We start from the raw sequence: 57,671 nt of genomic DNA, 5'->3' as shown, positions 1-57,671 counted from the left end.
GGCCGGCGCCGGCGTACAGGTCGGCGCGGCGGCGCTCGTCGAACTTGTCGAACGCGGCGACGACGCGCCGCGGGTCGGTGCCGCACACGAACCAGGTGGCCCGTCCGACCCCCTGGTCGGTGGCGCGGGCGGCGTACCAGGACGGCCCGTCCGCCGGCCACGGGAAAGACTCGTCCTGGTAGCACTCGTGCACGTAGCGCTGGGTCTTGAAGTAGGCCTGGTGGAAGCCGTAGCCGTCCAGCACCAGCCAGCGCAGCAGCGGGTCCGGCGCGTGCAGCGTGTTCCAGCGGAACTTCGGGATCCGGGCCATCGCCCAGCCGACGCCGACGTACACCATGTAGACGTGGTCGTCGGCGGGGCCGGCGAGGAAGTCCTCGACGTGCCGGCGGCCGCCGACGGGCAGCCCGTCACGGACGGCGAAGGCCATGGCCGCGCCCTCGTAGGCGAAGCCGCGGTAGGCGTGTGGGATGTCGGCGAGCCGCGCGTCCGCCTCGGCCGGCTGCCCGACCTCGGCGGCGATCGCGTACCCGGCGAGGAACTGACGGCCGACGTTCTCCAGCCGGTCGCGCGCCTCGGCGTTCTTCACGTGAAAGCCCCGGACATCCATTTTGGTTTCCGAGACGTTCGGCGTCAGGACGCGCCGGCGGAGAGATTGAAACATCGTCATTTCGGGTTCCCCCAGATAGACCGTTTCAACAAATTGTCGTCGACCTATATAGGTGACGTCATCTCCGCCATTGCGACCGTTGCATTCCCTGAACGCGGCGAGTGCCGGTTCCTACCGCACGGACGCGGCCGGCACGGCGACGGCCTCGCGGATCTTGCGCCGCCACGCCTCGTAGTCCAGCTCCCCCTCGACGGTGGTGCCGCCCACCGCCACGTCGTCGGCGAGCTCCGCGGCCCGGGCGACGGTCAGGTCGGTCAGCGCCGCCACCGCCACCGCGGTGTGCTCGGGCTCGAAGCCGGAGAAGACGCGGGCCTTGGCCGCGAAGACCGAGCCCTGCGCGACGTGGGTCCAGTGCTCCCCCGCCTCGCGGCGCAGCGCGGCGAGCCCGGCCGCGTCGCTGCCGCCGGCGAACGTCGCCGCCAGCCCGACGCCGCTCCACAGGTCGGCCTGCCGGTCGGCGGCGAAGCGGTCCACCGCGGCCGCCACACCGGGCACCTGCCCGCCGTGGATGAACCACAGCGCCCGGCCGATGCCCTGGTCGCAGGCCCGCTGGAAGTAGTCGGCGCGGCCCTGCCACGGGTAGGCGGCCAGGCGCTCCTGCCGGTCCACCCACCGCGCGGTCTGGAAGTAGGCGCGGTCGAAGCCGTAGCCGTCGACGGCGAGCCAGCTCATCGTCGGGTAGTACGGGGTGCCGGTGAGGTCCGGCAGGATCTTCTTCCACAGCGGGCGCGGCAGCCGGGCCATGGCGAAGCCGATGCCGATGTAGGTCAGGAACGTGTGCGGCACCGCCGGCCCGGACAGCAGGTCACGGGCCCGGTGGCCGCGGCCGCCGGCCATCGCGTCGAGCACCGTGACCGCCATCGTCGCGCCCTCGTAGGCGAAGCCGCGCATCTCCGGCTCCACCAGCTCCAGCCGCTGGACCAGCTCCGCCTGCGTCTTGGTGTCGATGCCCCACTCGAAGCCGACGAGGACCGCCTGCGGGATCGCCTCGAGCCGGCGGGTCGCGTCGGTCGGCTCGACCGGGAACCCCCGCTGCGCGAAGGAGACCTCCTTGAACGACGGCGTCAGCACCAGGCGCCGTAGGGAACCGAGTGTGCTCGGCATGGTCGTGCCTCCTCAAACCTGGATCGGTCCGGCCGGAGGCGGGCGCCTCGGGCCTCAGGGACGTCGCAGCCGGCGTCCCAGGCGCCGCAGCATCGCGAACGCGAGCGCGAGCAGCAGCACCGCGTCGACGGCGAGCAGCGCCATGTTCATCGGGTCGTCGCTGATGTGCTGGTGCCCGGCCGTCGCCGCGGCGGCGGGGTCGTCGCCGCCGACGGGCGCGGCGGGCACGCCCACGCCGAAGCGGGTCACCGCCGACAGCTCCGCGCCGCCGGACAGCCGCACGTGGTACGCGACGAGGTACGTGCCGCCGGTCAGCTCGACGGGCACGGTGAGGGTGTTGCCGTCCAGCCGGACGGGGCCGGTGGTCACCGGCACCCCGCCTTCGGTGGCGACGGCCAGGTGGTAGTCGTATGCCGCGAGCTCGCCGGTGAACGTCGCGGTCACCGCGGCCGGCGCGGTGGTCACGGTCGCGCCGTCGGCGGGGTCCATCGTGGACAGCCGGCCCGGCGCCGGCTCCGCCAGCAGCGCGAAGGCCAGGACCGCGGCGGCGACCGCCCCGACCACCCAGGCGACCGGGGAGCGCAGGGCCGAGCGGAGCCCGCGGGCGCGGGCCCCGCTCGACGTCGTCATGGTCATACGGCGCCGGCCGCGACCAGCGGCCTGGCGCAGTTGCAGGGTGCCGCCTGGGCCTCCGCGCGGTTCGGGCGCATGTGCAGGATGACCGCGACCACCATCGGCAGGAAGACGATGGTGTTGTAGAACAGGTGCAGCTCCACCCGCGGGAACACCGTCTGCAGCACGCTCGTGGGCACCGCCGCTCCGAACAGGAAGTGCCCGGTCTGCGCCTGCAGGAACAGCAGCAGGTGCTCGATGTGGTGCCAGAACTGGATCGCGAGGGCGATCGTCCACCAGGTCCGGGCCCGGCCGGTGAACGCCCCCCGCAGCGCGAACAGCGCCACCAGCATCACCAGCGCGTAGCCGTAGTGCAGCCACTCGCTCTTCACCAGCCACGGGTAGGCCAGCCCCAGCACGCCGCGCGACTCCTTCAGCGGCCAGTTCAGCACCCAGATCTGGTACGCCTGCGCCAGGTGCTCGGCCCAGTGCGCCAGGACGACCACCATGAACACGTTCAACCCGACCCGGTGGAAACGGCCGTTCAGGCCGCCCGGCCGTCCCTGTGCCAGCTCGACTCTCGCCACTTCGACTCCTCTACATTGCCGGTGGTGCTCACAAACGGCGCCGCCACGGCGCGGGCCGCCGCCATCCGGTTGCCGATCAGCCGCGACGCGGCGAAGGCGGACCACGCGACGGCGTCCACGAGCGCGGCGTCGGCGGGCTCGACCCGGCGGAACTCGGCGACCGTGCCCTCGTCGACCTGGTAGGACGACAGCGCCGTCAGCAGCGCCAGCCGGCCGGCGGGCCGCTCGTGCGCCGGCAGGTCCGCGATCAGGTCCTCGCACCACGCCGTGCTCAGGCCGGTGTCCTCGCCGCGCCACGCGTCCAGGCGGTCCAGGACCAGCCGGCGCACCGAGAGGGGCAGGGACCGGGCGCCGGCGAACTCGAACGCCTGGTAGGAGCGGGCGATCGCGCCGGCGATGTCCCGGTTGGCGCCGGCCCAGGCCGCGTCGACCGGCATCGGCGCGGGGCCGAGCAGCCCGACGGACCGGCCGCCCTCGCGCGGCGTGCGCAGCGTCGGGCGCAGCAGCCGGCTGATGCCCTGCTTCATCCGCCGCCGCGAGCGGGGCCCGAGGCCCGGCGGCAGCAGGAAGTTGGAGAGGAACACGTTCACCATGCGGCTCACGTAGTGGAAGGCCACGACGACGCCGAGCAGCTCGGCCCGTTCGGCGGCGCTCAGCCCCACCGGCTCCGGCGCGGCGTCGTCGAGCTGGTGCCCGGTGCGGGCCCACGCGGTCACCGCGCGCAGCTCGGGGTCGAGCATCGCCTCGACCCGGTCGCCGGCGACCGCCTCCGCGTCGTGCTCGCCGGTCAGGTCGTACATGCCGACGCTGTGCATCTCCACGCAGTAAGGGCAGATGTTGGCGACCGCGACGGCGGCGGCGACCGCCTCCTTCGCGTCGCGGCCGACGGTGGGCCCGGCGAGCGGCTCGCGGGTGAGCATCCAGTAGGCGGCGAGCAGGTCCGGCGACGGCGAGTGCAGCTGCGCCGGCGGGACCACGAGCCGCATCTCGTCGGCGACCTGCGCGTAGACCTGCGCCACCACGCCGGAGGCCGCCGGTAACGACACCGGCGTCACGTACCTGACCTGTCGCTGGATCACCGAGGAAGCCACCCGACTGATGACCACGACCGCCTCCCGTCGTCGTCGTTGGGGCGGCACTATCCGCAGCCACCCCGCTGCTGGGCCACACTAGCGACGCGACAATGCCGCTGGACATAGCCGAACATCGAGCTGACACAAACAGCGCATGATTGAAGAACCGTCAATTCCGCAGCACAGCCGGAGATGCATTTCGATGGCTTGGGCGGGCAGGATGCCGCTAACTCTTCTCGCCTTATGTCAGGAGTTGCCGTGCAATCCGACACCACTGCCGCAAGTGTGTCCGATGTGGACATCGAGCCGCTCCAGGCGATGACCATCGAGGCGTACGCGGACACCATCATCCCCGGGGAGCGGCGCTTTCCGGACGACCGGGTGTGCGCGGGTGCGGCGCCCGGCGGCGGAGCGGTCGCCGCCGGCGCGCTGGAGCTGCTGACGTGGTCCGCCGGTGGGCTCGCCGAGCAGCTCGGCACGTTCGCCTTCCTGCTCGACATGCACGCCACCGAGTACGCCGCCGAACACGACCTGCCCCTCGACGACGACGTCCCGCCGTTCGTGGCGCTGGACTTCGAGCACCGCACCGCGCTCGTGCGGCGGCTCACCGACCCCGACCACCCGGAGAAGCAGATCTGGGTCGGGCTGGCGCTGTTCAGCAACATGGCCTACGACAGCGCCGCGCACCTGAACACCACCGACGCGCTCGCGGCGGGCCACCCCGGCCTGCTCGCGATCGGCTACGCGACCCCGGAAGCCGACGGGCTGTGGCGGTTCCCGCGGTTCTCCTACGGCCGCCAGCTGGCCCCCATCCACCCGAACACGACCCCGACCGGGAGCCCGGCATGACGTACGTGGAATCGACCGACGTCCTGGTGATCGGCAGCGGCTTCGGCGGCGCGATCACCGCCTACCACCTCGCCGCCGGCGGCGCGAAGGTGGTCGTCCTGGAGCGCGGCCCGTGGCTGGAGGCCGACGAGTTCGAGCACGACTTCAAGCTCGGGTCGTCCTACACGCGGGCGTTCGACTTCGTCGTCGGCGACGGGATGAGCATCCTCGGCGGCAACTGCGTCGGCGGCGGCAGCGTCGTCTACTTCGCCACGATGCCCCGCGCGCCGCGGTTCGTCTTCGAGCGCCACGGCAGCATCGGCCGCCGGATGTGGCCCGCCGCGATCACCCGCGACACCCTCGACCCGTGGTACGACGTGGTCAGCGAGGCCCTGCCGATCACCCCGCAGCGCTGGGAGCAGATCCCCTACGCCGGCGGCCTGTTCGCCGCCGCGTGCGCGCACGCCGGGCGCACCGCCAACCCGTCGCCGTCCGCCGTCGACGTCAGCAAGTGCACCAACTGCAACTGGATGATGGCCGGCTGCCGCTTCGACGCGAAGCGCTCCCTGCTGCTCAACTACCTGCCGGGCGCGCTCGCCCACGGCGCGCAGATCCGCCCGCTGCACGAGGTGCAGCGGCTGACCCGGCACGACGACGGCTCCTACCGGGTGCACTACCGCGTCGTCGACGACGAGGACTACCGGATCCTGCACGACGAGGGCGCGATCGACGCGAAGATCGTCATCGTCGCCGCCGGCTCCGGCGCCACCCCGGTCATCCTGCAGCGCTCCGAGGCCGACCTGGGCACCATGCCGCACGCGGTCGGGCGGTACTTCTCCGGCAACGGCGAGCGGCTCAACACCGCGGTCTTCAACGAGGACCGGGTCCGTGACGTGCTCGGCCTGGACCGCGGCGACGGGGTGCCCTACGAGGCGTACCAGATCGGCCGCGGCCCCACCGTCGCCAGCTGGGACAAGCTCGACGGCTCGCTGCCGGAGTACGAGCGCTACTCGCTGGAGCAGCTGTACTTCCCGCCCGGCCTCGGCACGATCCTGGCGCAGGTCAAGGACCCGTCCGCGGCCAGCTGGTTCGGCGTGGAGAAGAAGGAGATGCTGCGGACCTGGAAGTCGTGGCTGACCATCTTCACGATGTCCGAGGACGACAACGAGGGCGTGTTCGGCCCGCCGCCGGAGACCGGCAACGCCCACCGGATGTCGCAGCAGATGCTCGGCCACGGCCCGCTGTCCTACAAGCCGACGAAGAACACCTGGCGCGGCTGGGACCTGTCCGACGCCGACGTCAAGGACATCCTGGAGCGCGACGGGCTGGCGACGGTGACCCCGTGGACCAACGATCTCATCGGCGCCTACACCGTCCACCCGCTCGCGTCGTGCCGCATCGGCGACGACCCGGCGACGTCCGCCCTCGACGACACCCACGAGCTGCGCGGCCACCCCGGCATCTTCGTCACCGACGGCTCCGCGGTCCCCGGCGCCCTCACCGTCAACCCGGCACTGACCATCTCGGCCCTCGCCGAGCGCGCGGTGCCCGGCATCGTCAAGGCGCTGCAGGCCCGCGGCGTCGCCGTCACCTACGGCGCGCCGTCGCCCACCGGCCAGTCCTTCGCCCGGCGGCCCGTGCTGAACCGGTCCTAGCCCCCTCCGGCCACTGGAGCCCGCCGGACCACATTCCGGCGGGCTCCTTTTCACCCCTGTGAGGCTTCCCGTGTCCCTGTTCACCCGTGTGGCCGGTCGCATCGCGCTGCCCCACATCGGTCGCGTGACACCCGTCGAGCCGTCGTCCGCGACCGGTCTCGTCGGTCAGGTGTACCGCCAGGTCGAACGCGACTTCGGCATGCTGGCCCCGCCGGTCGCGCTGCACTCGCCGGCGCCCCCGGTGCTCGCCGCCGCCTGGACGATGCTGCGCGAGACGCTGCTCGTGACCGGCACCGTGCCCCGCGCGACGAAGGAGGCGGTCGCCGCGGCGGTCTCGGCGGCCAACGCGTGCCCCTACTGCGTCGAGATCCACGGCGCCGCCCTCACCGGCCTCGGCGGCGGACCCGACGCCCAGGCGATCGCCGCCGGACGGCTCGACGACGTCGCCGACCCGCGGCTGCGCGCGATCGCCCGCTGGGCCCGCGACCCCGTCCTCGGCGCCGCGGTGCCGTTCCCCGCCGCGCAGCTGCCGGAGCTCGGCGGCGTCGCGGTCATCTTCCACTACATCAACCGGATGGTCAGCGTCTTCCTGCGGCCCTCGCCGCTGCCGCCGCTGCCCGCCTTCACCCGCCGCGGCACGCTGTGGGTCGCCGGGCGGATGATGGGCGCGTTCGCCCGCCGCGAGGCCTCCCCCGGCGCGTCGCTGGACCTGCTGCCGCCCGCCCCCGTGCCGCCGGACCTGGCGTGGGCCGGGCAGACCCGCATCGCCGACGCGTTCGCCCGGGCCGGCGCGGCCGTCGAGGAGGCGGCCGTCCCCGTGGTGCCGGAGCGCATCCGGTACCTGCTGCTGACGCGGCTGTCCGAGTGGGACGGCAGCCCGCCGGGCGTGTCGGCGTCCTGGGCGGACGCGGCGCTCGCGGGCGTGCCCGACGACGAGGTGGCCGTGGGCCGGCTCGTCCTGCTGACCGCGCAGTCGGCCTACCAGGTCGGCGACCGCGCCGTCGGCGCGTTCCGCGACCGCGACCCGCGCGACGCGTCGCTGGTGGCGGCGGTCTCCTGGGCGGCGCTCACCGCGGCCCGCTGCATCGGTGCCCGCCTGCCCGACGGCGCACCGGCCGTCTGACACGAAAGACCGGCGGCGCTGTGCATCATGCGCCGCCGGTGCCGGTCGTGCCGTGGCTCAGGCCGTGGCTTGTGCCGTGGCTCAGGCCTTGGGCACGTCGAACAGGTTGGGCACCCGGGCGGTGAACGCGATGTCGCCCTTGGCCTTCATCTTGCCGAGCATGAACAGCGCGATCGGGCTCGCGTTGCCCGTCACCATCTTCAGGAAGTCGACGGCGCCGATGCTGAGCTCCAGCGTCGGCGTGCGGTCCGGCCCGGGCGACAGCGTGCACGTGCGGTCGGCGATGACGAGCTCGTAGGTGTCGGCGCCGCCGTCCGGCCGGTCCCCGACCTTCCAGTGCAGCACCGCGTTGGCCGAGCCGGCGCGGTCGGCGCGGAACACGCCGGGCATCCGCACGAACACCTCGTCGAGCACCGCCTGGCGCTGCTCGCCGGTCATGAGCCGGCGCAGGTCCCCGGCGGAGCTGCGCTTCACCACCTGGGCGAACTCCGCCTGCGGGAGCGTTGCCGGGTTGACGTCGGGCACGGTCATGGCTTTCCCCTTCCACCACCCGCCGCATCAAGCCGATGCAAGGCGGCTCTGCCCAGCACCCTAGACATCGACGCCCGCCACCACGTCTCCATCCGTGCGGGCTTTAGCGCAGCGGGAAGCGCCCCTTGCGCCACTGGAAGTGGCCGCCGGCCTTGAAGTGCTCGACCACGGCGCGCTGCAGCGCGGTCCCCCGCGGCAGCTGGTCCAGCGGCGTGGTCAGGGTCCGGAACACGAACCGCCGCACCTCGACGTCGGGGTCGATCCCTTCCGCCTCCTCGTACGGCTCCAGCTCGAACCGGCGCTGGAACCGCACGATGTTGGAGTCCTCCGGCAGGTACTCCAGCAGCTGCGGGTCCAGCAGCCACGACCCGCAGGCGAACTCCGTGTAGGCCTCGTCGGGGAAGTGCACGGGGAAGAACGCGCGCGCCTCGGCGAGGGACGCGTCGATCGCCGCCGGCGTCAACGGGCCGGAGTCGGGCACGTGCAGGTCGATCGCGCCCGCACCGCGCTGGTGCTGCAGCCGCCCCAGCTCGTAGACGCCGCCCCGCCAGTGCAGGCTCAGCCAGGCCTGCATGACCGGCCAGCCCTCGCCCCGCATCCGCCGGTCGACCGCCAGGTTGCGCCCGAGGTCCGCGAGCGTCGCCCACGACACCTCCTCGGCGACGCCGTGCTCGCGGTGGTACCCCATGACGGCGTCCACCAGCGCCAGGTAGACGTACACGTAGAGATGCCGCCACGCCGGGCCCCGGTCGCGCGGCAGCTCCGGCCCGGGCACCAGCCAGCCATACCCGCCGAGGTCCGCGCGCACGAGCGCGGCCGAGCGGTCGAGCAGCCACCGCAGCTCGTCCGTCCACAGTGGAGACTCCGGGTCGGGCCACCCCGCCATGATCTCGGCGGCGTCGTCCGGCCCCACCCCGAGCCGCTCCAGCATCGCGGGCGCGGCACCCTTGGCGGGCAACGCCGCCGGTGCGGGGTCCCCGGCCAGGCCGTGCACCCGCGCGATCTCCTCAGCACCCACCCCGAGCCGGGCGGCGATGTCGTCCAGATCCACGCGGACGACCCTACCTGGCGGCTACCTGCCGGACGGGGACACCGCCGCCGGGAACGTGACGCCGGCGAGGCGCTCCGAGATCTCCCAGGCGCGGGCGGCGTCGGCCTCGCCGCGGAGTCGGGTGTAGACCGGCTGCTCGGCGGGCGCGCCGGACAGGTGCTGAAACCCGCTCGGGCCGTAGAGGCGTCCGCCGCCCGCGTCCGGGGAGGTCGCCGCGTACAGGGCGGACAGCAGCGCCGACTCGACGGTGCCGAAGAGGATCCCGTGGCGGCCGAGCGCGCGGACGAGGCGCCCGCCCGCGGTGGCGCGGGCCCGGCCGACCTCGGGCCGTGCCTGCAGCAGGCTGGTGGCGGCGACACCCGGGTGGGCGAGGTTGCTGGTGATGCCCCAGCCGCCGGCCCGGCTGCGCCGGTCCAGCTCGAGGCCGAACAGGCCGAACGCGATCTTCGACTGGCTGTAGGCCCGCATCCCGTCGTAGGAGCGTTCCCAGTTCAGGTCGTCCCAGTTGATGGCGTTCTGGTTCGCGGCGATGCTGATCTGTGAGGTCACGCGGGCGTGGCCGGCGCGCAGCAGCGGCAGCAGGTGGCCGACGAGCGCGACGTGACCGAGGTGGTTGGTGCCGAACTGCAGCTCGAAGCCGTCGGCGGTGGTCTGCCGCCGCGGCGGTGTCATCACGCCCGCGTTGTTGACGAGGATGTGGATCGGGCGGCCGTCGGCGCGCAGGGCGGCGCCGAGCGCGGCGACCGAGGCGAGCGACGACAGGTCGAGCTCGCGCAGCGACAGGGCGGCGTCCGGGTGCTGCTGCCTGATCGTCGCCACCGCGGCCTCGCCCTTGCGGCGGTTGCGCACGGGCATGACGACCTCGGCGCCGGCGGCGGCGAGCCGGGCGGCCAGGCCGAGCCCGACGCCGTCGCTCGCGCCCGTGACGACGGCGAGCCGTCCGCTGAGACTGGGAACGGTGATGTCCGGTTTGCGGGTCATGTCCCCACTGTGCGCGTGCTCCGCGGCCGTATCCACGGCCTCTCAATCCCAGGCTCCGCTCCGGCGACGGTGGTAGAACCGAGAGATGATCGACCGTGCCGGGCTCGCCGGGTTCCTGCGGCGGCGCCGCGAGTCACTGCAGCCCGAGGACGTCGGCCTGCCGCGCGGGCAGCGCCGCCGGACCGCCGGCCTGCGCCGCGAGGAGGTCGCGACGCTCTGCCACATCTCCGCCGACTACTACAGCCGCCTGGAGCGGGAGCGCGGGCCGCACCCGTCCGAGCAGATGATCGCCTCGATCGCGCAGGGCCTGCACCTGTCGCTCGACGAGCGCGACCACCTCTTCCGGCTCGCCGGTCACCGGCCGCCGGTGCGGGGCACCACCAGCGCCCACATCAGCCCCGGCCTGCTGCGCATCCTCGACCGGCTCGCCGACACCCCGGCCGAGGTCGTCACCGAGCTCGGCGAGACGCTGCGGCAGACCCCGCTCGGCGTCGCGCTCACCGGCGACCTGACCCGCTACACCGGCCCGGCCCGCAGCATCGGCTACCGCTGGTTCACCGACCCCGCGTGCCGCGCCCTGTACCACCCGGACGACCACGCGCTGCACTCCCGCGTCTTCGCCTCCGGGCTCCGCGCGAGGGTCACGCTGCGCGGGCCCGACTCCTACGCCGCCCACCTCCAGCGGCTCCTGCTGGAGCGGAGCGAGGAGTTCCGGGCCGTCTGGGACGAGCACGAGATCGGCGTCAACTACAGCCACGTCAAGCGCTTCATCCACCCCGAGGTCGGCCTCCTCGAGCTGACGTGTCAGGCGCTGCTCGACCCCGACCAGTCGCACTCCCTGCTGGTCTACACCGCGGTCCCCGGCAGCGAGAGCCACGAGAAGCTCCAGCTGCTCGCCGTCATCGGCGCCCACCAGGTCGTCGCCACCGACGCGTGACGCGGGGCGCGTCCGGCCCAGGTCATGACCGGACCGGGACCGGCAGGGTCACCTGGACCACGTACCCGCCGTCTGCACGGGGACCGGTCGACAGCGTGCCGCCGTAGAGCCGGACGCGTTCGCGCATGCCGAGCAGGCCGTAACCGGGCTCCGGCCACGACTGCTCCACGACGCCCCGGCCGTCGTCCACGATGCGGGCCGTCACGGCGCCGGGGCGGTGCTCGACGGTCACCGTCGCCGTGGCGGGGCCCGCGTGCTTGAGCACGTTCGTCAAGGACTCCTGGATCACCCGGTACACGCAGAGGTCCAGGTGGGCGGGCAGCGGCGGCACCGGGTCCGCGGTGTGCACCTCGACCTCGACCGGCAGCCCGGTGGCGCGGACCCGGTCGACCAGGTCACCGATCCTCGCCAGCCCCGGCACGAGGGTGCCGAACCGGCCGGCGTCCTCCTCGGCCGCACCGACGCGCAGCACCATGAGCAGGCGCCGGCAGGGCGGGCGCCTTGACGCCGCTGAAGCCCACGACGGCGGCAGCGACCACCGAGCCGGCGACGGCCCACCGGCCGGGCCGCAGCACCACGACCGTGTACAGGCCGAGGACCGGCCCCCACCACAGGAGCGAGGGGGTCACCAGCCCCGTCTCGTAGGCCAGCACCACCGCCTGGGCCCGGCCGGCCAGCCCGAGCTTGCTCACCGCCCGGTTCAGGTGGGTCTTGACGGTCGCCTCCGAGATGATCAGCCGCCCGGCGATGTCGAGGTTCGACAGTCCCCTGCCGACGAGCCGCAGCACCTCCCGTTCCCGGGTGGTGAGCTCGACGAGCTGCTCCGGCGTGTGCGTCGCGTGGCGCACGACCTCCGCGTTACCCGGTGTCCCGGGTCAACCCGCCGCCGTACCCGGGTAGCCGATTGATCGCTGTAAGTTTCGGCGGCCGGCCCAGGCCCGTGGCGGCGCGGCGCCCGCGGCGTTGCCCTCCGGGCTCGCCCGACCGTAGCGTCCCCGCGATCAAGGTCCGTGCATCGACGTCGGTGAGGGAGCACATCACATGGGCAGATATCAGGACGGCGGGCTGCGCGCCCGATTGCGGCGCTCGATCGCCGTGGCGGCGACCATCGCGGGCGTCGCGCTCGGCACGGCGGCCATCGGCGCCCCCGCGGCGGCCGCGCCGGTGAACACCGCGCTGGCCGCCCCGACGATCTCCAGCGTCGCCGCGGGCTACGCCCACACCTGCGGGATCCGCACCGACGCGACGCTGTGGTGCTGGGGCAGCAACTGGAGCGGCGAGCTCGGTGACGGCACCAACGACACCAGGACCACGCCCACCCGGATCGGCACCGGCACCACCTGGGCGGCCATCGACGCCGGCAGCAGCCAGACGTGCGGGGTGAAGGCCGACCACACGCTGTGGTGCTGGGGCAGGAACGTCCGCGGCCAGCTCGGCGACGGCACGACCACGAACCGGAACGCCCCCGTCCAGGTCGGCACCGCCACCACCTGGGCGAGCGTCAGCACAGGCGACGCGCACACCTGCGGCGTCCGCACCGACGGCTCGCTGTGGTGCTGGGGCTTCAACCGCCTCGGCCAGCTGGGCACCGGCACCGCCGACTACTACCTGACCTCGCCGGTCCGGATCGGCACGGCGTCCACCTGGGCGAGCGTCACGGCCGGCTACGCGCACACCTGCGGGTCCCGCACCGACGGCACCCTGTGGTGCTGGGGCGACAGCTCCAGCGGCCAGCTCGGCGTCGGCACGCTGAGCTACTCGACCACCCCGGCGCAGGTCGGCACCGCCACCACCTGGAATGGCGTCACCGCCGGATACGCGCACACCTGCGGCACCCGCACCGACGGCACCCTGTGGTGCTGGGGCAACAACGGCTACGGCCAGCTCGGCGCCGCCGGCCCGCTGCAGACCTCCCCCGTGCAGGTCGGCACCGCCACCACCTGGAACAAGGCCAACGCGGGCGACAACACCGTCTGCGCCTCCCGCACCGACGGCAGCTTCTGGTGCTGGGGCAACAACATGGCCGGCGGTCTCGGCGACGGCACCACGACCAACCGCTCCACCCCCACCCGGGTCGGCACCGCCACCACCTGGACGACCGGCTTCGTCGTCAACTACCACACCTGCGGCGTCCGGACCGACGGCAGCCTGTGGTGCTGGGGCAACAACGGCAACTCCCAGCTGGGCGACGGCACCACCACCCAGCGCAACACCCCGGGTCAGGTGACCATTCCGACCACCTGACGGTTCCCGATCGCCGGCCCGGGCCATCAGCGCCCGGGCCGGCGTCGTGAAGGCCAGGGCCGGCCTACCCGGCGGCGCGCACCAGCACGGCCTCGACGTGCCGGAGCATGTCGCCGGCCGCCGGCGCCCACGCCGTGTCGCCGTGGCAGGCGATCGTCATCAGCGCGGCGGCCGGGCGGTGCTGGACCGACAGGATGTACCGCGACCCGCCGGGCCGGTCGGGCTGCTCGGTGACGCGGTCCTGCACCGCCGGGTCGGTGAACGCGATGGCCTCGGCGCCGAGTGAGCGGCTGTTCGCCGCGCTGCCCACGATGGACGCGTCGATGTAGTTGAACCGGGCCGCGGCCGCGCCCGTCCCGGCCAGCTCACCGAGGACCTCCGCGCTGATCGCCGCGGCCCGCGCGGGGTCGAGGTTGGCGAACCGGTGGCCGTGCAGCTGGTTGCTGGCCGTGGCCGCCAGCCGCGCGGTCAGGTCGCCACCCCCGGGCACGAGGACGGGCACCGGCATGACCGCCTTGCGGACCGACGCCTGCGTCCCCGCCGACAGCCGGTTCGCGGCCAGGGCCTGGACACCGGCGCACGGCGAGCCCTCGACCAGGCCGATCGCCGAGCCGAACGCGGTCAGGTAGACCGCCGACACCGGCACACCGGTGCGGGTGGCGACGGCCTGCGCGGCCCGGGCGGCGTGCGCCGAGGCGAGCCACCGGGACCGCAGCACCGGGTCCGCCGCCGCCGTCCCGCCGCCCGGGCGCCAGCCGGACAGCCCGTCGCGCAGCGCGCCCAGCTGCCGCCGCCAGTGCGCCTCGGCCCGCTCGGCATGAGCCAGACCCGGAGCGGACGTCTCCCACTCGGCGGTCTCCAGGGGCTGCTCCGGCGCGGGCCGGCCGTCGAACGCCGCACGTCCGCCCATCCGGCTCCGCAAGGCTTGCAAGAAGTCGCTCCGGAGCACCCGCATGCCCCACCCGTCGACCGCGGCGTGGTCGGCGACGATCCCGATCCGCCGCACGGTGCCGGCGGCGACCGCCAGCACGAAGAGCACGGGTTGCTGCTCGCCGAGGCGAAACGCCGTGGCCGTGGCCGCCGCGATCGCCGCGTCCGCCTCGGGGCCGGCCGGCGCGACCCGCACCACCTCGCCCAGCCGCTCCGCCGCCGGGAGAACGTGCTGCTCACGAAGGCCGGGGCCGGTCACGGGCAGGAGCGTCCGCAGCCCTTCGTGCCGGTCGAGCAGGTCGCCGATCGCGGCCAGCGCGACACCGACCGGTGCGCCGGCGCCGTCGACCACGCCGGTGAAGTTCGCGGCGGACGACCACGGCGAGTCCGCGTCGATGCCGACGTCCAGGAACCACTCACGTTGCGCGCAGGTCAGCGGCCCCCGTCGAGTCGGCTTCATTCCCGTTCCTGTTCAGTTTCTAAAGTCGAGTGCGATGGATATTGCAGGACTTCACTGCGTCATGCAACCCTGTTGCCGTGGTTTTGCACGCCGTCCCGCCGACGGTTCCCCGCCTCCTCACCGACCGGTCCACATCGGAGCCGGACCGCGAGGCGCTGGTCGTCGACGGCGTCGGGGCGCTGACCTTCGGCGCCTGGCAGCGCCGTGCCACCGGCCTCGCCGAGCGGCTGCGGCAGCGCCGCGTCGCGCCGGGCGACCGCGTCGGCCTGCGGTTCGGCGCCGCCGAATGGCTCGACTTCGCGGTCGCCTACGTGGCGGTGCAGCGATTAGGCGCGGTCGCCGTGCCGGTCTCCGGCGACGCGGCGCCCGCCGAGCTGGCGCACGCGCTCGCCGACTGCGCCGCCGCCGGGCTCGTGCACGGGGGCGCCGCGCCCGGCTGGACCGGCGGGTGGACCCACGCCACGACCGACGGCGACGACGGCACCGGCGACGGCGGCGCGGATCTGTCCACATCGGACGGTCTGGCCCAGATCCTGTACACGTCCGGCACGACGGCGCGGCCCAAGGGGGTCGCCGCCACCCACGCCAACGTCACGTACGGGGCGGGCGCCCGGCACCGGCCGTTCCGCCACTCGCGCCACCTGCTGCACGCGTTCGCGATCGGCACGAACGCCGCCCAGGTCATGCTGATGACCGCGCTGCTCGCCCACCCCGCCGTGGTCACGCTGCCGCAGTTCACCCCGTTGCGCTTCGCGCGCGCCATCGCACGCTGGTCCGCCGGCACGGTGTTCGTCGTCCCCGCGATGGCCAAGGAGCTGCTCGCCGTGGCCGACGGCCACGACCTGAGCAGCGTCCGGCTGCTCGGGTCGGCCGCCGCGCCGCTGCCGGGGCCGGTCGCCGCCCGCCTCGCGGCCGCGTTCCCCAACGCGACGATCGTCAACTACTACACCTCGACCGAGGCCGCCCCGGCGCAGACCGCCATGACGTACGACCCGGAGCGCCCGGACAGCGTGGGCCGGCCGATCGCCGGCGGCGGCCTGCGCGTCACCGACGACGAGGGGCGGCCCTGCGCGCCGGGCGAGTCCGGCGCCGTCTGGATGCGCTCCCCCGCCCCGCCCCGCACGTACGTCGGCGACACCGTGACGAGCGGTGCCACCTTCCAGGACGGCTGGGTCCGGATGGGCGACGTCGGCTACGTCGACGAGGACGGCTTCCTGTTCCTCGTCGAGCGGGACGGCGACCTGGTCAAGACCGGCGCCCACCGGGTGTCGACGCTGCAGGTCGAGGCGGCCATCCACGAGCATCCGGCGGTCGCCGACGCCGCCGTCGTCGGGCTGCCCCACGAGGTGCTCGGCGTCGAGCTGGCCGCCGTGATCGTGGTCGGCGGCAGCGCGGCGCTGACCCCGCAGGCGCTGCGGGCGTTCCTCTCCGGCCGCCTCGCGCCGCACGAGATCCCCTCCCTCGTCCACGTCGTGGACAAGCTTCCGCGCAACCGCGGCGGCAAGGTCGACAAACGATCCCTGCGAAGGAGCCTGACGTGATCCAGGCGTCCGCCGTCCAGCACGGCATGCGGCTCGCCGCGTCCGGTGCCGCCCCCACCGCCTACCACATGCCGCTGGTCGTCACGTTCGCCCAAGAACCGGACGCCGGGCTCCTCGCCAAGGCCTGCGCGGCCGTGGTCGAGCGGCACGCGCTGCTGGCCGTCTCGGTCGTCGAGCGCGACGGCGTCACCCACCTCACCCGGACCACCGCTCCCGCCCTGCGTGTGGCGGGGCCGGACGAGTCGGTCGAGGAGGAGGCCACCCGCCCGTTCGACCTCGGTGCGGGACCGCTGGCCCGGTTCGCGCTGTTCGGCCGGACGCTGGTCGTCACCGCGCACCACCTGGTCGTCGACGGGCTGTCCAAGGAGGTGCTGCTGCGGGACCTGGCCGCGTTCTACGCCGGTGAGATCCCGGCGCCGCTGCCGCGCACCGCCGAGGACGAGCTCGCCGCCGAGGCGGCACGGCTGGCCGGCGGCCGGGCCGCGGCGGAGGAGTTCTGGTCCGGCCGGTGGGCCGAGCCGCTGCCCGTGGTCGTCGGCGAGCACGTCCTCACCGGGCGCGACCACGGGGCCGGTCAGGTGCACGCGTTCGAGCCGCCCGTGCCCGACCTGCCGGGGCTGACCCGGTTCGAGACGCTGCTGGCCGCCGTCCACGCCCTGCTCGGCGGCTACGGCAACCCGCGCGTCACGACCGGCGTCGACGTGTCCACCCGGGAGCCCGGCGCGTTCGACACCGTCGGCCCGTTCGCGACCGAGTTCCCCGTCGACACGCAGCCCGGCGCGGACTCCCCGTTCGCGGAGTTCGCCGCCGGGGTCCGGGCGACGCTCCGCGCGATGTACCCGCACCGGTCGGTGCCCCTCGCCCGCGCGGTGCGCCGGCTGCGGCCGCACGCCGCAATCGCGCCCGTCTCCGTCAGCTACCGCCGGGTCGGCGCCGCGCCGACGTTCGACGGCGCCCCGGCGGCCGTCGACTGGCTGGCGTTCGCCGGCAGCGTGCGCGGCGACCTGCAGCTGCAGGCGGTCGACGACGGCACGACGGTCACCGCCCGGCTGCGCCACTCGGCCGCCGCGGCGCCGGTCGCCGCGCGATTCGCCGGCGACCTCTGCGCGGTGCTCACCCGGGTCGCCGCCGATCCGGGGACCCTGCTGCGCGACCTGGGCCCCGCTGCCGCCCCGGGCGCCCCGGGCGCCTCCGCGCCGCCCGCCCCGGTCGGGGCGCCGGCCGCCGCGCCGGCACCGGCCGGCGACGGCGACCTCGTGGCGCCGGTCCTGGCCATCTGGCGCGACGTGCTCGGCGACCCCGCCATCGGCCCCGACGACGACCTGTTCGACCTGGGCGGCGACTCGCTGACCGCGACGCAGATCATCGCGCGGATGCGCAAGACGCTCGGCGTCGACGTCGACATCGACACGTTCTTCGACCACCCGACGGTCAACGGAGTCGTGGATGCCGTCAGCGCTTCCTGAGGCGCTCACCGAGGCGCCCACAGAGACGCCCACCGAGGCGCCCGACCGGGCGGCGATGCTGCTCATCCGGCACTTCGAGACGGCGCTGCTGGACCTCTTCGCGCGTGGCGAGCTGTCCGGGACCACGCACACCTGCCTCGGCCAGGAGTACGTGCCCGTGGCCGTGAGCGGCCTGCTCGGACCGGACGACCACGTGCTGAGCAACCACCGCGGGCACGGCCACTACCTCGCGCGGTTCGACGACCCGGAGGGGCTCCTCGCGGAGATCATGGGCCGGGCCGGTGCCGTGTGCCACGGCGTCGGCGGCAGCCAGCACATCCACCGGCGCGGGTACCTCTCCACCGGCGTGCAGGGCGAGAGCCTGCCGGTCGCGGCCGGGCTCGCGCTGCACCTGCGCCGCCACCGGCCGGGCGCGCTCGCCTGCGCGTACATCGGCGACGGCACCTGGGGCGAGGGCGCGGTGTACGAGGCGCTCAACATCGCCGCGCTGTGGCGGCTGCCGCTGCTGGTCGTGGTGGAGCACAACGGGATCGCCCAGTCGACGCCCACCGGGCATGCCATGGCCGGCACCGTCGCCGGACGCGCCGCCGCGTTCGGACTGGCCCACACGCTGGTCACCGCGACCGACCCGGCCCGCATCAGGGCGGAGCTCGCCCCGTTCGTCGCCGGTGTACGCGACGGCGCGCCGCTCATCGTCGAGTTCCGCACCCCGCGGCTCGGCCCGCACAGCAAGGGCGACGACACCCGCCCCGCCGACCAGGTCGCGGCGCTGGCCGACTGGTACCCGGCGGTGGCCGCCGCCGCGCCCGACCTGGACCGCGCCCAGCGGGACCGCGTCGCCCGCGTCGTCGCCGAGGTGTCGGCCCGCCCACCCGCCGAGTGGACCGGCCGGCCGCGGGAGGACAGCGTCGCAGGGGCCGCCGCCCACCCGGCCGGCGGGTGGGCCGTCGCATGAGGGTCGCCGAGAACATCAACGCCGCGCTGCACACGGTCCTGGCGGGCGACGAGCGGGCGTACCTCATCGGTGAGGACCTCCTCGACCCGTACGGCGGCGCGTTCAAGGTCGCGCGCGGGCTCTCCACCCGGTTCCCGGACCGGGTGCTGTCCACCCCGATCAGCGAGTCGGCCATCACCGGCATCGCGGCCGGCCTGGCCCTGGCCGGCGACACCGCGATCGTCGAGTACATGTTCGCCGACTTCCTCACCCTCGGCTTCGACCAGCTGGTCAACTTCGCCGCCAAGTCCGTCACCATGTACGGCGAGCGGCTGCCGATGCGCATGGTCGTGCGCTGCCCCAGCGGCGGCGGCCGCGGCTACGGGCCGACGCACAGCCAGAGCCTGACGAAGCACCTGATCGGCGTGCCCGGCCTCGCCGTGTTCGAGATGTCGCCGTTCCGCGACGCGGCCGAGGTGTTCGCCGAGATGCTGGCGCTCGGGCAGCCGTGCGTGTTCGTCGAGGACAAGATCCTCTACACCCGCCGGATGCTGCCCGCGGTGGCCGCCCCGTTCACGGTCGAGGTGCGCGACGGCGTGGCGTACGTCGGGACCGGCGAACGCCCGGAGCTGGTCCTGATCGCGCCCGGCGGCATGGCCGAGCGCGCCCTGGCGGCGCTGCGGACGCTGCTGATCGAGCAGGAGATCGCCGGACTGCTGGTCGTCCCTTCGCGGCTGTACCCGGTGCGCCTCGACCTGCCGCCCGTCCCGCACGTCGTGGTGGCCGAGGACGGCACCGCCGGCGGCACCTGGGGCGCCGAGGTCGCGCATCACGTCCACGCGCGCCACTTCGCGGATCTCGCGGCGCCCGTGACGCTCGTCCACGGCGCCGACGCCGTCATCCCCGCCGCACCACACCTGGAGCGTCACGTGCTCGTGAGCGCCGGCACCATCCACGACGCGCTGGTGAGGACCGTCCGTGCCTGAGATCGCGGTGCCGAAGCTCAACGCCAACGACGACAGCTACGTGCTGCTCGCCTGGCTCGCTCCGGACGGCGCGACGGTGCCGGCCGGCGCGCCGGTCGCCGAGGTGGAGACGTCGAAGGCGGTCGAGGAGCTGACCGCCGCGACGGGCGGCGTCCTGCGCCACCGCGCGGCGACCGGTGCCGAGATCGCCCCCGGTCAGGTGATCGCCCTCCTCGACGACCCCACCGCCGTCAGCGCGGCGCCGGTCCCAGGGCCGGTCGGCGGCGACGACGGCCCGACGATCACCGCGCCGGCCCGCGCCCGGATGGCCGAGCTCGGCGTCACCGCCGAGCAGGTCGCCGCGCTCGGCCGCCCCATCGTCCGCCGCGCCGACGTCGACGCCCTGGTGGCCGCGCCGCCGCCGGTGGCGACGGACAGGGCGACCGACACCCTGTCCCGCAACCAGCGTGCGGTCGCCCGGACGGTGGCCCGGTCGCACGCCACCGTCCCGGCCGCGTACACCGCGATGACGATCGACGTCGGCGCCGCCCTGGAGCGGATGCCCCGGCTGACCCGCGCGGTGCGGCGACCCGTCGGCCTCGCCGAGCTGTTCGTCGCCGCGATCGGGGCGGCGCACGCCGAGCACCCGATGTGCTTCGCGCGGCTCGACGACGACGGCCACACCCTGCACCCGGCCTTCGCCGCGCACGTCGGCGTCACCGTCGACCTCGGCGAAGGCCTGTACGTGCCGGTGGTCCGCGACGCCGGCACCGCGACGGTCGCCGAGATCGCCCGCGCCCTCGCCAGGTTCCGGGTCACGGCGGCCGGCGGCGCGTTCCGTCCGTCCGAACTGGACGGTGCGACCATCACGCTGACCCTGCACCAGGACGCCGACGTGAGCCTGGCGATCCCGATCGTGTACCCGGGCCAGACCTGCGCGGTCGCGGTCACCGCCCCGCGGCCCGAGCTGCACCTCGGCGACGACGGCCGGCCGGCGACCCGCACCGTGAGCCAGGTCGGTCTCGCCTACGACCACCGCGTCGTCAACGGCCGCGAGGCGGCGCGGTTCCTGGCCGCGCTGGCCCGGACGCTGCAGGAGGAGCCGCGATGAGGCCGCTGCTGCCCGGCCAGGAGCGGCTGTGGTTCCTGCACCAGCTGGATCCGGCCGACGCGTCGTACCACCTGCCGCTGGTGCTGCACGTGCGCGGCCGCCTGGACCGGGTTGCCCTGGAGCGCGCGTTGGACGCGGTGACCGACCGGCACGAGACCCTGCGGTCCCGGGTCGCGCAGCTCGACGGCGCGCCCGTGCTGGTGCCGGCCGCCGGCGGCGTCAGGCTGGAGACCGCCGCCGCGACCGGCCTGGACGAGGCCCGCGACCTGGTCGCCGCGTTCGTGACGCGGCCGTTCGACCTCACCGCCGGCCCGATGGCGCGCTGCCTGCTGATCGGCGTCGGGCCGGACGAGCACGTGTTCGCGCTCGCCGCCCACCACGTCGCGGCCGACGGCTGGTCGCTGCAGGTGCTGCGCCGCGACCTCGACGCGCTGTACCAGGCGTACGCCACCAACGCCCCCGTGGCGTTGCCGGACCTGCCGGAGCCGCCGCCGGTCCCGGTCGACGCCGCGCCGGACCTCGGGTACTGGACCGACCGGCTGGCCGGCGCCCCGGTGCTGGACCTGGCGACCGACCGGCCCCGGCCCCCGGTGCGCCGCGGCCGCGGCACCTCCGTCGTGTTCGACATCCCCGTCGACCTGCTGCGCCGCCTGGAGTCCGTGGCCCGGTCCGAGCGCACCACCGTGTTCACCGCGCTGGTCGCGGCGTTCTCGCTGCTGCTCGGCCGGATGAGCGGCCAGGACGACGTCTGCCTCGGCACGCCGGTCCTCGGCCGCGACGACCCGGACCTCGACGACCGCGTCGGCTGCTACTCCGAGACCCTGGTCCTGCGGACGGACCTGTCGGGCGACCCGACATTCCGCGCGCTGCTGCGGACGGCCCGCCGGACCGTGCTCGGCGCACTGAGCCACGCGGCCCCGTTCGAACGCGTGGTGTCGGCGGTCGGCGCGCCCCGCGACCGCAGCCGCACCCCACTGTTCCAGGCCATGCTCATGTACCTGCGGCAGGAGCAGGACCGGCCGCGCCTCGGCGGACTCGACGTCGAGCTGCTGGACCACCCGTTCGACGTCGCCCGCACCGACGTGTCCCTCGACGTCATCCAGGGCCCCGAGGCCGCCGTCGGCGTGCTCACGGTCGACCGTGACCTGTTCGACCCCGGCACCGCGCAGCGGTGGATCCGCCGGCTGCTCGTCCTGCTCGACGACGCGGCCCGGCGGCCCGACGTCCCGGCCGGTGACCTGCGGCTGCTCGACGACGACGAGCGGCGCGAGGCGCTGACCCGCTGGAACGGCACGGGCCCCGGGGAGGTCACCCCGCTGGTCGCCGAGCTGTTCCGGGAGCGGGCCCGGGCCATGCCGGACGCGGTCGCGGTCACCGGCGACGGCGGCGACCTCACCTACCGCGAGCTGGACGCCGCGGTCGACCGGCTGGCCGCCCGCCTCCGCGGGCGCGGGCCGCTGATCGGGGTCGGGCTGTCCCGGCGCCCGGCGATGGTGGTCGCGCTCCTCGCCGTCTGGCGGGCCGGCGCCGCGTACCTGCCGCTCGACCCGGCGTACCCGGCCGACCGGCTCGCGTTCGTCATCGCCGACGCGGGCGTCGGCACGGTGCTCACCGAGCCGGCGTTCGCGGACCGGTTCGGCGCGGCGGCGCTGCTCGTCGACGCCGCCGACGACGAACTGCGGGACGGGGCCGCCCCCGCCGCCATCGGCCCGGACGACCCCGCCTACGTGCTGTACACGTCGGGGTCCACCGGACGGCCCAAGGGCGTCGTCGTGCCGCACGGCGCGCTCGCCGCGTTCGTCGCCGCGATGGCCGCCGTCACCGGGGCGCAGGCGGGCCGCACCTGGCTGGCGCTCACCTCGCTGTCGTTCGACATCTCCGGGCTCGAGCTGTTCCTGCCGCTCAGCCGCGGCGGCCGGGTCGTCGTCGCCGGCGACGCGCAGACCGGCGACGGGGCGGCGCTGCGGGCGCTCATCGCCGCGACCGGCGTCACCGACGTGCAGGCCACCCCGTCCGGCTGGCGGATGCTGCTCGCCGCCGGCTTCGACCACGACGTGCCGGCCGCGCTGGTCGGCGGTGAGGCGCTGCCCGTGCCGCTCGCCGCGCAGTTGCGCGGCAAGGTCGGCCGGCTCACCAACGTGTACGGCCCGACCGAGACCACGATCTGGTCGACGTACTGGCCGGTGCCCGGCGACCCGGCGGCCGTCACGATCGGCGGCCCGATCCCGGGCACCCGGGTGTACGTCGTCGACGACCGGATGCGGCCCGTCCCCGCCGGCGTGCCCGGCGAGCTCGTCATCGCCGGTGCCGGCGTCGCGCTCGGCTACCTGCGCCGGCCGCGGCTGACCGCCGACCGGTTCGTGCCCGACCCGTGGGGTCCGGCGGGAGCACGGATGTACCGGACCGGCGACCGCGCCCGCCGGCTGGCGGACGGCACGCTGGAGTTCCTCGGCCGGCTCGACACCCAGGTCAAGGTCCGCGGCCACCGGGTCGAGCTGGGCGAGGTCGAGACCGTGCTCGCCGGGTGCCCGGGCGTCGCCGCCGCGGTCGCCGCGGTCCGCGACGACGCGCTCGCCGCGTACGTCACGGCCCGCCCCGGCGCCGGCGTCGACCCGGACGCGATCCGCGACGCGGCCCGCGCCACCCTGCCGGCCTACGCCGTGCCGGCCACGGTCACGGTCCTCGACGCGCTGCCGCTCACCCCGAACGGCAAGGTGGACCGGGCCGCCCTGCCCGACCCGCGACCCTCCGCCGCCGCCGCGTACGTGCCACCGCGCACCGCGGCCGAGACGCGCGTCGCCGCGGTGTTCGCCGAGGTGTTCGGCGTCGCGGTGGGTGCGCACGACGACTTCTTCGCGCTCGGCGGCCACTCGCTGCTGGCCGTCAAGGTCGCGGCGCGGCTGCCCGGCCTGACGGTCCGCGACCTGTTCGACCACCCGGCGGTCGAGGCCCTCGCCCAGCGGATCCCGGCCGCCGCCGGCGACGCCGGTGCCGGCGTGCCGGGACGCGCGCCGGTGCTGTCCGACGCCCAGCGCCGCCTCTGGTTCCTGCAGCGGCTGGATCCGCGCGACGCGTCGTACAACATGTTCCTGGTGCTGCGCCTGCGCGGCCGGCTGGACCGTTACGCGCTGCGGCGGGCCCTGGACGCGCTCGCCGCCCGGCACGTCGCGCTGCGGTGCGCCTACCCGGAGGTCGGGGGCGAGCCGGCCGTCGAGGTCGGGCCCGCGACCGTGCCGTTCGAGGAGCTCCCGCTGGAGTCCGCGGCCGATCCGGAGGCGGCGGCCCGGAGCGCCGTCGCGGACCGGACCAACGCGCCGTTCGACCTCCGGACCGGCGCGCCGGTGCGGGCCGCACTGCTCCGGCTCGCCCCCGACGATCACGTCCTCTGCCTGGTCGTGCACCACATCGCCGGGGACGGCTGGTCGCTCAACGTCCTGCGGGAGGACCTCGCCGCGCTCTACGCCGGCCTGCCGTTGGCGCCGCTGCCGCCCGTACCGGCGAACGACGGCGACCAGGAGGCCGGCCTCGCGTACTGGCGGGACCGCCTCGCCGAGCCGACCGCGCTCGACCTGCCGACGGACCGGCCCCGCCCGGCCGAGCCCACCCACCGCGGCGCGTTCCTCGGCGCCCACCTGCCGGCCGGCGTCACCGCCCGCCTCGAAGGCCTGGCCGGCCAGTCCCGCACCAGCCTCTTCGCCGTGCTGCTCGCGGCCTACCAGGTGCTGCTCGCCCGGCACACCGGCCAGTCCGACGTCCTGGTCGGCTCGACCCTGGCGGCCCGGGACCGGGTCGAGACCGAGCGGGCCGTCGGCTACTTCGCCAGGACCGTCGTGCTGCGCAACCAGGTCGACCCGGCCGAGCCGTTCACCGGCCTGCTCGGCCGGGCCCGCGAGTGCGTGCTGGACGCGCTGACCCACGCCGAGGCGCCGTTCGAGCACCTCGCCGCCGGGGCTGCGCCGCTGTTCCAGACCATGTGCATCCTGCACACCCAGGACGAGGGCACCCCGGTCGACCGGTTCGCCGACCTGCACGCGTCGTTCTTCGACTCCGGCTACCGGCAGGCCAAGTTCGACCTGATGCTGGAGGCGTGGCGGGCCGCCGACGGCCTGACGCTCGTCTTCGGCTACGACACCGACCTGCTCGACGCGGCGACCGTCGAGCGCTGGGCCCGCCGGTTCGAGGTGCTGTGTGCCGGCATCGCCGCCGACCCGGGCGCCGCGGTCGGGGCGCTGCCGCTGCTGACCGCCGACGACGAGGCGCTCGTCGGCTCGCTCGCCGCCCCGCCGCCCTCGCCGCCGCAGCCGCTGGCTCCCGGGCTGCCCCGGCTCGCGGCGCCGGACACGGTCGCGATCCGCTGCGGCGCCGAGTCGCTCACGTACGCCGAGCTCAACCGCCGAGCCGACGCCCTCGCCCTGGCGTTGCGCGCGGCGGTGGTCGCGGGTCCCCCGGTCGTCGCCGTCGCCGCGCGCCGGGACATCGGCACGATCGTCGCGCTGCTGGCGGTCTGGCGGGCCGGCGGCGCGTACCTGCCGATCGACCCGGAGCAGCCGGCCGGCCGGATCGCGGAGCTCGTCGCCGGCAGCGGCGCCGGGCTCGCCGTCGGGGACGCGCCCTGGCCGGACGGTCTGCGGGTCCTCGCGCCACCTGCCGGGACGGTGCCGGCGGTCGACCACGCGACCCCGGACGGCGCCGCGTACGTGCTGTACACCTCCGGGTCCACCGGCGCCCCGAAGGCCGTCGTCGTCGACCACGAGGCGCTCGCCGCCCGGGTCGGCTGGATGCGCCGCGACTACCGGCTCGGCCCGGGCGACACGGTCGTGCAGTTCGCGCCGCTCGCGTTCGACGCGCACGCGGAGGAGCTCTGGCCCGCGCTCGGCGCCGGGGCCACGGTACGGCTGCTCCCGGACGGCCCGCTCAGCCTGCCCGACGTGCTCGCCGGTCCGGACGGCGCCGGCGTCACCGTGCTCGACCTGCCCACCGCGTACTGGCACGACCTGATCGCCCAGATCGACGCGATCGCCTGGCCGCCGCGGCTGCGGCTGGTGATCCTCGGCGGCGAGGCGGTGCACGCGGCGGCCGTGGCCCGCTGGCGCGCCCGCTTCGGCGACACCGTGCGGCTGGTGAACACGTACGGCCCCACCGAGGCCACGATCATCGCGACCTCGACCGACCTCGGCCCGGACGACACGACCGGCCCGCCGCCGATCGGCGTGCCGCTGCCCGGGGTGCGCGTCGCGGTCGTCGACGCCGGCCTGCGCCCGGTGCCGCCCGGCGCGTACGGCGAGCTGCTGCTCGGCGGCGCCGGGCTGGCCCGCGGCTACCTCGGCCGGGACGACCTCACCCGGGACCGGTTCGTCACGTGGCCCCCATCGGGGCCCGGCGCGCGCTGCTACCGGACCGGCGACCGCGTGCGGCTGCGGGCCGACGGCCGCCTCGACTTCGCCGGCCGGCTCGACGACCAGCTGAAGGTCCGCGGGTTCCGGATCGAACCGGCCGAGGTGGAGCACCACCTCCTGGAGTGCCCGGGGGTGACCGGGGCGGTGGTCGTCGCGCACGACGGCGCCCTGGTCGCGTACGTCGCCGGCACCGCACCCGCCGGCGCGCTGCGCGCCCGGCTCGCGGCCCGGCTCCCCGGCCACCTGGTGCCGGACCGCTGGGTCGCGGTCGACGCGCTCCCCCGTACGCCCACCGGGAAGGTCGACCGGCGGGCCCTGCCACCGCCGCCCCTGAAGAGTACTGACGGCAGTGCCGGACCCTCCACGCCGCCGCGCACCGACGCCGAGCACCTGATCGCCGACGTCTGGACCGAGGTCCTCGGCCTCGACCGCGTCGGCGTGGACGACGACTTCTTCACCCTCGGCGGCCACTCGCTGCTCGCCGTCCGCGTGGCCGCCCGGCTGCGCGCCATGACCGACCTCGACCTGCCCATCCGCCTGCTCTTCACGCACCGCCGGCTGGCCGACCTGGCCACCGCGGTCGAGCAGCGGCTGCTCGCCGATCTGGCCGAGCTCAGCGACGACGAGGTGGCCGGCCTGCTGGAAGCGGAGACCCGATGACCGTCGACGAAGCCCGCCAGGCGCTGCTGGCCCGACGACTGCGCCGGCGCACGGCGACCCGCACCGTCCCCACCCGGCCGGCCGGCACGGTGCCGCCGCTGTCGTTCGCGCAGGAACGGCTCTGGTTCATGGAGCAGTACGCGCCCGGCAACCGCGCCTACCTCGTGCCGGTGGCCCGGCGGATCCGGCGCCCGGTCGACGCCGACCGGCTGGCCGGGGCGCTGCGCCGCGTCGTCGCCCGCCACGAGGCGCTGCGGACCCGGTTCCCGGCCCGGGACGACGGGATCCCGACGCTCGTCGTCGACGAGGACCCGGCCGTCGATCTGACCGTCGTCGACGTCGCCGGCGACGCCGCCGCCGCCCGGGCCGCCGTCGAAGCGGTGCACGCCTGCGGCTTCGACCTCGCCGCCGAGCAGCCGCTGCGGGCCGCGCTGATCCGGCTGTCCCCGGACGACGCGATCCTGGCCATGGCCGTGCACCACATCGCGATCGACGGCTGGTCCGTGCCGCTGCTGCTGGCCGAGCTGATGACCGCGTACGACGGCGGCGACCTGCCCGCCCTGCCCGTCCAGTACGGCGACTACGCGGCCTGGCAGCGCGACAAGCCGGCGCCCGACGTCGCCCGCTGGGCGGAGCGCCTGGACGGCGTCGAGCCCCTCGCGCTGCCGACGGACCGGCCGCGCCCGGCCGAGCTGACCTACGCCGGCGGCAGCGTCGAGTTCGAGCTCGACGCCGGTCTCGCCGCCGGCGTCCGGGCCCTCGCCGACGGCCACGGCGCCTCGCTGTACATGACGATGCTGGCCGCCTACGCCTGCCTGCTCGGCCGGCACGCGCACCAGACCCGTCTCACGATCGGCTCCCCCGTCGCCGGCCGCGGCGTCCCGGAGCTGGAGAACCTCATCGGCTGCTTCGTCAACACGCTGGCCATGCCCGTCGACCTGAGCGGCGACCCGACCTTCACCGAGCTGCTGCTGCGGGTGCGGGAGACCGCGCTGACCGGGTTCGCCGACGCCGACACGCCCTTCGAACGCGTCGTCGCCGACCTCAACCTGCCCCGCGACGTGTCCCGGTCGCCGCTGTTCCAGGCGCTGCTCGCGGTGCAGAACTACGGCACGGGCGGCGGCGACGGCCTCGACGGATACGAGATCAGGTCGTGGGCGACCCGCTACGACCTGGAGCTGTACATCAGCGACACCGCCGACGGTGGGCTGTGGGGCCAGTTCATCCACAACACGGCGCTCTTCGACGCGGCGACCGTGCGGCGGCTCGTCAGCCACCTGACCGCCCTCCTGCGCGGCGCCGTCGCCGACCCGCTGACGCCGGTGGCCGCGCTCGACCTGCGCGACGACGGCGAACGCGCGGCGCAGGCCGCCTGGAACGCGACCGCCGCCCCGTTCGACGCCGGCGCCACCCTGCCCGGCCTGTTCGCCGCGCAGGTCGCCGCCACCCCGGCCGCGCCGGCCGTGACGTTCGACGGCACCACGTGGAGCTACGCCGAGCTGGACGCCTACTGCGACCGGGTGGCCGCGGCGCTGCGGCCGGTGGCCGCCGGCCCGGGCACGCGGATCGGCGTGTGCGCGCCGCGCTCGCTCCAGCTGCCCGGCGCGCTGCTCGGCGTGCTGCGCACCGGCGCCGCGTACGTGCCGCTCGACCCCGACTACCCGGTCGAGCGGCTGGCCTTCATGGCGACGGACGCGGACCTGCGGGCCGTGCTCGTCCTCGACCCACCGGCCGGCTGGGGACCGGAGCTGGCCGACGCGTTCGCCACCTGCCCGGTGATCCGCCTCGACCACCTCGACCCGGCGGAACCCTTGCCTGCCGCCGCGGACCTGCCACCCCGCACTGATCCCCAGCCCGCCACCGCGGATCCCCAGGCCGCCGCCGCTGATCTCCAGCCCGCCACCGCGGATATGTCGGCTCGCTCCGCTCCCCGACATATCCGAAATTTCAACATTTCACCGCCGCCGACCGCCACCGACACCGCCTACGTCATCTACACCTCCGGCTCGACCGGACGGCCCAAGGGCGTGCCCAACGGCCACCGTGGCGTGGTCAACCGGCTCACCTGGATGCAGGAACGCTTCCAGCTGACGGCCGACGACGTCGTACTGCAGAAGACCCCGGCCGGGTTCGACGTGTCCGTCTGGGAGTTCTTCTGGCCGCTCATCATCGGCGCGCGCCTGGTCCTCGCCCAGCCGGGCGGCCACCGGGACGCGGCGTACCTGCGGACACTCATCGACCGCGAAGGCGTCACCGTCCTGCACTTCGTGCCGTCGATGCTCGCCGCCTTCCTCGCGGAGGAGTCCACGCCCGGCGGCGCCGGCCTGCGCGCCGTCGTCTGCTCCGGCGAGGAGCTGCCGGCCGACCTCGCCCGCCGCTGCCTGGCCGCGCTGCCCGCCGCCGAGCTGCACAACCTGTACGGCCCGACCGAGGCCGCCATCGACGTCAGCGCCTGGGCCGTCACCGCCGAATCGCTCGGCGACGCCCACCGCGTGCCGATCGGCGCCCCGGTCGCCAACACCACCCTGCACGTCCTCGACGACCGGCTCCGGCCGCAGCCCGTCGGGGTGCCCGGCGAGCTGCACATCGGCGGCGTCCAGGTCGCGGAGGGTTACCTGCGGCGGCCCCGGCTGACCGCCGAACGCTTCGTGCCCGACCCCTTCGGGGCGCCCGGCGCCCGGCTGTACCGCACCGGCGACCTGGCCCGCTGGCGGCCCGACGGCACGCTGGAGTTCCTCGGCCGCATCGACGGGCAGGTCAAGCTGCGCGGCCAGCGCATCGAGCTCGGCGAGATCGAGGCGGTGCTGCGCGAGCAGCCGGGCGTCCGCGACGCCGCCGTCATCGTCCGCGAGGACCACCCCGGCGACCAGCGGCTCGTCGCGTACGTCGTCGGCGCCGCACCGGACCGCGCCGCCCTGAAGCGCCTGCTGCCCGACGCCATGGTCCCGGCCGCGTTCGTGGCGCTCGACGCGCTGCCGCTGTCGGCGAACGGCAAGCTCGACCGGCGCGCCCTGCCGGCCCCGGTCCGCGCGGCGCGCGGCGGGACCGCGCCGGCCACCCCGACCGAGCAGGTCGTCGCCGACGTCTGGTCGGCCGTGCTCGACGTGCCCGCGGTTGGCGCCGACGACGACTTCTTCGACCTCGGCGGCCACTCGCTGCTGGCGACGCAGGTGGTGGCCCGGCTCCGCAGGACCGGCGCCGCGGTCGGTGTCATCGACCTGTTCCAGAACCCGACCGTGCGGGAGCTCGCCGTCCTCATCGACCGGCCCGACGACGGCCCGCGGGCGGTGATCCGGCGCCTCACCCCGAACCGGCCGAAGGCCGACATCTCCCTGGTCTGCGTGCCGTTCGGCGGCGGCAGCGCCGTGGTGTACCAGCCTCTCGCGGACGCGCTGCCGGAGCGGTACGCGGTGTACTCGGTCGCCATCCCCGGCCACGACGTCGGCGTCATCGAGGACCGGCTCGACTTCGACGTGCTCATCGACCGCTGCGTCGAGGAGATCCTCGCGACGATCGAAGGGCCGATCAGCCTGTACGGCCACTGCGGCGTCGGGTCGGCCCTCGCCGTCGCCCTCGCGCGGCGGCTGGAGGCGGCCGGCCGGGATCTGCGCACCGTGTACATCGGCGCGATGTTCCCGTTCGCCGAACCGCGCGGCCGCCTGGCCCGGACGCTGTCGAAGCTCGCGCGGATGGAGTCGCTGCGCGGCGACCGGATCTACCACAACTGGCTGACCTCGATCGGCGCCGACCTCGGCGGCCTCGACCCGGCGGAGGCCCGCCACATCGTGCGCAACCTGCGCCGCGACTCCGTCGACGCCGAGCGGTACTACACCGGGATGTACGCGACCGGCGCCGAGCGGCTGCGGGCCTCGTTCGTCACCGTCGTCGGCACCCGCGACCCGGCCACCGAGTTCTACGAGGAACGGTTCCGCGAGTGGCACTTCCTGTCCGACGACAGCGCCGTCGTGGTGCTGCGGGAGGCCGGGCACTTCTTCCTCAAGTACCGTGCCGCCGAGATCGCCGAGATCATCGACACGCCCATGTTCGAACCGTCGGCGCCGGCCGACGGGCCGGATCGCACCTGGTACCGGCACGGTGTGTCGCACGGCCGTGAGGTCGCCACCGGCCCGCAGCCGAGCCTCGGCCGGTTCGCGGCCGTCTCCGCCGGCCAGCTGGCGTCGATGTTCGGGTCGGCGCTCACCGAGTTCGCGATCCCGGTCTGGATCTACCTGACCACCGGCTCGGTCGCGCAGTTCGCGTTGTTCGCGGTGCTCGGCCTCGTCCCGGGCCTGATCACGTTGCCGATCGCCGGTGCGCTCGTCGACCGGCACGACCGGCGCCGCATCGTGCTCGCCGGCGACCTGGCCGCCGGCGGGGTCCAGGCCGTGCTGGCCGCGCTGCTCTGGGCCGGGCAGCTCAGCGTGGCCGCCCTCTATCCGGCCACGGTGGCGCTGTCGATCGCGCTGTCGTTCCAGCGCATCGCGTACACCTCCGCGATACCCCAGCTGGTGCCGAAGCGGCTGCTCGGCCACGCCGCCGGCATCGGCCAGCTCGGGGCCGGCCTCGCCCAGCTGCTCGCCCCGCTGCTGGGCGCCGGGCTGCTCGCCACGATCGGGCTGCGCGGCATCCTCACGCTCGACGTGGTGACGTACCTCGTCGCGGTCGTCGTCGTCCTGGCGGTGCGGTTCCCCGCCACCATGCCGTGGCGGCGCCACGAGACGCTGCGCACGGAGATCGCCGGCGGCTTCCGGTACGTCTGGGGCAACCGCAACTTCCGCCGCATGCTGCTGTGGTTCGCCGTCCTGAACGTGCCGCTGTCCGCGATCTTCCTGATGCTCTCGCCGCTGGTCCTGTCGTTCGGCACGCTGCGTCAGGTCGGCCAGGTGTCGTTCGTCTCCGCGCTCGGCGTGTTCCTGGGCGGCCTGGTGATGGCCGCCTGGGGCGGCCCGCAGCACCGGCGGATGTTCGGCGTCCTCGTCGCGACGCTCGGCCTGGCCGTGTGCGCGCTCGTCACCGGCCTGCGCGAGAACCTGGTCCTGATCGGCGCCGGCGCGCTCGGCCTCGCCCTGGCCCTGACGCTGCTCAACGGCGTGTACACCACGATCATCCAGGTCAAGGTCCCGCAGCGGCTGCACGGGCGGGTGTTCTCCCTGAACACGCTGATCGCGTGGTCGACGATGCCGATCGGGTTCGGGGTCGTCGCGCCCTTCGGCGCCGAGCTGTTCCGCCCGCTGCTGCGCGACGGCGGCCCCTTCGCGGGCAGCCTCGGCCCCGTGTTCGGCACCGGCCCGCAGCGCGGGCTCGGCCTCATGTTCGCGGTGTTCGCGATCGCCGTCGCCGCGATCGCCGCGGTCGGGCTGCGGGTGCTGCGCCGCTTCGACGACGAGGTGCCCGACGCCCTCGCCGACGACCTGGTCGGCCTGGCCGTGCTGGACACGCCGGCCACCGACATCCAGCGCGCCCTGGACGCGGCGGCGCGGGCCGCCACCCACCGCCCATCGTGAAGGGAACCCTCATGGACCACCGCGTCGTGATGAACGCCGACGAGCAGTATTCGGTCTGGCCCGTCGCCGACGACCTGCCGGCCGGCTGGGTCGCCGAGGGCCACCGCGGCACCCGGGACGAGTGCCTCGACCACGTCGAGCGGGTCTGGACCGACCAGACCCCGGCGCGCACCCGGATCCGCGCCTGGCTGGCCGGCGCCGTCTCGCAGGCCTGCGACGACCGGCTCACCCCACACGACGTCGCCACGGCCGGCTGCTCGCTGGTCGCCATGGGCGTGTCGTCGCTGGCGATCATCCGCCTGGTCGACGCCATCGAGACGGAGTACGGCGTGGCCGCCGACTTCAACCAGCACGCCCTGGAGGACCTGGACACCTTGACCGACTTCATCGCGACCGAGCGCCTCCGCCACCGAGCGGCCCGCTGAGGGTCCGCCGGACCGCCGGCCCGTGCCCACTCAGCCGGCGGCGGCCATCGGGGAGGACTCCGCGACGGCGTGCGGGTCCGGCTCGGCGAGCGGGATCTCCGCGGTCAGGGTCGTCCCCTGCCCCGGCGGGCTGACGACGCCGAACCGGCCCCCCAGCGCCTCGACGCGGTCGCGCAGGCCGACGAGCCCCGTGCCGCCTTCCGGGTCGGCCCCGCCGACACCGTCGTCGCGGACCGACAGCCAGATCGACCGCTCGTCCGCGTCCACCGTGACGTAGGCGACCGGCGCCTGCGCGTGCTTGGCGATGTTGGTCAGCGCCTCCGAGACCACGTAGTAGACGGCCACCTCCACCCGCTCGGGAAGCCGGCCCGGCACCTGCAGCCGCAGCTCGACCGGCACGATGCTGCGCCGGGCCAGCGTGCGCAGCATCGGGCAGACCCCGCCCTGGGTCAGCAGCGCCGGGTGGATGCCGCGGGCGAGGTCGGTCATGGACTCGTGGATCTCGGTGAGGTTTTTGACCGTGTCGGACAGCAGGCGCTGCGCCGCCGGCACGTCGCCCGCCGCCGACTCCTCCGCCATGCGCAGCCGCAGGGCGAGGGCGACGATGCGCTGCTGCGGCCCGTCGTGCAGGTCGCGTTCGATGCGCCGCCGGGCGTCGTCCGCCGCGGCGACCAGCCTGCCGCGGGACGCGACGAGCCGGGCGCGGTTCTCGGTGTTCGCGATGGCGGTGGCGACGAGCTCGGTGAAGGCGAGCAGGCGGTTCTCCGCGTCGGGCGGCACCGGCCCCGGCTTGTAGGACAGGACGAGCGTGACCCCCCACAGCTCACCGTCGACGATGATCGGCACGCCGAGGCCGCGGTGGACGCCGCGGGCCCGGAGCTCCTCGGCGATCGGCCCGCTGGCGGTGTCATAGTCGATCTGTGCCGTGCGGCGGGTGCGGAGGATCGTGCCGACGATGTTCTCGCCCTCGATGGGCAGGCTCGGCTGGTCGGGCAGCAGCCGTCCGCCCTCGTCCCGCTCCGAGACCGTCCTGACGGTGCGGTCCGGCTCGTACCGGAGCAGCGCGGTGTGAAACCCGCGGAACAGGCGGTGCAGCTCGGCCGTCACCGCCGCGAACACCGTGCCGGGCGACCCGCCCGCGGCGACCATCGTGGCCACCCGCCGCAACGCCGCCTGCTCCGACAGCAGGGCCTGGGTCGCCTGCTGGCTGGCCCGCAGGGTACCGACGAGCTCCTGGCGCTTCACGGCGGTCCTGACGACCTCCTCCAGTGAGGGGCCGATCCGTTCGCGGATGCGCTCCAGCGTCGCCGGCGGGGTGTCGTCCGGGACGACGAGCCACACCGGGCGGCGATTCCCGTCGCCCAGCCCGAGCACGGTCGCGCCGGCGACCTTCTCCGGGTCCGGTGCGTCGCCGACCTCGATCGACACGTGGGAGAGGCCGAACCCGGTCGTGAGACACCACGCCCCGGCCCGCAGCGCCGACGGCAGGTCGTCCGCGCCGAGGACGCAGCGGGCGACGTCGGCGGCGACGTCCGCCTCGGCCGCCAGCTGCCGCGCCTCCAGTGTGCGCGTCCGGGCGAGGTCGGCCAGCCCGCCGCTGGCCAGTGCCACGATCCCGAAGACCACGGCCCGCTGGAGGTCCTGCGACGCGGTCAGGTGCAGTCCGCCCGGAGGCACGTGGACGAAGTTGAACACCAGCGTGCTGACCACCGCCACACCGACGCCGAGCCGGACGCCCCACACGATGGTCAGCGCCACCACGCCGAGGATGTAGATGACGGCGGTCGGCGACCGCTGCGGTTCGGCGGCGTGCAGCAGCCCGAGCAGGGCCGTCTCGGCCGTGATGACCACCGCCGCGACGATGACACCGACGAGGAGCGGCGGCGGCGTGTCCGGCAGCAACCACGTCATGAGCCGGCGCCGGACACTGCTGGTCACCGTCATGCGGCCTCCCGATCGGCGAGAGCGTGACTGCGGGACTGGGCCGCGTCCGCACCGGTCCGGCATGCACACGTCCGACCGTTCGCCTTCCTGACGACCGTCAACACCACCCGATGCGGGTGACATCCCACCCGCGGCACATGGGGTACAGCCACGCTCGTTCCTGCCCGCGATCCGGGCCTGCTCACGGTTCGCCGAGCGGGAAGTCGGCCTGCAGGCGGGTGCCCCGGCCGGCCGGGCTCTCGACGGTCAGCGTGCCGCCCAGCGCCTCGACCCGGTCGATCAGACCGATGAGACCGGTGCCTCCCTTCGGGTCCGCGCCGCCGGCGCCGTCGTCGTTCACCGTCACGTGCAGGTAGCCACCCTGCGCGCACACGACGACGTGGACGAGCGTCGCCTGGGCGTACTTGACGGCGTTCGTCAGCGCCTCCGCCACCACGTAGTACGCCCCGACCTCGATCGGCTCCGGCTGCCGGCCGTCCACGTGCATCTCGAGGTCCACCGGGACGGCGCAGCGGCGGGCCAGCCCCTTGAGCGCGGGTCGCAGGCCACCCTGCACGAGGATCGCAGGGTGTACGCCGCGGGAGAGCTCCCGCACGTCGTCGACGGCGCCGTTCAACCCGTCCACGACGGCGGACAGGTCCTGGCGCAGTTCCGCCAGCTCCGACGGCACCATCGTCTCGACCCGGCGCACCTCCAGCCCCAGCGAGATGAGCCGCTGCTGCACGCCGTCGTGCAGGTCGCGTTCGAGCCGCCGGCGGGTCTCGTCGGCGGCGAGCACGAGCCGGGTCCGCGACGCGACGAGGTTGGCGCTCTCCACGAGCACCACCCCCTGCCGGATGATCAGCAGCACGATGACCAGGGTCTCGGCGACGATCTCGGTGCCGTCCATCACGACGCCCCGGGCGAGCTGCACGATCACCAGCACGCCCGTGCCGACGACCGGCACGTACGGCAGCATCATGTGCCCCCAGCGGGCCCGCGGGCGCACCGGCCAGTGCTGCATCTCCCGGACGGGCGTCAGCGCGGCGACCGCGATGAGCGCGTGCCCGGCGACGAACCCGGAGTTGGCCAGCGGCGACATGCTGTCCTCGCCCCTGGTCACCGCGTACGCGAACACGCTGTCCGACAACGACAGCGCGAACAGCCCGACGGCGAGGATGATCAGCTGCGCCCGGTTCGGCGCGGCCGCCGTCGTGGCGAGCAGCAGGATGATCATGATGGTCAGCAGCAGATCGGTGACCGGGTAGGCGATCGCGACCGAGTACGCGAAGGTGGTGGCCGCACCGGCCTGCACCACCGCCCCGAGCGTGGTGGCCCAGGTGAGCACGAACAGCGCACCCACGACGATGAGCCCGTCGAGCGCCATCACCAGGCTCCCCCGGCGGCGCCACGTGGCGGCCTGTGCGGGCTGGTCGGCGGCCAGGGTCCAGACCGCCAGGAGCGCGAACACCGGCAGCGTGAGGTACCCGGCGTCCGCGAGCGACGGGCTCGGCAGCACGTCGCCGTTGAACCACCGGTACCAGGACCAGAGGAACTGCCCGATCATCCAGCCGCACGTCGCGGCGCCCATCCACACCCGCCACCACCGCTGACCGCCGGAGTACCGGCGGGCGGTGATCCAGCAGACGAGGGTCGCCGCGAGCGCCGCGGAGAGCTGCCCCGCGTCGTCGACGAGCCCCGACCACCGCGGGGACAGCAGCCCCGAACTCCCCAGGCCGACGACGGCAGCCACCGACACAGCGGCGACGAGGAGCGAGGTCGACCAGGGTCTGCGCAACAAGGGGATGATCCTGACCAGAGGCGATCAGAACGACATTCGCTTTACGCTACCGCCCCCGCGTCGCCCTCCGCCGCGCATCGACCCGGCCCGCACGCCGCGGCCGTCCGGTCGACCCCTGCCGCCACCCCGGATATCACCCGTGCCGGGCCGAGGCCGGCTGCGACGCGGTGCCGCACGTCGCGTCGCCGACGCTGACCCAGGTGCCGCGCGACGCCGACGAGATGGTCCGCCCGGCCGTCGACGGCACGCTGCGGGTGCCGCGCGCGGCCCGTGACGCGGGCGTCCGGCGGGTGGTGCTGACCTCCGCGCTGCTGAAGTTCGCTTCCGGCTACGTCGACGTCCGCGACGTCGCATCCCTGCACCGCTGACCGAGGCCGAGTTCGAGCAGCAGAAGGCCCGGATCCTCAGCACCTGACCACTCCTCTTCAGCCCGTCGGATCGGGCAGCGTCGCGGCGGTCTCAAGGAGCAGGGCGTGCACGAACGCCTGGGGCAGGTTGCCGCGCAGCTGCCGCTGCCGGACGTCGTACTCCTCCGCGTAGAGGCCCGGCGGGCCGCAGGCCGCGCGGTTGCGTTCGAACCAGCGGGCGGCGGCGACCGGGTTGCCGGCCTGCTGCTCGGCCAGGGCCATGCCGTAGCCGCACAGCAGGAACGCGCCCTCCGCACCGCCGAGCGGCGCGTCGTCGGCGCGGAACCGGTACACGTAACCGTCTTCGGTGAGCTCGGCCCGCACGGCGGCGAGCGTGGCGGCGGTGCGGGGATCGCCGGGCGGCACGGCGCCACGGATTCCGGGGAACAGCAGGGCGGCGTCGACGCGCGGGTCGTCCGGTGCGCGCTGCCACCGCCCGGTCGGGTGCAGGCAGGTGGCCTGCGTGTCGGCCAGGATGGACCCGGCCAGGTCGCGCCAGCGCGTGGCCGTGGGTCCGGTGACCGCGCCGGCCGCGCGCAGGAGCCCGGCGACGCAGGTGAGCCGGGAATGGGTCCAGGGCCGCGGATGCAGCTCCCAGATGCCGGCGTCCGGATCGCGCCACCGCCGGCCGATGGTGTCGGCGGCCAGGTGCAGTGCCCGGCGTCCGTCGGCGTCGAGCCGGTCCCGGCGGGCCGCCACGGTCAGCAGCAGCAGCGCCTCGCCGAACGCGTCGAGCTGGAACTGCCCGTTGACCCAGTTGCCGGTGCGCACCGGCGCCCCCGGATAGCCGGGCAGGAAGCCGAGGTCCCGTTCGTCCGGCACCGGCCGGCCCGACCCCGCCACGTAGGCGGGCGCCAGTGCCGGCCCGTCGGCCAGCAGATGCTGCGAGACGAAGCGCACGGCCGCGTCGAGCAGCCGGTCGGCGCCCGCCGCGGCGGCGGCATGCCCGGCGTAGGACTGGTCACGGATCCAGGCGTAGCGGTAGTCGTAGTTGCGGCCGGCTTCGGCCCGCTCCGGCAGCGAGGTCGTGGCGGCGGCGACCATGCCGCCCTCCGGGGTGGTCAGCCCGTGCAGAACCGCGCAGGCGTGCCGGGTGTCCCGGCCGGAGAAGCCGTCCACCGTGGTGGACACGGCCACCTGCCACGCCGCCGCCGTGGCGGGCCACAGCTCGTCCGGCTCGGGCGCCGGCCCGGTGAACGGCCGGGTCGACAGCTGCAGCGTGAGGTCGTGGCGGCCGCCGGGCGGCAGGCGCAGCTCGCCGTGCAGGACGCCGGAGGCATCGGGCCGTGCCTGCGGGGCGCCGTGCCAGCGCACGTACAGGTCGCCGGCGCGCCCGGTCCACCCGTGCTCGTCGCGGGTGAGGTCGCGCAACGGCTGCCGGCCGAACCCGGCGCACACGTCGAGCAGCAGCCGCACCACCGCGCCGCCGCGGATCGCCGCCACCCGCCGCAGCAGGGTCAGGGTGTGCGGATCGCCGGGCAGGGCGAGAGCCTCGCGGCTGTGGATGATCGCGTCGGTGGTGATCCAGCGGCTGGTCCAGATCAGGGTGCCCGGCTCGTAGAACCCGCCCCACACGAACCGGTCGTCGGCCGGGGCGACCGCGTAGACGCCCGGGCCGCCGAGGAGGCTGGTGAAGACGGCGTCCGACTCCCAGGCCGGCGCGCACAGCCAGGCCACGTCGCCGCGCGGGCCGATGAGCGCGCCGCGGCGGCCGTCGGCCAGCAGGGCGTACTGCCGCAGCACCTGCGGCGCGGAGACGCCGGCGGCGCGGCGTGGCGGCGCACCGTGAACGGCGGTCATGTCATGCCTCCTTGCCGGAGGGGTCCGGGCTGCCGTGGTCACGGCCGGCGAGCTCGCCGTGCACGGCGTCGAACACCGGACGGACGGAACGGATGCGCGGCAGGCTCCTGAAGTTGTGCCGCGGCGGCGGGCAGGTGGTGGCCCACTCGAGGGAGTTGGTGAAGCCCCACGGGTCGTTGCCCTCGACGCGGCGGCCGAACCGGTAGGAGGACCACAGGTTGTACAGCAGCGGCAGCATCGACAGCCCCAGGATCAGCGCGCCGACGCTGGAGATGGTGTTGTAGACCGTGAAGCCGTCGGTGGGCAGGTAGTCGGCGTAGCGGCGGGGCATGCCGCGGGTGCCGAGCCAGTGCTGGACCAGGAACGTGGTGTGGAACCCGACGAACGTCAGCCAGAAGTGCGCCTTGCCGAGGCGCTCGCCGAGCATCCGACCGGTGATCTTGGGGAACCAGAAGTAGACGCCGGCGAACGCGGCAAAAACGATCGTGCCGAACAGCACGTAGTGCATGTGGGCGACGACGAAGTACGTGTCGGAGACGTGGAAGTCCATCGGCGGCGAGGCGAGCAGCACCCCGGAGAGGCCACCGAAGAGGAACGTCACCAGGAAGCCCAGCGACCACAGCATCGGCGTCTGGAACGTCAGCTGGCCGTGCCACATGCTGCCGATCCAGTTGAAGAACTTCACGCCGGTGGGCACGGCGATCAGGTACGACACGAACGAGAAGAACGGCAGCAGCACCTGCCCGGTGACGAACATGTGGTGCGCCCACACGCTCATGGACAGCACGGCGATCGCGATGGTGGCGCCGACGAGACCCTTGTAGCCGAAGACCGGCCGGCGGGAGAAGACCGGCAGGATCTCGGTGACGATGCCGAAGAACGGCAGGGCGACGATGTACACCTCCGGATGGCCGAAGAACCAGAAGAGGTGCTGCCACAGCATCGCCCCGCCGTGCGCGGGGTCGTAGACGTGCGCGCCGAACTTGCGGTCCGCCTCGAGCGCGAGCAGGGCCGCGGTGAGCACGGGGAACGCCATGAGCACCATCAGCGCGGTGATGAAGATGTTCCACGTCAGGATCGGCATCCGGAACATCGTCATCCCGGGCGCCCGCAGCGTGATGACGGTCGTGATCATGTTGACCGCGCCGATCACCGTGCCGACGCCGGCCACCACCAGGCCCATCGTCCACAGGTCGCCGCCCACGCCGGGCGAGTGCACGTGGCTGTTGAGCGGCGAATAGGCGAACCAGCCGAAGTCCGCGGCCCCGCCCGGGGTGGCGAACCCGGCGACGGTGACGATGCCGCCCGTCAGGTACAGCCAGTACGCGAGGGCGTTGAGCCGCGGGAACGCGACGTCGGCGGCGCCGATCTGCAACGGGACCAGGTAGTTGCCGAACCCGAACAGCAGCGGGGTGGCGAACAGCAGCAGCATGATCGTGCCGTGCATGGTGAAGAGCTGGTTGTACTGCTCCGGCGACAGCAGCTGCAGGCCGGGCCGGGCGAGCTCGGCCCGCATCAGCAGCGCCAGCACCCCACCGATCGCGAAGAAGCCGAACGACGTCACGAGGTACATCACCCCGATCTGCTTCGCGTCGGTGGTCGCCAGCGCCTGCACGACCCGCGACCCGGGCACGGTGCGGCGCAGCGGCCCGGGCAGCCTCGGGGTGTGCACCGGGTCGATCGGCAGCACCGAACGGTCACTCATCGGCGGACCTCTCCAGCTCCCGCTGGTCGGACCTCTCCAGCTCCCGCTGGGCGGCCCCGACCCGTTGCATGCGCTTCGGCACCACCCAGCCGGCGTACGGCAGCGGCAGCTGGTCGGCGGCGGCGAGCGGCTGCTCGATCTCGCGGTACTCCCCGTCCGGGGTGCGGATGACCACACCGGTCTCCATCCCGTGGGCGAGCCGCTTGCGGTCCTGCTGCTGGAACCCCAGGCAGAGCCGGCGGGTGACCGCGAAGGCGAGCGCCGGCAGCAGCAGGGCGCCGATGCGCCCGGCCCAGATCAGCGCGTTGAGGCTGAGCTGGAACTTGTCGGCGATGAGGTCGTTGGCGGCCGACACGGTCAGCACCAGGTAGAAGGTGCCGGCCATGGCGGCGACCGCGGTACGGGTCGGCGCGTCACGGGGACGCTGCAGCAGGTTGTGGTACTCCTCGCCGCGGTGCCGCCACGCGTGGCCGAGCGGGTAACCGATGGCGAGCACGGTCAGCACCCCGGGCAGCACGACGCCGGGCCAGAAGACCGGCGACAGGGTGTAGCCGAAGGCCCGGACCTCCCACGGCGGCATGAGCCGCAGCGCGCCGTCGAGGAACATGACGTACCAGTCGGGCTGGCTCGCCGAGGACACCACGGCGGCCTCGTACGGGCCGAACAGCCACACCGGGTTGATCTGCACCAGCCCGCCGAGCGCGGCGACGGCGGCGAAGACGATGAGCGCCAGCCCGGTGGAGCGACCGGCGAACCCGGGCACCATCCGCTCGCCGACGACGTTCGCGCCGGTGTGCCGCACCCGCGGCCACTGCGTGTGCTTCTGCTTGACGATCAGGCCCAGGTGCACGCTGATGAGCGCGACGAGCGCCCCGGGGACCAGCAGGACGTGGACGATGTACAGGCGGCCGACGATGACCTCGCCGGGGAACTCGCCGCCGAACAGCGAGGTGGACGCCCAGGTGCCGATGACCGGCAGCGACTCCACGATCGAGGCGGCGATGCGCAGGCCCGTGCCGGACAGGCCGTCGTCGGGCAGCGAGTAGCCGGCGAAGCCCTCGACGAAACCGAGCCAGAACATGATGATGCCGATGACCCAGTTCGCCTCGCGCGGCTTGCGGAAGGCGCCGGTCAGGAAGATCCGGGCCATGTGCACGACGATCGCCGCCATGAACAGGTTCGCCGACCAGTGGTGCATCTGCCGCAGCAGCAGCCCGCCGCGGATGTCGAAGGTGATGCGCAGCGTCGAGTCGTAGGCGGCCGACATGGGCATCCCGCGCAGCGGCACGTAGGAGCCGTCGTAGGTGACCTGCCGCATCGACGGGTCGAAGAACAGCGCCAGCATGACCCCGGTCAGCACCAGCATCACGAACGAGTACAGCGCCAGCTCGCCGAGCATGAACGACCAGTGGTCCGGGAAGACCTTGTTCACCGCCCGGCGCAGCGGCGTGGCCGCCTGGAACCGCTCGTCCATCGCCCGGGCCGCGCGGGTGGCCCGGGGCGGCCGGTGCGGCCGGCGGCTCACCGCGACTCCGGGGCGCCGGCGTAGAACTCCAGCACCAGACCGGTCGTGGCCAGCAGCGCGCCGATCGTGGCGGCGCCGACCAGCCACCACTGGCTCAGCGCGATGCCGACCGCCGCGCTGGCCACCGCGACGGCGATGCCGAACGGCCAGAACCCGGGCGGCGCGAAGAAGCCGACCGGGCCGGCACCGTCGGCGATCTCGGCGTCCGGGCGGTCCTCCGGGCGCGCCGGGATGCGCCGGGCGACCAGCCAGAAGTAGCTGCCGCAGATCAGGCTCAGCACGCCGGACAGGCCGAGCACGATGCCGCCGGTCAGCTCCGGGTGGGCGGCGGCACCGCTGCCGGTCCACCACAGGTAGACGACCGACGCGGTCAGCAGGAACCCGGCGATCACCCCGAACACCTTGAACTCAGTGCGCACCCACGACTCCTCCGCGCAGCGCCGTCACCCAGGACCGCCCGTACCGGCGGGCGCGCCGCAGCTGCCGCCACACCGCGACCACCTCGTCGGCGACGAGCAGGGCGACGCTCACCGAAATACCCGCCGTGACCAGGCACAGCGTGCAGAACGCGCCGACCACGAAGGCCTGCATCGCCACCAGGAACAGCGCGGCCACCGCCATGCCGCCGGCGACCAGCCCGAGCAGCACCACCAGCCACGGCCGCCGCCACCACCGGGTCGTGCCGCCCGACAGCTCGAGCACGAACTCGGCCGCGAACGCCGCGGCGCCGAGCGCGGCGTCGTGCACCGGCAGCGCCCGGGAGAAGGCGGACTCCAGCACGCGGATGCTGCCGTCGCCGAACCACGGCTCCCACACCGCCGGCACCAGGCCGTACTGGAAGAACGCCAGCCGCAGCGAAACCAGCATCCCGGCGCAGGCGAGCACGGCCACGGCCACGCGTCGCGGCCACGCCGACGGCCCGTCGACCGCGCGCCGCCACCACCACGGCGTCGACGCGCGGCGGTGGAGCAGGCCGGCGTTCGCGCCGGGAGTCATGCGGTGCCTCCTTGTGTCTTCGTGTGTCGGGCCCGTCTTTGGTTCAGGCCCGTCTTTGGTTCAGGCCCGTCTCTGGTTCAGGCCCGTCTCTGGTTCAGGCCCGTCTCTGGTTCAGGCCCGTCTCTGGTTCAGGCCCGGCGGCGGGCGAGCCAGACGGCGGCGCCGGCGGTCGCCGCCGCGCCGCACGCCATGGCGAGGAGGCCGTGGTGCTGCGACGCCCAGAGCTGCGGGCTGCGCGCGTGCGCGACCTCGTCGAACGAGCCGTGGGCGCCCTGGTCGGTGCCGGGCGCCGCGTCGGCGGGCTGCCACAGGTTCGGCCGCAGCCTGGCCGCGCGCTCGCCGGTCTGCTGCGAGTCGTAGCCGGTGCGGGCCAGATAGCGGTCCAGCAGTCCCGGCGCGACCTTGTTGCCCAGCAGCGTGCCGACGGTCGACCCGCCGACCCAGTACTCGCGGCGCTGCGGATGGTCGGCGGCGTACAGCACGGCGCGGGCGGCGATCTCCGGCTGGTAGATCGGCGGGACCGGCTTCGGGTGGCCGCGCAGGCGCGACAGCACCCAGTCGAACTGCGGGGTGTTGACCGCCGGCAGCTGCACCATCGTGACGCGGACGCGGCTGCGGTCGTGCAGCAGCTCGCAGCGCACGGACTCGGTGAAGCCCTGAATGGCGTGCTTGGCGCCGCAGTACACGCTCTGCAGCGGGATGCCGCGGTACGCCAGCGCCGACCCGACCTGCACCACGGCGCCCCGGTCGCGGGGCAGCATCTGCCGCAACGCGGCGCGGGTGCCGTTGACGTACCCCAGGTAGGCGACCTCGGTCGCGCGCCGGAACTCGTCCGCGGCGACGTCGACGAAGGGCGCGAAGACCGACGAGAACGCCACGTTGACCCACACGTCGATCTCGCCGAGCTCGTCCTCGACCCGGTCCGCGGCCGCCTGCACCGCGTCGTTGTCGGCGACGTCGACCTCGATCGGCAGGGCGCGGCCCCCGGCGGCGCGGACGTCCTGCTCGGCGCCGGCCAGCCCGTCCTCGCCGCGCGCCAGCAGCGCGACCGCGTCACCGCGCGCCGCGAACGCCCGGGCGGACGCCCGGCCGACTCCCCCGCTCGCCCCGGTCACCACGATCACGCGCTGACCGTCCCGTGTCGCCATCTCCACCGTCCTCCTTCCCGCCCGCCACCCGCCGTCCAGGCAGGTGCCGCCAGGCCCCCGCTACCCATGCGGACCCCGGCTAACCTGCAACCGCCGACCCGATCGGCATTTCGCGCCCGCCCGCCCCGCCGTGCCGCTCCGCCCGTGGCCCGGCAGGTTCAGGCGGCCTCGACGCCGACGCGGGCGCGCAGTTCGTCGGCCTCCAGGTCCGCGGTGTAGAGCTCCGTCCCCGGCTGATACTTGCGACCGCCCTCGACGAGCGGCCCGGCGTCGACCGGTTCGAAGCCGATCTCTTCGACGAGGTCGAGGACCCGCCACTTGGCGTCCGGGTCGTCGCCGGAGACCGGAATGCCGTACCGGAAGTTCGACCCGGCCGAGTGGCCGTAGTCGCGCAGGTGGTCCCAGCGCATCGCGTTGAACGCCTTGACCACGTGCGCCCCGGCGAGGTGCCGTTGCATCAGCTCGCTGCTGGTCACGTCGCCGCGCTCCAGCTCTGCGTCGTGCCCGTCCCGCTCAGGGAGGTAGTTGGTCGCGTCGATCACCGTCCGGCCGGCCAGCGCATCGGCGGGCAGATCCTCGAACTGGCAGAACGGCACGGCGACGATCACGACGTCGCCGTAGCGGGCCGCCTCCTCGACGGTGACGGCGTGTGCGTGACGGCCGAGCTGCTGCTCGAGGTCGCGCAGGGTGTCCGGCCCCTGCGAGTTCGCGATGGCGACGTCATTGCCGGCCGCGACGTACAGGTGAGCCAGCGTGGAGCCAACCTTGCCGGCGCCGATCACACCGATCTTCATACCTGTCGCCTACCCGCCGCCGGCCCGTTCACGCGACGGACCGTCACGGAAGGTCGGACCGCCCGCAGGTGTCGCTCCGCCTGATGTCATTTCGCACTAACGCGGATCGCCACTCTCGCCACTGCCGACTGACCGGCGCTCTCAAAGAACGTCACCAGACCTGGCTGTCGACGGATCCGTCCGGGCTTTGAGCGACCACCACCCGGCCGGAGCCGCCACACCCCCACCCAGAGCCCGGCCGCGACGACCGGTGCGACGACCGGGAGCGGGCCGGGGCTGGGGCCGCCGGTCTCGCGCACCTTGATGCACGGGTCCGACGCCGAGTAGCGCAGCCGGGAGGTCCCGCCGGCGTGGACGTCGCGTGGCTTCGGGCTGGAGCCGGAGTCCACCCGGGTCGAGCAGGCCCGCCCCGCCGCGTCGAACCGGACGTCGTAGACCCGGCGGCCGGAGGAGATGTGCCGGACGCCGACCACCTCGGCATCGACCACGCCTCCCCTCGCCTCGTCGATGGAGATCCATCCGGAGAGCAGGCCGATGAACGTGACGAAGACGGCACCGAGCAGGAGCCCGACGCGCCGCCGGCGCCGGTCCCGGCGGTTCGGGATGTACATGCCGCCTCCTTCCGGCCGTGGAGCGTGGAGCGTTCCGGACATTGTCCGGTTCCGGCCAGGTGATCTCCACACCGAATCCCACGCCGAATCCCACGCCGGCCTACAGCCAGCCGCGTTTCGCCGCGGCGGCGCCGGCCTGGAAGCGGCTGTCCGCGCCGAGCACCTTGAGGATCGCGCCGACGTGGCGGCGTACGGTCCGGACGGCGGTGCCGGTGCGGTGGGCGATGGCCTCGTCGGTGAGGCCGGCGGCCAGCAGGCGGAGCACCTTGCGCTGGGCGCCGGTGAGCCCGGCGTCGTCCGCCCCGCCGCCGACGACCGTGCTTCCGGGGTCGTGCCACAGCAGGTCGAACCACTCGGCGAGCAGTTCGAGCAGGGGGCCCGAGTGGATGTGCAGCGCGCCGGCCATGCCGGTCGCGTCGATGGTCACCAGGGCGACCGTGTCGTCGACGTGCATCATCTTCACCGGCATGTGTTTGCGTACCTTGGCCTGCTCGCCGGCCAGCACGGACTGCTCGACGCTGTACGCCCCCCAGGGGTCCGACACGTGGATCGCGTCGTAGATCATGCGGAACTCGACCCCCGCGGCGACGGCGTCCGCCGGTGGGAGCAGGACCCCGTGCGTGGGGGCGCCGTCGACGAACTGGCCGTTCAGCGTCGCGCGGAGCAGGCGCTTCGGTGACCGGTACAGCCCCGACGCGAGCCGCGCGACCTCGGGGTAGTCGCGGATGACGCGGACGTTGTCGTCGTCGATCGGGCTGTCGGCCAGGCCGGCCGTCGGCGACATCATGCCGGCGAACTGCTCCCAGGCCGTGCCCAGTTGCCGCTGCAGCACCGCCAGCTTGCGATGCTGGCGGTCGAGCAACCGGCGCAGGGCGATGGAGGGATGCACCGTACGGGCGAACCGGCCGTCGCCGCTGCCGGTGATGTTGATGACCCCGGCGTCCAGCAGCTCCCGCCCCGGGCCCTCGTCGAGGTCCAGCATGCCCGGCCGGTGACCGACGGGCAGCTGGGACGCCGCCAGGAGCCGGCCGAAGGCCGCGGCCGCCTCGTCGCTGACCATCCCGGACAGGAGCCCGGACCAGCCGTCGCCGGGTCCGGGGTCGGTGCTGGACACCGCACGCGCCGCCGCCGGCCGCTCCTGGTCGGTGCCGGAGATCCCGGCGAGGAACGGTGGAAGGCGCAGCACGGCGTCGCCGACGTCCAGCCCGGCGACGACCGAGCGCCATTGCCGGTGGTACGCGGCCGCCGCGGCGTGGTCGCCGGAGGCCGCCGAGACCCGTTCGAGGCGGGCCGCCGCGCGGGCGATCTGCGGCGCCGCGCCGATGCGACGCCAGATGTCCAGCGCCTGGCGCAGCGGGCCGGCCGCCTCCGCCCAGCGTCCCTCGGCGGCGGCCAGGTCACCCGTGGCACGCAACGTCTCGGCCAGGCCGTCGGGGCGCCCGGCCTGCTGGTGGCCGGCCAGCGCCCGGCCCAGCCTGGCCGCGGCCCCGGTCCACCGCCCCTGCCGGAGGTCCGCGTCGGCGAGTGCCTGTTCGAGGTACGCCGTGCCCAGGTCGTCGCCCATCTCCTGGCTGGTCCGCAGCGCCGCGGCCAGCACCGGCTCCGCGTCGGCGGGCCGTCCGGCGTCGATGAGCGCCAGGCCGAGGTGGTACCGGACGAGGGCGAGCTGCAGCGACCGGTCCGCCACGCCGTCGACGGCGAGCGCCTCCTCCAGCAGCGCCACGGCGGTGACGGCGTCGCCCGCCTCCCAGTTCGCGAAGCCCAGACCGTCGAGGGCGTCGCAGAGCGGCCAGCCGGGGACCGCCCGGGCGCGGGCCGCCGCCACCGCCCGCTCCAGCCAGTCGAACGCGTCGCCGAACCGCCCGAGGCGCACCGCGGCCATACCGGCGTTGCGCAGCGACCGCACCTCGAGCTCCGGGTCACCGAGCCGGCGCGCCACGCTCAGCTGCTCGGCCGCGATGGCCGGCAGCTGGGAGTACTCGTCGCGGTGCAGGTGGGCGTCGTACAGGCCGCCGAGCAGGCGGGCGAGGAGCCGGTCCGATCCGAGCGAACGGACGCACGCCGTCGCCTGCTGGAGCGTGTGTTCCCAGTCGTCGGAGTAGGACCGGTTGCCGAGGAACCCCGACAGGCTCAGCGCGAGCCCGCCGGCGATGCCGGGCAGACCCGACCGGCATGCCTGGTCGACCCCGGCGACCAGCCCGGCGCGCTCGGTCTCGAACCAGTCGAGCGGGCCGGCCCGCATGGCGCGGGCGCCGCTGCCGGGCGGCGGCGGGACCTCCAGGTCAGCTCCGCCCGCATGGTGGCCGAGCAGCTCACCGGCCTCGGTGGCCAGCGCGAGCCAGCCGTTGAGCAGCCGTTCCAGCGCTCGGCTCCGCTCGGCCGGCGCCTCGTCGGACGTGCCGCGCTCGTGGGCGTACTCGGCGACCAGCTCGTTGAGCCGGTACCGCTCCTGCCCGGTCACGTCCCGGCCGAGCGGCTCCACCAGATGGACGTCCGCGAGCTCGTCGAGCAGCGCGCGGGCCCGCTCGCCCGGCGCGTCGAGCAGCGCCTGAGCGACCCACTCCGGCCAGTCCGCCGTGCCGAGCAGGCCGGAGCGCACGAAGAGCTTCCGGGTCTCCGCCGGCAGCGCCTCGTAGCTCAGCGCGATCGACGCCCGGACGTCGAGGTCGCCGACCGCCAGCTCGTCCAGCCGGCCGCGCTCCGTCGCCAGGCGCCGCCGCAGCTCGTCGAGGCCGGCGTCGGGCCGCAGCGCCAGCCGTGCGGCCACGATGCGCACGGCCAGCGGGAGCCCGCCGCACAGGCGCACGATCTCCTTCGCGGCCTGCGGCTCGGCGGCGATCCGCGCGTCGCCGACACCGCCGGCGAGGAGCTGGATCGCGTCGGCGGTCCGCAGCGCCGGCACCAGGAAGCGGGCCGCGTTGAGCAGCGCCCCCAGCTGCCGCCGCGAGGTCACCACGGCGGCGCCCGCCCCGGGCAGCAACGGCCGCACCTGGGCCTCGTCCGCGGCGTCGTCGAGCACCACCAGCATCCGGCCGCGCGCGAACTGGCTTCGGTACAGCGCGACGCGCTCGTCGGGGTCCCTGGGCAGGTCGGTGCCGTCGACGCCCAGCGCCCGCAGGAACCGCTCCAGGACCCGGTAGGGTTCCGCCGGCGTGTCCTGGCTGCCGCGGAGGTCGGCGTACAGCTGCCCGTCCGGGAACGCCCGCGCCAGCCGGTGACCGGCCGCCAGGGCCAGTCCGCTCTTGCCGACCCCGCCGGGCCCCACCAGCAGCACCACCGTGGAGGCCTCGGCGTCGTCGGAGAGTTGCCCGGCGATCTGGTCGAGCAGCGGGCCGCGACCCGTGAGCGCGGACGCCCGGGGAAGCTGCCGCGGCACCGGTGGCCCGGCCGGCGCGGCCCCGCCCGCCTGGCGTCCCCACAGGATCTGCCGCTCCGTGTCGCGCAGCGACGGTCCCGGCTCCACGCCGATGTCGTCGACGAGACGCCGGTACGCGCGCCGGTAGACGGCGAGCGCGTCGGCGCGGCGGCCCACACCGGCCAGCGCCAGCATCTGCCCGCGGTAGAGCCGCTCGGCGTACGGGTTCTCGGCGACGAGCGGCTCGACCTCGCGCAGCACGGTGTCGTAGTCCTCGAGCGCCAGGGCGGCGTCCAGCTTCGCCTCGGCCGCGGCGAGCCGCTCCCGGTCCAGCGCCTCGCGGACCTCGCCGGAGGACGCGTCGGCGAGGTCGGCCAGCGCCGGGCCCCGCCACAGCGACAGCGCCTGGTCCAGCGCCGCGACGACGGTGGTGTGGTCGCCCGCCGCGGCCGCGGCACGGGCCCGCTCGGTGAGGCCACGGAACTCCGCGACGTCCAGGCGGTGCGGCCCCAGCCGCAGCAGGTATCCGGTCGGCCGGGTCTCGATGAGCGAGGTGTCGATGGCGCGGTACCGGCGCCGCAGCCCGCTGATGAGGTTGTGCAGCTGCGCCCTCGCGGATCCCGGCGGCTGCTCCCAGAGCCGGGCGATGAGCTCGTCGATGGGGATCAGCCGCTCGGCGTTGATCAGCAACGTGGCGAGCACCAGCCGCTCCCGTCCGCTACCGCCGGGCAGGAGCCGCCCGGCGTCCCGGACTTCCATCGGTCCTAGCAGCCCAAACTCCACCGGCCATTGATATCAAACGCGACACCGGCCCTCTAACAAGCCGCTAACAAGCGATCGATGCCGGCGGCGAAGCGTCCCTAAACTGGCGGCCGTTGCCCAGGGGCCGTAAGAGAATGGTGTGGATTGGTGTCGATGGAGGGGGGCCCGGGTCATGCCGGCCCGGCCGACGCGCTCGACCGGTATGAGCTCGTGCAGCGGCACGCCGCGGGCGGCGAGGGCGAGGTGTGGCTGGCTCGTGAGCACCACGGCGCCGAGTCGTTCCCGTACGCCGTGAAGGTGATCCGGATCGACGACGACTCGGTCGCGGACCGGCAGCTGGAGGAGCTGCGGCTGCAGGCGGCGCTCGCCACGCAGCTGGAGCATCCGGCGCTGGTGAAGGTGAAGGAGGTCTTCCTCGGCCCGCCGCCGCACCCCGCCGGTCAGGGCGCCGCGGCCACGGGACGCCGGCTCTACTTCGTGATGAAGTGGATCGAGGGCCGCAACCTGCAGGAGGCGCTGGAGCGCGGCGAGGTCCAGGGCCTCGACGTGCTGGCGCCGCTGGAGCCCGTCGCCGAGGCGATCGACTACCTGCACAGCGGGCAGGACACCAACGGCGCCCCGGTGCTCCACCGCGACATCAAGCCCGCGAACGTCCTGCTCGCCGCCGACGGCCGGGTCTACCTGGTGGACTTCGGGCTGGTGCGCCTGCGCGGCACCGACCGGACCTCGCGGATCTTCGGCACCGCCCCGTTCATGGCGCCGGAGTCGCTGGCCCGCGGCGAGTACAGCCCCGCGACCGACCGGTACACGCTGGGCGCGACCGTCTACTACGCGCTGACCGGCGAGGCGCCGATCCCCGGCGACGTACAGGGGATGACGCAGCGGCTGACGTCGGCGCTCGGGCCGGGGAAGGACCGGGAGGTGCGCGGCATCCTGGCGATGCTCGCCGCGCAGCCCGACGCGCGCCCGGCCGGCGCCGCCCGCTGGATCCGCGCCCTGCGGATGCCGCCACCGGAGACGACCGCCGGCACGGCGCAGTTCCCGACGCAGCTTCCGGCGCCGGTCTCGGCGCCGCCGCCGACGACCACGGCCGCGTCCCCGCCCGGATACCGGCTGCCGCCCGGCTCCTTCGCCGGCCCTGCACCGCAACCGGTGAGCTACCCGATGCCGCCCGGCAGCCTCGGCGGGGCCCCGATGCCGCCCGGCAGCCTCGGCGGTGTGCCGTTCCCGCCGGCCGCCGGTGGCTACCTCGGTGCCCCGCCGCCGAAGCAGGGCGGCGCCAAGGCGCCGCTGATCATCTTCGGCGCGATTCTGCTGCTCGTCGTCGCTTGTTGTTTCTCCGCCTACAAGTTCGGGGCGGATCTCACCGACACCACCGGTCAACCGGGATCGGGTGGCGGTGCCAGGCCCACCCGGTCGTTCGACAAGAGCAAGCCCCCGCCGCCGGTGACGGAGCTGCGCTCCGCGCTGGTCTCGGTCGGTGACATCACCACGGTGATGCGCGCGTCGCGTGACACGGTCAACTCGAGGTCCGACGAGAACTACCTCCAGGGCGGCCTGTCCAGCCTGAAGCTGTGCGCCGACGGCGCGGTGGCCGGGGACGCCATCGCCGGTTCCGAGACGAACAACTTCAAGGTCACCGGCGCCGAGGGCTACCCGTTTGTGGGCTCGGCCGTCGCCGGCTTCTTCGGTGACGAGGCGAAGGTCTTCTTCGCCTCGCTGCGCAGCACCGCCGCCCGGTGCGGGTGGACGGAGATGCAGACCACGAAGCTCGGCGACGAGACGCTCGGGATCTTCAGCGACAACGGGAGCACCAAGCTCGCCATCGTGTTCGTCCGCAGCGGTCAGGCGGCCATCGAGGTGGTGGTGACGGGGCAGACCTTCATGGACCTCGTGCACGGCAGCTACCAGTCGGACGCGATCCAGCTCGCCACCGCGATGGCGAAGCGACTCCCGAAGAGCGGCCAGTGACCGGTTCGGAGCGAAGCGGAGAGGCCGGTCACCATTGGCACAGGGCGGAGGTCGCGGGTCCGGAGCGAAGCGGAGGGCCCGTGACCAGTGTCCTGCTGATCGGCACACCGGACGGTGAGCGCCGCATCACGTCCGAGGAGTCGGTACTGCGGATCGGCCGGGACCCGCTGTGCCGGATCGTCGTCGAAGACCCCCGGGTGTCGCGGGAGCACGTCGAGGTGTCCCTCCGCGCCGGCCGCTGGTGGCTGCGGGACCTGGGCAGCCACAACGGCACCTACGCCGGCGGCATCCGGGTCGACGAGCTCGACCTGACCCGGCCGTGCCAGGTGCGGCTCGGCGCCGCCGACGGCCCGTCGCTCACCCTGCGCCCGGAGCCGGTCCCGGGAGTGCCGCCACCGACGGTCACGGCGGCGAACCACCCGGCGGCCGCCGCATCCGGGCCGCGGTTCGAGGCCGGCCGGGTGCCTTCCGCGATCCACCGGGCCGCGCACCGCACCAGGATCGGCCGCGCCCCGGACAACGACATCGTGCTCGACGACCTGCAGGTGTCGCGGTATCACGCGGACCTGCTGCGGACGCCGGACGGGCTGCGGCTCGTCGACCTCGGCACCAGCAACGGCACGTTCGTCAACGGCCGGCGGATCGCCGAGGCGGACCTGCGCCCCGGCGACCTGCTGTCCTTCGGGCGGCACCAGCTCGTCGTCGACGGCACGCAGCTGCGGGAGTACGTCGACACCGGAAGGGTCTCGCTGCACGTCGACGGGTTGGGCGTCACCGTGGCGGGCGGCCGCCGGCTCCTCTCAGGCGTCGGTTTCGCGCTCGACGAGTGCAGCCTGCTCGCCGTGGTGGGCCCCAGCGGCGCCGGCAAGTCGACCCTGCTGGGCGCGTTGACCGGATACCGCCCGGCGAACGAGGGTGCGGTCGTCTACCAGGGCCGCGACCTGTACGCCGAGTACGACGACCTGCGCCAGCGGATCGGCCTGGTGCCGCAGGACGACATCCTGCACCTGGCGCTGACCGTCCGCCGGGCCCTGCGCTTCGCGGCGGCCCTGCGCTTCGGCTCCGACGTCACGAGCGCGGAGCGGGAGCAGCGGATCGACGAGGTGATCGGCCAGCTCGGCCTGACCGCGCAGGCGGACCAGCGGATCGAGACGCTCTCCGGCGGCCAGCGCAAACGCACCTCGGTCGCGCTGGAGCTGCTCACCGAGCCGTCGCTGCTGTTCCTCGACGAGCCGACGTCCGGACTCGACCCTTCGCTGGACCGGGACGTGATGGTGAGCCTGCGGGACCTCGCCGACCGGGGCCGGACCGTCGTCGTGGTCACCCACAGCCCGCTGCACCTCAACGTCTGCGACCGGGTGCTGGTCCTCGGGCGGGGCGGCAAGGTCGCCTACTTCGGCCCGCCCGGCGAGCTGCTGCCGTTCTTCGGCGTGCAGGAGTACGCCGACGTCTTCAAGCAGGTGTACGACGACCCCGACGGCTGGGCGGCGCGGTTCGCCGCGCGGGTGACGCCCCGGCCCGCCGCCGCCGCACCGGTCGCGCCCTCGACGCCACCGGCCCAGGCACCGCCGGCCCGGCAGGGCTGGTGGCGGCAGCTGACGATCCTGACCCGGCGGATCGCCGCCGTCACCCTGGCCGACCGGATGTACGTGGCCCTGCTGCTCGGGCTGCCGCTCGGCCTCGCCGCGCTGCTGCACGTGATCCCCGGCGACGACGGGTTCGCCGTGCCGGGCGACCCGCTGGCGCGTGGTACCGAGGCGTCGCAGCTCCTCGTCGTGCTCATCGTCGGCGCGGTGTTCTTCGGCCTGGCCGGCGGCGTCCGGGAACTGGTCCGGGAGCGCCCCATCTACCGCCGGGAACGGGCCGTCGGGCTCGCGCCGGGCGCGTACCTCGGCTCGAAGGTGCTGGCGTTCGGCGTCGTGAACGGGGTCCAGGCGGCGCTGTTCGTGCTCGTCGGTCTCGCCGGGCGGCCGGGTGCCCCCGAGGCGCTCGCGCTGCGCTGGCCGCTGCTGGAGCTGATCGCGGTGGTCTGGCTGACCGCGCTGGTCGCGACCGTGACCGGCCTGCTGGTCAGCGCGTACGTCTCCTCCGGCGAGCAGACGATGCCCGTCCTGGTCGGGCTCGTGATGGCGCAGCTGGTGCTCTGCGGCGGGCTGTTCGCAGTGGTCGGCCGCTCCGGTGTCGAGCAGCTGTCGTGGCTGGCGCCGTCCCGGTGGGGGTACGCCGCCGCGGCCGCCACCGTCGACCTCCGCTCGCTGGTGGTGAACCCGAGCGCGGACGCGCTGTGGAAGCACACCGCCGGGGCGTGGTGGTGGGCGATGGGCGTCCTCGCGCTGCAGGGTGTGGCGCTCACCGGCGCCGCCAGGTGGGCGCTGCGGCGCCACGAGCCGGGCCGCTGAGCACCGGGGATCTGGAAAGGCTGGAGGAACACGTGGGTCACAGGATGGACGGCGGACTCGAGAACGCCCTGCGGGAAGGCTGGTCCAGCGCCTGCCAGCTGTACGGGCATCTCCACGCCGGTGGCGAGCTGGCCGCGCTGCCGCCGGGCGCGGTACGCCTGAACCCGGGCGAGGTGGCGTACGCCGACACGATGCTCGGCTACGCCCGCTTCTACGGGACCACGGTGACGTACGAGCGCAACAGCACGTTCCTGCTCGGCTCGGCGGCGTTCGTCGCCGCCGGGATGGCCGCGACCGCGATCGCGAACTCGTCCGCGAAGCAGCGCGCGGCGGCCCAGGCGGCCGCCCAGTGGCGCGACCACGCCACCGTCCGGACCATCCTCACCAACCAGCGCCTGATGTGCGACTACCGCAACCGGTGGCTGAGCTTCTGGCACAACGGCGTCACCGAGCTCCAGGGCGACGTCACCCAGTGGCTGTTCGTCCTGCGCTATGAGGTCGGCGACCCGATCATGCTGCACGGCCCGGCAGCCCCCTGGCTCACGGTCAGCATCGCGCACCTGGTGTACGGCCCCGGCGGCCTGCAGCTCCCGGGCCTCGCCGCGCTCCCCCGCTCCATCGCCGAAGCCACCCACCAGCGCGCCATCGGCAACGGCACCTGACGTCGCGGCGCCGGCGACGGGGATCCTGGCCGGTCCGGGCAGGCCGAGAGACACTACAAGGAAGTGGCTACTTGTCCTTCTTCGAGCGGACCTGGCCGTCTGCCCGGAGAAGCCACGAGCCACTGCACCGCCGCTGAGACGGATCAACACACTTGCCCACAGCGCCGTGGGTGAGGGGGAACCACCGATGAACCGGCCCACAGCCACCCGGGTGAGCGCCGGCACTACCGGACCTGCGGTCAAGGACGACGAGCCGGAGCGGTACGTGCCCGACGCGGAACACCTGGTCGCGGAGGCCGTCAACCTGGCGGCGGCCCGCGACGCCGACCCCGAGCTGGTCGCGCGCTACTGGCGCCTCGTGCCGGACGAGGAGCTCGCCGGTTGCCAGCCGGCCTGGATGGTCGAGGCCACGCGGTCGCACCTGGAGCTGGCCCAGCAGCGGGTGCCCGGCGAGCTGAAGCTGCGGCTGGGCACGAGCACCGCCGACCGCACGTCGCTGGAGATCGTCACCGACGACATGCCGTTCCTCGTCGACTCGGTCACCAGCGCCCTGTCGTCGCGCAACATCGACGTGGACATGCTGGTGCACCCGCTCGTCGTCGTGCGGCGGGCGCCGCTGGGCGCGCTGGAGGGAGTCCGGGTCGGCGTCGAGCCCGAGGACGCCGCGCCCGGCGACATCGTGGAGAGCTGGATCCGCATCGAGATCGACCGGATCCGGGCCGAGGCCGATCTCGAGGAGCTGCGCAACGGCCTGGCCGGGGTGCTCGACGACGTCCGTGAGGCGGTCGAGGACTGGCCGAAGATGCGCATGCAGGCGCTCACGCTGGCCGACCAGCTCGGCGGCGCGCGGCTGCCGGTGCCGGACAAGGACGTCACCGACTCCGTCGAGCTGCTGCGCTGGCTGGTGGACGACCACTTCACGTTCCTCGGCTACCGGGAGTACCGGCTGGTCAAGGGCGACGGCGGCGAGGAGCTGCTGGAGGCGGTGCTCGGCTCGGGCCTGGGCATCCTGCGGGCCGACCAGACCCGTCCGCTCGTGCTGAGCTCGATGACCGCCGAGGCCTACGCCAAGGCGATGGAGAAGCGGCTGATCATCATCACCAAGGCCAACTCGCGGGCCACCGTGCACCGCTCGGCCTACCTGGACTACATCGGGTTCAAGCTGTTCGACGCCGACGGCGAGGTGGTCGGGGAGAAGCGGTTCCTCGGGTTGCTCTCGTCGGCGGCCTACCGGACCAGCGTCCGTGACCTGCCGGTCGTCAGGCGCAAGGTCGCCGAGGTGATGGAGCGCTCGGGGCTGTCGCCGCGCAGCCACTCCGGCCGGGATCTGCTGGAGACGCTGGAGACCTATCCGCGCGACGAGCTGTTCCAGATCACCACCGACGAGCTGTTCCAGGCCGTCATGGGCGTGCTGCGCCTGGCCGGCCGCCAGCAGCTGCGGCTGTTCCTGCGCCGCGACACCTACGGCCGGTTCATCTCCTGCCTGGTCTACCTGCCGCGGGACCGGTTCACCACCGCCAACCGGCTGCGCATCCAGCAGATCCTGCTCGCCGAGCTCCACGGCGTCGGCGTCGACTACGCCACCCGGGTCGGCGAGTCGAAGTTCGCCCGGGTGCATCTCATCGTGCGCACCGAGCCCGGCAACCCGCCCGGCGACATCAACGTCCGCCGCCTCACCGAGCGGCTCTCCAACGCCACCCGGATGTGGGACGACGACTTCCGGCTGGTGCTGGAGCGCAACCTCGAGGACGAGCAGCAGGCCAAGCTGCTCTACCAGCGGTATGGCGGCGCGCTGTCGGACACGTACAAGAACGAGTACACGCCGTATGAGGCATTGCAGGACGTCGCCAAGCTGGAGCTGCTCGACGAGCCGGGCCAGCTCGTCATGCACGTCTACCGGCGCCGCCAGGCCGAGAGCGACATCCGGTTCAAGGTGCTCCGCTACGGCAAGCCGATGATCCTGTCCGCCGTCCTGCCGGTGCTGCACTCCCTCGGCGTGCGGGTCACCGACGAGCGGCCCTACGAGATCGTCCGCGCCGACGGCACCATCTACCTCTACGACTTCGGCCTGCAGCTGCCGCCGGGTGCGCGGGCGATCACCGAGGTGCGCCCCGACCTGGAGAACGCGTTCTCCGCCGCCTGGCACGGCGAGGCCGAGGTCGACGGGTTCAACGCCCTGGCGCTCAAGGCCGGCGTCACCTGGCGCGAGGTCGTCGTCCTGCGGGCCTACGCGAAGTACCTGCGCCAGGCCGGCACGGTGTTCTCGCAGGACTACATGGAGACGACGCTGCTGCAGTACCCGGCGATCGCCTCGAAGCTCGTGGACCTGTTCACGGCCCGCTTCGACCTGCGGCTGCACCTGTCGGAGACGGCGCGGAGAGAGTGGTCGAAGGAGATGGTCGCGGCGATCAACGAGGACCTCGACACGGTGACCAGCCTCGACCAGGACCACATCCTGCGCTCGTTCCTGCACGTCATCCAGGCCACCCTGCGCACCTCGTTCTTCCAGCGCGGCGAGCTGGGGCGCCCCAAGTCGTACACGGCGTTCAAGCTCGACCCGCAGTCGATCCCCGACCTGCCGGCGCCGCGGCCTCGGTTCGAGATCTTCGTGTACTCGCCGCGGTTCGAGGGTGTGCACCTGCGCTTCGGTGCGGTGGCGCGGGGCGGGCTGCGCTGGTCCGACCGGCGTGAGGACTTCCGCACCGAGATCCTCGGCCTGGTCAAGGCCCAGGTGGTCAAGAACGCGGTCATCGTGCCATCCGGCGCCAAGGGCGGGTTCGTGCTCAAGGAGAAGCCGGGCGACCGTGACGAGGCGGTCGAGTGCTACCAGCTGTTCATCTCGGCCCTGCTCGACGTGACCGACAACCTCGACGGCGGCAAGGTCGTCGCGCCGCCCGACGTGGTCCGCCACGACCCCGACGACCCCTACCTGGTGGTCGCCGCGGACAAGGGCACCGCCACGTTCTCCGACATCGCCAACGAGATCTCGGTGAAGTACGGGTTCTGGCTGGGCGACGCGTTCGCCTC

General features: G+C 74.3%; 38 protein-coding genes and 2 pseudogenes (1 of these 40 running past the window's edge). 18 read left to right on the top strand and 22 right to left on the bottom strand.

What is annotated here, in order from left to right; translation table 11 throughout:
• The 5 genes from AB0I21_RS29135 to AB0I21_RS29115 form a co-directional block, all read right to left on the bottom strand.
• On the bottom strand, window positions 1-667 hold the 5' portion of the coding sequence (locus AB0I21_RS29135) for a DUF1702 family protein (RefSeq protein WP_360565899.1). 305 nt of this gene lie to the left of the window's left edge; 667 of the gene's 972 nt are visible here — the first part of the coding sequence; its start codon is at window positions 665-667; the stop codon falls past the left edge of the window.
• A 111-nt stretch (window positions 668-778) separates the two neighbouring features.
• Entirely contained in the window at window positions 779-1,771 is a 993-nt protein-coding gene (locus AB0I21_RS29130; RefSeq protein WP_360565897.1) for a DUF1702 family protein, read from the bottom strand.
• Window positions 1,772-1,825: 54 nt separating this feature from the next.
• A complete protein-coding gene (locus AB0I21_RS29125) occupies window positions 1,826-2,401 on the bottom strand; it encodes a copper resistance protein CopC (protein WP_360565895.1) in 576 nt (191 codons plus the stop codon).
• Between the two features lie 2 nt (window positions 2,402-2,403).
• Window positions 2,404-2,970, bottom strand: a complete 567-nt coding sequence (locus AB0I21_RS29120; protein ID WP_360565893.1) for a hypothetical protein — start codon at window positions 2,968-2,970, stop codon at window positions 2,404-2,406.
• Window positions 2,928-4,016, bottom strand: coding sequence for a carboxymuconolactone decarboxylase (locus tag AB0I21_RS29115; RefSeq protein ID WP_360565891.1), 1,089 nt, complete (start codon window positions 4,014-4,016; stop codon window positions 2,928-2,930). Before AB0I21_RS29115 ends, AB0I21_RS29120 begins: the two co-directional genes overlap by 43 nt.
• A gap of 345 nt (window positions 4,017-4,361) precedes the next feature.
• Here AB0I21_RS29115 and AB0I21_RS29110 point away from each other — a divergent pair, with 345 nt between their 5' ends.
• The 3 genes from AB0I21_RS29110 (at window position 4,362) to AB0I21_RS29100 (ending at window position 7,649) form a co-directional block, all read left to right on the top strand.
• Window positions 4,362-4,892 (top strand): DUF5987 family protein, encoded by a 531-nt coding sequence (locus tag AB0I21_RS29110; protein WP_360565945.1) that lies wholly within the window; start codon window positions 4,362-4,364, stop codon window positions 4,890-4,892.
• The gene (locus tag AB0I21_RS29105; protein WP_360565889.1) at window positions 4,889-6,526 is read left to right on the top strand and encodes a GMC family oxidoreductase; all 1,638 of its coding nucleotides are present in this window, start codon (window positions 4,889-4,891) and stop codon (window positions 6,524-6,526) included. Before AB0I21_RS29110 ends, AB0I21_RS29105 begins: the two co-directional genes overlap by 4 nt.
• 124 nt (window positions 6,527-6,650) lie before the next feature.
• Window positions 6,651-7,649 carry a carboxymuconolactone decarboxylase family protein gene (locus tag AB0I21_RS29100; protein ID WP_360565887.1) on the top strand — a complete coding sequence of 333 codons (999 nt, stop codon included), beginning with the start codon at window positions 6,651-6,653 and terminating at the stop codon, window positions 7,647-7,649.
• Between the two features lie 81 nt (window positions 7,650-7,730).
• On the opposite strand, the gene AB0I21_RS29095 is transcribed toward AB0I21_RS29100, so the two are convergent.
• From AB0I21_RS29095 to AB0I21_RS29085, 3 genes are all read right to left on the bottom strand, one after another.
• A complete protein-coding gene (locus tag AB0I21_RS29095) occupies window positions 7,731-8,180 on the bottom strand; it encodes an SCP2 sterol-binding domain-containing protein (RefSeq protein ID WP_360565885.1) in 450 nt (149 codons plus the stop codon).
• A gap of 103 nt (window positions 8,181-8,283) precedes the next feature.
• Window positions 8,284-9,231 carry an acyltransferase domain-containing protein gene (locus tag AB0I21_RS29090; RefSeq protein WP_360565884.1) on the bottom strand — a complete coding sequence of 316 codons (948 nt, stop codon included), beginning with the start codon at window positions 9,229-9,231 and terminating at the stop codon, window positions 8,284-8,286.
• A gap of 21 nt (window positions 9,232-9,252) precedes the next feature.
• The gene (locus AB0I21_RS29085) at window positions 9,253-10,212 is read right to left on the bottom strand and encodes an SDR family oxidoreductase (protein ID WP_360565882.1); all 960 of its coding nucleotides are present in this window, start codon (window positions 10,210-10,212) and stop codon (window positions 9,253-9,255) included.
• Window positions 10,213-10,297: 85 nt separating this feature from the next.
• Between AB0I21_RS29085 and AB0I21_RS29080 the strand changes: the two genes are divergently transcribed.
• Complete coding sequence (locus AB0I21_RS29080; RefSeq protein ID WP_344508726.1) at window positions 10,298-11,149, top strand: helix-turn-helix transcriptional regulator; 852 nt, start codon at window positions 10,298-10,300, stop codon at window positions 11,147-11,149.
• A 22-nt stretch (window positions 11,150-11,171) separates the two neighbouring features.
• Here AB0I21_RS29080 and AB0I21_RS29075 read toward each other — a convergent pair whose 3' ends face one another.
• Window positions 11,172-11,570 carry an ATP-binding protein gene (locus AB0I21_RS29075; protein ID WP_360565880.1) on the bottom strand — a complete coding sequence of 133 codons (399 nt, stop codon included), beginning with the start codon at window positions 11,568-11,570 and terminating at the stop codon, window positions 11,172-11,174.
• 199 nt (window positions 11,571-11,769) lie between these two features.
• A pseudogene (locus AB0I21_RS29070) lies at window positions 11,770-11,967 on the bottom strand (LuxR C-terminal-related transcriptional regulator); the annotation flags it as partial.
• Window positions 11,968-12,190: 223 nt separating this feature from the next.
• Between AB0I21_RS29070 and AB0I21_RS29065 the strand changes: the two are divergent.
• On the top strand, window positions 12,191-13,393 hold the full coding sequence (locus tag AB0I21_RS29065; RefSeq protein WP_360565879.1) for a hypothetical protein: 1,203 nt from the start codon (window positions 12,191-12,193) through the stop codon (window positions 13,391-13,393).
• A 64-nt stretch (window positions 13,394-13,457) separates the two neighbouring features.
• On the opposite strand, the gene AB0I21_RS29060 is transcribed toward AB0I21_RS29065, so the two are convergent.
• Window positions 13,458-14,783 (bottom strand): hypothetical protein, encoded by a 1,326-nt coding sequence (locus AB0I21_RS29060; RefSeq protein WP_360565878.1) that lies wholly within the window; start codon window positions 14,781-14,783, stop codon window positions 13,458-13,460.
• Window positions 14,784-14,860: 77 nt separating this feature from the next.
• On the opposite strand from AB0I21_RS29060, the gene AB0I21_RS29055 reads away from it, so the two are divergent.
• The 8 genes and pseudogenes from AB0I21_RS29055 to AB0I21_RS29020 all read left to right on the top strand — a co-directional run.
• Window positions 14,861-16,324, top strand: a complete 1,464-nt coding sequence (locus AB0I21_RS29055) for a class I adenylate-forming enzyme family protein (protein WP_360565877.1) — start codon at window positions 14,861-14,863, stop codon at window positions 16,322-16,324.
• Window positions 16,321-17,790, top strand: coding sequence for a condensation domain-containing protein (locus tag AB0I21_RS29050; protein WP_360565875.1), 1,470 nt, complete (start codon window positions 16,321-16,323; stop codon window positions 17,788-17,790). Before AB0I21_RS29055 ends, AB0I21_RS29050 begins: the two co-directional genes overlap by 4 nt.
• On the top strand, window positions 17,771-18,745 hold the full coding sequence (locus AB0I21_RS29045; RefSeq protein WP_360565873.1) for a thiamine pyrophosphate-dependent dehydrogenase E1 component subunit alpha: 975 nt from the start codon (window positions 17,771-17,773) through the stop codon (window positions 18,743-18,745). The genes AB0I21_RS29050 and AB0I21_RS29045 overlap by 20 nt, the downstream gene beginning before the upstream one ends.
• Window positions 18,742-19,710 (top strand): transketolase C-terminal domain-containing protein, encoded by a 969-nt coding sequence (locus tag AB0I21_RS29040; protein WP_360565871.1) that lies wholly within the window; start codon window positions 18,742-18,744, stop codon window positions 19,708-19,710. The genes AB0I21_RS29045 and AB0I21_RS29040 overlap by 4 nt, the downstream gene beginning before the upstream one ends.
• A complete protein-coding gene (locus AB0I21_RS29035; protein WP_360565869.1) occupies window positions 19,703-20,800 on the top strand; it encodes a 2-oxo acid dehydrogenase subunit E2 in 1,098 nt (365 codons plus the stop codon). The genes AB0I21_RS29040 and AB0I21_RS29035 overlap by 8 nt, the downstream gene beginning before the upstream one ends.
• Entirely contained in the window at window positions 20,797-26,856 is a 6,060-nt protein-coding gene (locus AB0I21_RS29030) for an amino acid adenylation domain-containing protein (RefSeq protein WP_360565867.1), read from the top strand. Before AB0I21_RS29035 ends, AB0I21_RS29030 begins: the two co-directional genes overlap by 4 nt.
• Window positions 26,853-32,360: an amino acid adenylation domain-containing protein gene (locus AB0I21_RS29025; RefSeq protein ID WP_360565865.1), complete on the top strand. Its 5,508-nt coding sequence runs from the start codon at window positions 26,853-26,855 to the stop codon at window positions 32,358-32,360. The genes AB0I21_RS29030 and AB0I21_RS29025 overlap by 4 nt, the downstream gene beginning before the upstream one ends.
• A gap of 11 nt (window positions 32,361-32,371) precedes the next feature.
• Window positions 32,372-32,515, top strand: a pseudogene (locus AB0I21_RS29020) (MbtH family NRPS accessory protein); the annotation flags it as partial.
• 300 nt (window positions 32,516-32,815) lie between these two features.
• On the opposite strand, the gene AB0I21_RS29015 reads toward AB0I21_RS29020, so the two are convergent.
• Window positions 32,816-34,729 (bottom strand): DUF4118 domain-containing protein, encoded by a 1,914-nt coding sequence (locus AB0I21_RS29015; protein ID WP_360565863.1) that lies wholly within the window; start codon window positions 34,727-34,729, stop codon window positions 32,816-32,818.
• 181 nt (window positions 34,730-34,910) lie between these two features.
• Entirely contained in the window at window positions 34,911-36,506 is a 1,596-nt protein-coding gene (locus AB0I21_RS29010) for a histidine kinase (protein WP_360565861.1), read from the bottom strand.
• Window positions 36,507-36,676: 170 nt separating this feature from the next.
• Here AB0I21_RS29010 and AB0I21_RS29005 point away from each other — a divergent pair, with 170 nt between their 5' ends.
• Entirely contained in the window at window positions 36,677-36,877 is a 201-nt protein-coding gene (locus AB0I21_RS29005) for a hypothetical protein (protein WP_360565859.1), read from the top strand.
• Between the two features lie 57 nt (window positions 36,878-36,934).
• Here AB0I21_RS29005 and AB0I21_RS29000 read toward each other — a convergent pair whose 3' ends face one another.
• From AB0I21_RS29000 to AB0I21_RS28960, 9 genes are all read right to left on the bottom strand, one after another.
• Entirely contained in the window at window positions 36,935-38,716 is a 1,782-nt protein-coding gene (locus AB0I21_RS29000) for a glycoside hydrolase family 15 protein (protein ID WP_360565858.1), read from the bottom strand.
• Window position 38,717: 1 nt separating this feature from the next.
• Entirely contained in the window at window positions 38,718-40,421 is a 1,704-nt protein-coding gene (ctaD, locus tag AB0I21_RS28995; RefSeq protein ID WP_360565856.1) for a cytochrome c oxidase subunit I, read from the bottom strand.
• Window positions 40,414-41,895, bottom strand: a complete 1,482-nt coding sequence (locus AB0I21_RS28990) for a ubiquinol-cytochrome c reductase cytochrome b subunit (protein ID WP_360565943.1) — start codon at window positions 41,893-41,895, stop codon at window positions 40,414-40,416. Before AB0I21_RS28990 ends, ctaD begins: the two co-directional genes overlap by 8 nt.
• A gap of 47 nt (window positions 41,896-41,942) precedes the next feature.
• Window positions 41,943-42,365: a cytochrome c oxidase subunit 4 gene (locus AB0I21_RS28985; RefSeq protein WP_360565854.1), complete on the bottom strand. Its 423-nt coding sequence runs from the start codon at window positions 42,363-42,365 to the stop codon at window positions 41,943-41,945.
• Window positions 42,355-42,942, bottom strand: coding sequence for a vitamin K epoxide reductase family protein (locus AB0I21_RS28980; protein WP_360565853.1), 588 nt, complete (start codon window positions 42,940-42,942; stop codon window positions 42,355-42,357). Before AB0I21_RS28980 ends, AB0I21_RS28985 begins: the two co-directional genes overlap by 11 nt.
• 128 nt (window positions 42,943-43,070) lie before the next feature.
• On the bottom strand, window positions 43,071-44,090 hold the full coding sequence (locus tag AB0I21_RS28975) for an SDR family oxidoreductase (protein ID WP_360565851.1): 1,020 nt from the start codon (window positions 44,088-44,090) through the stop codon (window positions 43,071-43,073).
• A 158-nt stretch (window positions 44,091-44,248) separates the two neighbouring features.
• Window positions 44,249-44,884, bottom strand: coding sequence for an NADPH-dependent F420 reductase (locus AB0I21_RS28970; RefSeq protein WP_360565849.1), 636 nt, complete (start codon window positions 44,882-44,884; stop codon window positions 44,249-44,251).
• Between the two features lie 86 nt (window positions 44,885-44,970).
• A complete protein-coding gene (locus tag AB0I21_RS28965) occupies window positions 44,971-45,495 on the bottom strand; it encodes a hypothetical protein (RefSeq protein WP_360565847.1) in 525 nt (174 codons plus the stop codon).
• A 100-nt stretch (window positions 45,496-45,595) separates the two neighbouring features.
• Window positions 45,596-49,609 (bottom strand): BTAD domain-containing putative transcriptional regulator, encoded by a 4,014-nt coding sequence (locus AB0I21_RS28960; protein ID WP_360565845.1) that lies wholly within the window; start codon window positions 49,607-49,609, stop codon window positions 45,596-45,598.
• Between the two features lie 156 nt (window positions 49,610-49,765).
• Between AB0I21_RS28960 and AB0I21_RS28955 the strand changes: the two genes are divergently transcribed.
• From AB0I21_RS28955 to AB0I21_RS28940, 4 genes are all read left to right on the top strand, one after another.
• A complete protein-coding gene (locus tag AB0I21_RS28955) occupies window positions 49,766-51,583 on the top strand; it encodes a protein kinase (RefSeq protein WP_360565941.1) in 1,818 nt (605 codons plus the stop codon).
• Window positions 51,584-51,663: 80 nt separating this feature from the next.
• Entirely contained in the window at window positions 51,664-53,982 is a 2,319-nt protein-coding gene (locus AB0I21_RS28950) for an FHA domain-containing protein (RefSeq protein ID WP_360565843.1), read from the top strand.
• A 44-nt stretch (window positions 53,983-54,026) separates the two neighbouring features.
• Window positions 54,027-54,644 (top strand): hypothetical protein, encoded by a 618-nt coding sequence (locus AB0I21_RS28945; protein WP_360565841.1) that lies wholly within the window; start codon window positions 54,027-54,029, stop codon window positions 54,642-54,644.
• A 187-nt stretch (window positions 54,645-54,831) separates the two neighbouring features.
• Window positions 54,832-57,671 (top strand): NAD-glutamate dehydrogenase domain-containing protein (locus AB0I21_RS28940; RefSeq protein ID WP_360565839.1); only part of this gene is annotated, 2,840 nt, incomplete at its 3' end.

Origin of the sequence: Dactylosporangium sp. NPDC050588 (genome assembly GCF_040654975.1) — a bacterium.
GTDB lineage: Bacteria > Actinomycetota > Actinomycetes > Mycobacteriales > Micromonosporaceae > Dactylosporangium > Dactylosporangium maewongense.
The sequence above is the reverse complement of the archived record's forward strand: the minus strand, read 5'-3'. Positions and strand labels throughout refer to the sequence as shown.

Coding starts and splice junctions, on each gene's coding strand:
- AB0I21_RS29130 (WP_360565897.1), bottom strand. CDS start 1,771: ATGCCGAGCACACTCGGTTCCCTACGGCGCCTGGTGCTGACGCCGTCG.
- AB0I21_RS29125 (WP_360565895.1), bottom strand. CDS start 2,401: ATGACGACGTCGAGCGGGGCCCGCGCCCGCGGGCTCCGCTCGGCCCTG.
- AB0I21_RS29110 (WP_360565945.1), top strand. CDS start 4,362: ATGACCATCGAGGCGTACGCGGACACCATCATCCCCGGGGAGCGGCGC.
- AB0I21_RS29105 (WP_360565889.1), top strand. CDS start 4,889: ATGACGTACGTGGAATCGACCGACGTCCTGGTGATCGGCAGCGGCTTC.
- AB0I21_RS29095 (WP_360565885.1), bottom strand. CDS start 8,180: ATGACCGTGCCCGACGTCAACCCGGCAACGCTCCCGCAGGCGGAGTTC.
- AB0I21_RS29085 (WP_360565882.1), bottom strand. CDS start 10,212: ATGACCCGCAAACCGGACATCACCGTTCCCAGTCTCAGCGGACGGCTC.
- AB0I21_RS29080 (WP_344508726.1), top strand. CDS start 10,298: ATGATCGACCGTGCCGGGCTCGCCGGGTTCCTGCGGCGGCGCCGCGAG.
- AB0I21_RS29065 (WP_360565879.1), top strand. CDS start 12,191: ATGGGCAGATATCAGGACGGCGGGCTGCGCGCCCGATTGCGGCGCTCG.
- AB0I21_RS29060 (WP_360565878.1), bottom strand. CDS start 14,783: ATGAAGCCGACTCGACGGGGGCCGCTGACCTGCGCGCAACGTGAGTGG.
- AB0I21_RS29045 (WP_360565873.1), top strand. CDS start 17,771: ATGCCGTCAGCGCTTCCTGAGGCGCTCACCGAGGCGCCCACAGAGACG.
- AB0I21_RS29040 (WP_360565871.1), top strand. CDS start 18,742: ATGAGGGTCGCCGAGAACATCAACGCCGCGCTGCACACGGTCCTGGCG.
- AB0I21_RS29030 (WP_360565867.1), top strand. CDS start 20,797: ATGAGGCCGCTGCTGCCCGGCCAGGAGCGGCTGTGGTTCCTGCACCAG.
- AB0I21_RS29025 (WP_360565865.1), top strand. CDS start 26,853: ATGACCGTCGACGAAGCCCGCCAGGCGCTGCTGGCCCGACGACTGCGC.
- AB0I21_RS29015 (WP_360565863.1), bottom strand. CDS start 34,729: ATGACGGTGACCAGCAGTGTCCGGCGCCGGCTCATGACGTGGTTGCTG.
- AB0I21_RS29000 (WP_360565858.1), bottom strand. CDS start 38,716: ATGACCGCCGTTCACGGTGCGCCGCCACGCCGCGCCGCCGGCGTCTCC.
- ctaD (WP_360565856.1), bottom strand. CDS start 40,421: ATGAGTGACCGTTCGGTGCTGCCGATCGACCCGGTGCACACCCCGAGG.
- AB0I21_RS28990 (WP_360565943.1), bottom strand. CDS start 41,895: ATGGACGAGCGGTTCCAGGCGGCCACGCCGCTGCGCCGGGCGGTGAAC.
- AB0I21_RS28980 (WP_360565853.1), bottom strand. CDS start 42,942: ATGACTCCCGGCGCGAACGCCGGCCTGCTCCACCGCCGCGCGTCGACG.
- AB0I21_RS28975 (WP_360565851.1), bottom strand. CDS start 44,090: ATGGCGACACGGGACGGTCAGCGCGTGATCGTGGTGACCGGGGCGAGC.
- AB0I21_RS28970 (WP_360565849.1), bottom strand. CDS start 44,884: ATGAAGATCGGTGTGATCGGCGCCGGCAAGGTTGGCTCCACGCTGGCT.
- AB0I21_RS28965 (WP_360565847.1), bottom strand. CDS start 45,495: ATGTACATCCCGAACCGCCGGGACCGGCGCCGGCGGCGCGTCGGGCTC.
- AB0I21_RS28960 (WP_360565845.1), bottom strand. CDS start 49,609: ATGGAAGTCCGGGACGCCGGGCGGCTCCTGCCCGGCGGTAGCGGACGG.
- AB0I21_RS28955 (WP_360565941.1), top strand. CDS start 49,766: ATGGAGGGGGGCCCGGGTCATGCCGGCCCGGCCGACGCGCTCGACCGG.
- AB0I21_RS28945 (WP_360565841.1), top strand. CDS start 54,027: ATGGACGGCGGACTCGAGAACGCCCTGCGGGAAGGCTGGTCCAGCGCC.